We start from the raw sequence: 57671 nt of genomic DNA, 5'->3' as shown, positions 1-57671 counted from the left end.
CGCGATTCGGGGGTTTTTCGATAATTGCAGATCGGCCTTAGGCCTTTTATAATAAAGGGACTTTAACCAGACACCAAGGGGATACAGATGAAAAGAATTCTTGTCATTAGCGATATTCATGGCGAACTTGCCAAGTTTGAAGCTTTACTAGCAGCCGCGGGGTACAACTCCGAACAAGATCAACTGATTTTGCTGGGCGATTATGTGGATCGAGGACCAGACGCCAAGGGTGTCATTGAACGAGTTATGGCTTTAAAAGAGGCCGGAGCGCGCGTATTAAAAGGGAACCACGAGGATTTAATGATCAAAGCATTAACCACACAGGATGAACGCGCATGGAAACGCTGGGCACAAATCAATGGCGGCGATGCGACTTTGCAAAGCTATGGGTTTACGGAAGCTGATTATGCCCTCGATGAGAACGCGGAGTCGTTCACTAAACCAGAACTGCAGTCAGATTTATTATCGGAGCATTTGGCATTCATAACGCAACTGGAGCACTATATCGAAACGGAGGACTATATATTTGTCCATGCCGGTGTGCAGCCAGGCGTGCCTGTTTCGGAAACGGATCCATTTACGCTAATGTGGATTCGTGGCGAATTTCATACAGGGTACAGTGGTGAGAAGATTGTGGTTTTCGGTCATTCATCCACCGATACCCTGCACGGCGATTCGGATAATTATCATGTTTATTATGGTATAAATCGTATTATTGGCATCGATGGTGGCGCCGTTTATGGTGGACAATTGAATTGTCTAGAACTGCCAAGTCAAGTGGTGTACAACGTAAAGTGAGGGATAACCGTTATGTCTTTAATCGAATTTGGAATTGTAGGGCGAGGGTGGAGAGCTGAATTTTATTTGCGCATTGCGCAAATGCAGCCTCACCGTTTCGCCGTCCGTGCGATGCTAGTCCGTGATGAGGAACGAGGCAGGGAAATCGAGGAGAAATGGGGCGTGAAAACCTACCGAGACATGGAATCTTTCGTTTCAAGCGGACCGCTCCAATTCGCGGTTGTTTGCGTTTCGAGGGATGCCATGCCTGGCTGCACACTGGAGCTGGTAGAAAGGAACATACCCGTATTGACAGAGACGCCTCCGGCCAATGACATCTCGGGTATGATTGACTTGTACCAGTCGGTGTCCAAGCTAAAGGGGCGCGTACAGGTGGCCGAACAATATTTGTATCAGCCGATGCATGCCGCACGTATAGCTTTCGTGAGATCAGGTAAATTAGGTGACGTTTCTCAGGTGCAAGTATCGGCTGCTCACGGTTATCATGGCGTCAGTCTGATCCGAAAGTTGCTTGGCATTCAATTCGAGAACGCCATTATTCGTGGTCAGAGATTTACCTCTGAAATCGTGAAAGGTCCGGGGCGTAATGGGCCTCCGGAAAGTGAAGTGATTGGCAACTCGGTGCAGGATATCGCTACGCTTCGTTTTGGAAACCAACTGGCGCTGTTTGATTTTACAGGTGATCAGTATTTCTCTTGGATTCGCCAAAATCGTGTCCTTGTTCGCGGAAACCGTGGCGAATTATCGGATGAAACGTTCCGGTATTTGAGGGATTTTACAACACCTATCACTGGCAATTTCCATAGAGTTGATACCGGTCATAACGGTAACTTGGAAGGATATTATCACCAAGGGATTATCGCGGGCGAAGATTGGGTGTACGAAAACCCAGTCGTCCCCGGGCGTTTGTCCGATGATGAGATTGCAATTGCTACTAGTTTGACTCGAATGGCGGACTATGTACAGGGTGGGCCATCATGTTATGACTTGGCTGAGGCGATGCAGGATCATTATGTATCGATCATCATGCAATCCGCGATTGAGTCGGGCGAGGAACTGACAACGACGACGCAACCCTGGGCGGAGTAAATGCTGACGATTATTGTTACTAAACGTGATTATTTTCAAATAAATTCCTTACCTGATCAGCCATAAATTGTGTGGAATGCGGCATGTGTTGAAGGATCCACCACTCTACAATGCCAATGAAAGCAGAGGCCATGAATTGGGCCTTGATTTCAATGTCGATATCGGGAGGATTGCCCGGCTTTTCCATTTTAACCATCAGATTAACGGAGATAAATTTCAGCAGGCGGTCTCGGAATAGGAAGACTCTCTGATTGGAAAACATAGCTGAGAAGAATGGCGAGTGGCTTTGAAAATAATCAAAAATCGGTTTGGGGTCTTGTATCATCGCCTCGTTTACTTGATTAGCTTCTTGGTTCGTGCACAACGTAATCAATTCATTGATATGGGCTTCGATGCATTTGTCCAAAAGGTCGTACTTGTCGCTGTAATGCAGGTAAACGGTGCCGCGGTTCACATTCGCACGCTCCGCGATTTCGTTAATGGTGATGTTTTCAAAATCTTTTTCCGAAAATAGCTCCAGAAACGCCTTCGTTATGGATTGCTTGGTTCGGAGAATACGTCGGTCGGTTCTAACAACGGACTCCATGTCTGGTGTTCCCCCTCAGATATTCAACAATTTCACGTGTGTTGTTGGATATGAAACAATTACGTCGATATCAACCATTGAGTAATCACTGCTTCTGTCTATAATATTAATCAACGGCCGTTAAATATTCAACATGTGTTTAATATCATAGCGACGAAGGAGCGAATACTCATGGAAAACATTCAACATAAAGTGGTTATCATAACAGGAGCATCAAGCGGAATCGGAGAAGCTACAGCGAAATTGTTAGCTGAAAAAGGTGCGAAGGTCGTATTAGCTGCCAGAAGAGAGGAACGTCTGCATACCATTGTTAATGCAATTAAACAGGATGGCGGCGAGGCTGTTGCTGTCAAAGCTGACGTTGTTTCTGCTGAAGATATGCAGCATGTGGTCAAGTTTGCTCTGGATGTGTATGGCCGAATTGATGTGTGGGTGAACAATGCGGGGATCATGCCATCTTCCAGGATGAATGAATTGCGCGTGGAAGAGTGGGATCAGATGATCGATGTGAACATCAAAGGCGTTTTGTACAGTATAGCCGCGGTACTACCTGTCATGCGGGAGCAGCAGTCTGGCCATATCATCAACCTATCTTCAACTTCCGGGTATCAAGTGTCTCCAACATCAGCCGTATACGCGGCCACCAAGTTCGCTGTTAGAGCCATTTCGGAAGGACTTCGTCTGGAAGAGTCAGCGACTTCAGGGATTAGATCGACCTTGATTGCGCCAGGTCTGACGAAGACAGAGCTCTTTGACAGCATTACCAGCCCGGAAGTGCAAGCGATGGCCAATCAAATAAGTGGCATGGGCATTTCTCCCAACAGTATTGCTAGAGCCATTGCATTCGCCATTAATGAACCAGATGATACACTAATCAGCGAAATTATGGTAAGACCGACAGCATTGTAATGATTGTAAAGAATTGTAATATAATTGAAATATGATATTCATCTGGCATTCATGTATAAAGATTATAATAAAACCCGACCCCCTTTTTAAATATATACTTAGACCCTCAGCCCGTTGCTGTGGGTCATTTTTTTGTTTGTCAGTCGTGGGTGTTTTTACAGTTCATCCCCCATATCAGCAATCAAAAAAACCTTTCCAAGTAAATGTAAACCATTTATACTGAGTCTATTGAAAATCATTCTCACTCACAACCGACTCTGACCATGGAAGGGGTTATTGCTCCAAATGCTGCCGGTTCAAGATCAGGATTACTCGCTTCTCATGCTTTCTTCCATAAGCAAACGTCGTTTCTACAAACGGAACACGCTGCATTCAAAGAATATCTCAGGAGATATGCTCTTTGTTGTGATACAAGGCAAAGGCATTCTTTGCATCGATAATCAAGCTGTGCCGATCAAGCCGAATCAGACATTGTATATTGCTCGAAATAAGCCGATCGAAGTGATGTTGGAGTCAGAGTTTATCGAGTACTATATCTTAATCATTAGACGTGTATCGTTGTTCAAAAAGAGGGACGGCTGGCACTGCGCCAGATCGACCTCGGATCCTTCGCTTTTTCAGACGGGCAAGATTCAAATCAAACAGGCCAAGCAGCATCTCGAAAGTGTGGAGCACCTCTATCAAGAATCCCAAACGAAGTCGATGAAGGATCCCCTGCTTCAACTCAAGTTTCAAAGTCTGATTCAATCGATGCCAGAGGAAGTACCTGAAACGATTGAATTCGAGGATGCGTCCAAAGGAATTGATCAAAGCATTTCTTACATGTACAAGCATTTTAGTCATAAAATCAAGCTGGAGACATTATCCGACATCGCAGGATTGACGCCAACTTCCTATTCAAGAAGCTTCAAAAAAGCGAAGATGATGTCCCCTGTTGAGTATTTGAATCAGATTCGGATCGATTCTTCCAAGGAACTTTTGCAACAGCCAGACGCTTCCATCAAGGATATTTCAACAGCTGTTGGTTTCGGGAATGAGTTTTATTTTAGCCGCATGTTTAAGAATAGCTTGGGGATTTCACCTACGTTGTATATCAAAAGGAAACAATTGAAAGTCGCTGTAGCATCGTGTTTTCGTTATCGCGATTGTTTGCATGACCTCGGCGTGGAGGACGCCTTTGAATTGAATGGTTATCGACATTTAGAGTTAGGCATCGAAGAGAATCAAAGGCGTATTCGTGTTCAATTAACGGAACTGCGTAAGTACCAGCCTGAGTTAATCATTGCTGATTATAGGCATCTTCCGATATATGACCAGTTAAAACTGATTGCGCCTACGGTCATTGTCGATTTTTCCATGGACTGGCGGAAGTATTATATGAGGATTGCTGAGTTGGTAGGACGGGAGAAAGAAGCCCAACAAACGTTCAGTCAATTGGATCTACGTGTGAAGTACACGAAAGAAGTCGTGATGGAGACGATTGGTGACAAGAGTGTGTCCTTAATTCGATTATACAGCCGGAGGATTCGCGTGCAAGGATTCGTGGATCACCCGCTAAGTCATTTATTGTATACAGAGCTAGGTTTGAAACCTGGCAGCTGTGTGCCTCTGAATGAGAGGACGAAGGAGTATGCCGTGGAAAGCATGCCGGCATTCGATACGGATTATCTCCTCATTGATAAACGACTTACGTCACTTGAAGAGACCAATTTGTATATGGATGTGTTGAGAGGGAGCGCTTGGGAGACGATGAAGGCTGTCCAGAACAACCAGATCCGCGTGATTCCGAATTGGATAAGCATGAGCTGGGCTCCTAGCGGTCAGAACCAGATCCTTGACGATTTGCTGCAGTGGCACGCCTGACAGACTTGTATCCCGAAGCATCCCAAAAGCCTACAACCAGTTTATACTGGAGGTAGGCTTTTCTGTTATTTTGCGCTATTTTTGGCGAATCACCATCACCCCATACGGGGCTAAAGTAACCTCCGTTCCAACCGAGGAACCATCCAGGAGACTCACATGCGCTCCAGGCAGCGCCACACGTTTTACTTCATTTGTATAATTCAAAAGCACCCAGAACGCCTGCCCATCCTTCATCTTGGCAATGACTTCCACGCCGTTCACAGGCTCCCGCAATAAAGGCTCCAAGCCCTCACGTTGAACTACGAGCTGCATCAGCGCCCCGAGTGCATCAGCATCCAAATCGCATCCTACATAATAAACGCGGCCATTGCCGTACGCATTCACAGTCACCGCGGGTTGACCTAGGTAATAATGGCTATCGTAAGTCGCCAATACCTCGGCGCCATTACTCTTCAGAACATCGGCCCATATCGCGGCGGTGCCCTCCCCAAAAATCCCCTTTACCTTGATGGTTCTGCCGAAATTGATGGAATCGAACTCTTCGAGCTCAACACCGGCCATATCCTTGAATAGCCCCGGAACGGTGAGTGTCGACATTTGGTTGTTCCATGTTTTCGTTCCTGAGCGGAAGGTGATGAGCAGTATGCCGCCGCTAGCTGTATAGGCCTCGCATTTGGCAGCAATTTCAGGTGTCATCAGGTTAAAAGCCGGCATCATCACGAGGCGATACGTGGAGAAATCGGTCTCCACATTCACGACATCGAGATTGAGATGTTGATCCGCAATAGCGTCGTAGTATGCGTGCAGCAGCATATTATAATTGAACTTACGATTGTGCGGCTGTTGCCTATGGCTCCAAGCATTATCGTAAGATTTAATGACGGCGACTGGACTCACATTCTGGGAGCCCACGAATAAATCATGCAAGCCAGCCAATTCGGCGCCGAGCTGTTTGATCTCGCGATATCGTCTCCGCCCGATCCCATCATGATCAAGAATGCCATGCCAATACTGCTCGATCCCCACCGTGCATGCCCGCCAGCGGAAATAAACCATGGCTTCAGCACCGTGAGCGAGCGCTTGATAGGTCCACAACCGTAATTGGCCAGGTTCGGGCGTGTCGCCCATATGCTGCCAACCGCAGGGACCGCTTTGCTGCTCCATCATCCAGAAATTCTGCTCTTTAATGCCGCGCATCAGATCATGTGCCATGGAGGCACTAGAAGGTGAGCCTTTTCCCCACATATTATTCGGATAATTGTCCCAACAGATGAAATCGAGATCTTTCCCTATTTTAAAATAGTCCAAATCATTCGCATGCCCCATCAAATTATGAGTAATTGGGAGAGAGGTGTAGGTGCGAATTTCATCAATCTGCGCCTTCTGATAGGCTACCGTTGCATCCGTGAAAAAACGATAATAATCCAACAACATGCCTGGATTGTGATTGTAAGGTGTAGAGAGGTCGCCTGCTCCAGCATTTTGACTGAAACCATCGCTAGATGAATAGGTAGGTAAGTCAATCTCATCGAAATGGCGATAGGTCTGGCTCCAGAATATCGTTCCCCATTCTCGATTTAACGCATCAATCGAACCATATTTACGAGTCAACCATTTGCGGAATGCACGCAGATCACTTTGGCAATAGCAAGGACCACCGAATTCATTATCCACTTGCCAAGCCACAACTTGCGGATGGTTCGCATAATGTGCTGCTAATTCACGCGTAATGATGGTTGAATGCGTCAGGTAGACGGGATGATTCGGGCAGTAATGCCGTCTTGTCCCGAACCCCTTTTTGAGGCCGTACACATCCATGGGATACATATCGGGGTACAGATCCATCAACCATTTGGGAGCAGCAGCAGTCGGGGTCCCCAGAATAATCTGGATGCCTTCCTGCGTAAACACGTCAATTGCGCGATCCAACCAGGAGAAATCATAGACACCAAGTTCGGGCTCCATTTTGACCCAAGCAAACTCCGCCAATCGGACAATATTCATACCGGCTTCCCGCATCATTCGCGCATCTAGCTGCCAACGTTCTTCTGGACAATGCTCTGGATAATAATCAACGCCAAAGTACATAGTGACAACACCTCATCAAGGGATAGTTACTAGCTATTGACTGTCTAACAGGGCTGTACCTTCATTATAACGGATGAGCATTGATCTAAACGTAACTCTCAGGAAAAAAATCTCCAGTAGTTGTCCTATTTAGGTTGTTGTAGCATATGCACGACAAGTGCCCATTATAAATGAAAGAGGAGAACATCATGTGAGGAGAGTGCTCGAATTGTCAAATGAGTTCGTGAAGCGTTCATTGGATGAGGTCCGGTTCTGGTCACGTATTATGAAGGAACATTCCTTGTTTCTCAAACTGGGCTTTCGCTGTGAAGACACGACGTTGATCCAAGAGGCGAATCAATATTATCAGATTTTTGAGCATATAGAGAATCAATCCCATTCGTATAACGAGTTGACAGACCCGGAACAAATTCGGCGTTTCAATACGGAAGTCTCCTCGGCTGCTGCACATATTTGGGCGTTCAAAAGAAAAGTTCTCGGACTCATTATCCAATGCAAGCTTCCTGGCGGTAATAACTTCCCATTGTTAGTTGACCATACGAGTCGTGAGGCGAACTATTTCCGTAACCGATTACACGAATTGAACTCAGGACGATTAGAGCCATTACACGACGCGATTATTGATGAAAATGTGTTCTTTCTGCGTATCATGGCGGATCACGCTAAGTTTATCGGTCATTTGCTGGATCCATCCGAACGTCAATTAGTGGAGCAAGCGCGGAATTTTAGTCATGATTTTGACCAACTCCTCTTCCAAGCCATCGATTTGAGCGGGATGCGGCCGCAATCTCAAACAGATCCTCTCTTGGACCAGTTCCTGGACCAGAATCGTGTCTCTGTCGTTGCACTCCGTGATTTCAAAAAAACAGCGCGTGATTTGATTGAAGCCTGCAAAATCAAAAGCATCATCCATCCTTTGCTGGCGGATCACGTGTTCCGTGAAGCGGAACGCTTCCTAGCGATCATTGATATGTTCGAGCAGTGCTTAACGGGCAATCCAGTCATGGGGATGCGGGAGGAGCATGTAGGGCATTAATTAGGCTGAAATAATAATTCCGATAAAACTTATAGGATTATACTAAATTATGATTGACGAAGTTTCATTCCGAGTGGTACTCTAGAAATGTGACCACCGTTTGAACGGAGACGCTATTCTCTTTTGGGAGAGGAGTGTCTTTTTTTATTTTAAAAAGGAGTTGAACCTAATGAGCCAACCGTTGTTGAAACTCGAACATGTGAACAAAACATTTCACTCTAGCAAAGGGTCTGTTCAAGCTTTGCACAACATCCAGCTGCAAGTGAAAGAGGGGGAATTTATTACTGTCATCGGTCCCAGTGGCTGCGGCAAAAGCACGCTGCTCAAGATCATTGCTGGACTGGATGTTGCGCATACTGGTGAGGTTCAACTGGGCGGTCAGGTTATACATGGACCAGGCATTGATAAGGGCTTTATTTTCCAAGAGCCAAGGCTGTTTCCGTGGTTGAACGTCGAGAGAAACATCGCCGCGGACCTTTCGCTGCGAGACCCTGAAGTGCGCAAGAAAGTGGATGAACTGATTAAACTCGTCCGTCTGGAAGGCTTTCAGAAATCGTTCCCGAAAGAGCTTTCTGGTGGAATGGCACAACGTGTTGCCATAGCAAGAGCCTTACTTCGTAATCCGAAAGTGCTGCTGCTTGATGAACCATTCGGTGCACTGGATGCTTTTACGCGAACTCACATGCAGGAAGTGTTGATTGATATTTGGCAAAAAAATAAAACGACGATGATTTTCGTTACGCATGATATTGATGAAGCGATCTATTTAGCTAATCGTGTTGTGATCCTCAAACCGCGGCCTGGTGCGATCAGGAACATTGTGCCCATCGATCTGCCGATCCCGAGGAAGAAGACGACAACGTCTTTTCAGGAGCTGCGGCTCAAGGTACTTAGTGAATTTGAGAAAATCGAAGAGTTAGAATTAATCGATAGTTCAGGCATTTAAGGAGGAAAGGGGGGAGCTCTTCATGAGCCAACAAGGACATTTGGCAGGTATTGATCAACAGAGATCTAGGCAACGATTCCATCGCGTGCTGCTTGGTGCTTTGGTACCTTTACTTGTACTGCTTTCTTGGCAGCTACTGGGCCATTTAGGCGTGATTTCATCGTTGTTATTTCCAACGCCGCTTCGCATTATGAACGCAGCTATTCGACTGATTCAAACAGGCGAGCTGTATGACAACATCAAGATTAGTGTCGGCCGAGCACTTTCTGGTTTCTTGTTAGGCGGCTCGTTGGGCCTTGCCTTCGGGATTCTCGTCGGTTTATTCCGTAAAACGGAAAAAGCGTTAGATCCTACAGTTCAAATGCTTCGCATGGTGCCTCATTTGGCGATCGCGCCCTTATTTATTTTATGGTTTGGTATAGGTGAAACGGCTAAAGTTCTTCTCATTGCCAAAGGGGCGTTTTTTCCGCTATATATCAATGCTTTCTTGGGTATTCGAGGCGTGGATAACAAGCTTTTCGATGTGACACGTGTACTAGGGTTTAGCAAATGGAAGCAAATCATCCGGTTAACGATTCCCGGAGCGCTGCCTCATATTTTATTAGGCGTTCGTATCTCATTAGGTGTGTCTTGGCTTGGACTTGTTGTGGCTGAATTAATGGGATCAACCGCAGGGATTGGTTATATGATGTCGGATGCGCGGCAATTTTCCAAAACACCAGTTGTATTCGTTGGTATTCTCATCTTTGCCGTTTTCGGTATCGTCGCGGATTCCGCTGTGAGGCTGCTTGAACGCAAATGGCTGAGCTGGCAAGACAGCTACAAAGGGCAATAAGCAATATCAAGATTTACCGCACTAAGCTAAGGGGGAGAAGGTATGAGCAATCGTGTCGAGACACTAAGTCAAGTCGGGCAAGGAATCGGCAAATCGAAGGGGCAGAAGCTAGAGTTTATTCGAATCAAATGGTTGTGGGAGAGAGTGAACGATTTCGTCATTGGCTCGATCGTGCCATTATTACTCCTTGTCATTTGGCAAGTATCGGGGGATTTGGGACTGTATTCGCCGTCATTTCTGCCCACACCGTTACAGATTGCTGCGGAATTTCGTTCGTTAATCGCTTCCGGTGAGTTGTCCCAGCATCTATCCATTTCGTTGCAACGAGCTGTAATAGGTTTTCTAATTGGAGGATCCATTGGGCTGCTTTTCGGCTTTTTCGTTGGTTTTGTTCAAAAGCTGGAGTTCATGCTGGATCCCTCCTTTCAAATGCTGCGCATGATTCCGCATCTCGCGATTGCGCCGTTAATTATACTTTGGTTCGGTTTCGGTGAGGTTTCGAAAATCGTAATCATCGCGAATGGTGCCTTTTTCCCTATGTATATCTATACCTTTCTTGGCATTCGAAATGTGGATCGCAAATTATTCGAGGTCGCTCAAGTGCTGAATTTCAGCAAGTCGAAGCAGATTTTCCGGTTGATTCTCCCTGCTGCCTTGCCAGGTATTCTTTTAGGCTTACGCTTATCTGTGGCTATTTCTTGGCTGGGACTCGTCGTAGCGGAGTTGATCGGTTCGCAGGAGGGAATTGGCTTCCTTATCAATTATGGCAAACAAAATTCAAGCGCAGAGCTTATTTTCGTTGGAGTCATTATTTTTGCGGTAATCGGGAAACTTGTGGATTCACTTGTACGATGGCTAGAAAGAAAATGGCTGAGCTGGCGTGACAGCTTTCAGGGCTAGACTTAAATAAATAGGGTTGACGACTTTGAAATACGGTGCTAGTATGGCTTTAATCTTAGTAAACAAATTGGTTTTGTCGACTTAAAGTTAAATACTCAGTCCAACCGTACACACGGAGGCGTTCCTACAAAGGAATGCCTCTTTTTTGTTCCAATTACATTTTTAGAGGAGGTCAAGGTAATGGCAAAGGTTTTGGAGGATAACGAATTGCGTCTCGATGCGGATGTGCTAGTGATTGGCGGAGGTCCTGCGGGAACATGGGCGGCCTTAACGGCTGCAACGAAGGGCTCCAAGGTGATTTTGGTGGATAAAGGCTACTGTGGAACGAGCGGGGCAACGGCACCATCGGGTACAGGAGTTTGGTACATCAAGCCAGACGAGAAGCTGCGCGAGGAAGCGAGACAGAGTCGGTATTTGCTAGGAGGTAAGCTAGCGGAGGTGCCTTGGATGAACCGGGTGCTCGATCGCACCTATGAGAATATGAATAAGTTGGGTTCCATGGGGTATCCGTTTCCGAAGGATGACATCGGTGATCCCTACAAACGTGGTTTACAGGGCCCAGAGTACATGAAGTTGATGCGGAAATTGGTTCAAAAGGCTGGTGTAAAAATCCTCGATCACAGTCCGGTACTCCAATTGCTTGCTGATGAGCATGGCGTTGGCGGTGCAACGGGTGTGAGAACACAGAGCGGTCAAACCTGGACAGTTCATGCAGGATCTGTGGTGATCGCAACAGGCGGATGTGCCTTTTTAAGCAAAGCCTTAGGAACCAACGTGTTGACGGGGGATGGCTACTTATTAGCAGCTGAAGCGGGAGCTGATTTTTCGGGAATGGAGTTCTCGAATGCGTACGCGATCTGCCCGACATTCTCTTCCGTAACGAAAACAGCCTACTACAAGTATGCGTCTTTCTATTACGAGGATGGATCGATTGTAGAAGGGGCAGGGTCACAACGTGGACGTTCGATTATTGCGCGGAATTTGCTGCAAGGTCGTCAGGTCTACGCGAGTTTGGATCAAGCACCAGAAGACCTTCGTCCGTTGCTGCGTGTGAATCAAACGAATTTCTTCTTGCCCTTCGATCGGCTCGGGATCGATCCGTTCAAAGATAAGTTCCCTGTTACGCTTCGCTTAGAAGGTACGGTGCGTGGAACAGGCGGGATTCGGATCGTCGATGAGCAATGTTCAACCATTGTTCCAGGCTTATATGCGGCCGGCGATGCAGCGACGCGTGAGCTGATCTGTGGAGGTTTCACAGGGGGCGGCAGTCATAATGCGGCTTGGGCGATGTCATCGGGATCATTTGCAGGAGAAGGTGCAGCCCAATTTGCTAAAGATCTTGGCGATAAAGCGACCAACCGTCAGCTGAAAAGTGTCTCAACGACAACCTTTACGAAGTCGGGATCGGGTCAGATTTTAAGCAAAACAGGCGAAGCCATTCAAGCGGTACAAGAGGAAGTCATGCCGTATGATCGTAATTTGTTCCGTACTCAGGAAGGTTTAGAGGGATCGATTAATCGACTTGATGGACTTTGGAACGATCTGCGTGAACGTGTGACGACACTCGATATAGCTGGTGTTCGTCATCGTGAAGCAGCGGCTATGACAGCTACAGCTCGCCTTATGTACAACACGGCACTTGAGCGTACCGAAACGAGAGGCATGCATAAGCGGGAGGATTTCCCGGAGATTGATGCTGAGCAAGGGTACCGTTTAATTAGCGGAGGGCTTGATCAGGTGTGGACACAAAAAGCTGAAGTAAACAAGGAGGCTGTTACCCCATGATCGAGTTAGTCAGCGAGTCCAAATGCGTATCGTGCAACCTCTGTGTGTCGGTATGTCCAACGAATGTATTTGATCGAGTAGAAAATGGTATTCCCGTTATTGCTCGGCAAAGCGATTGCCAAACCTGCTTCATGTGCGAACTATACTGCCCAGCGGATGCGCTCTACGTCGCGCCTGATGCGGAGGGACTGATGCATGTGAGTGAGGATATTCTTGATGAGCAAGGATTCTTTGGCGGTTATCGGGAGAAGGTTGGCTGGGGCAAAGGACGCAAGCCAGTTGCCGAGCATCCTTATATGTATGAATTATCGAAGCGAGCATCTTTCGCGTAGTTGGCATCGTGTTTGTCCAAATTGAAAGGAGAATGGAAGATGATAGAGAGACAGAAGCGAAATAAAAGGGGATTCGGACTTTTCCGTACCACACATTTGATTATGGTATTAACAGCGATGGTTGCTTTCCTTGCAGCATGCGGTAATTCCGACGGAGGAGCGAAGACGGCAGGAGCGAGCGCAGCAGCGACAAGTGGAGGAGCCGCCAAAGTACAACCGCCAACGGTCATTAATTACGGTTACATTGGCACGAACAAGCTGAATTTTCCTGGTGGCGCAGAGGGTTGGGGCTTATATAAAGGGATTATCCAAGAGGAGCTCAAAAAGTACGGCATCACCGAAATCAAGCCGGTAGCTTTTCCGAACGGACCTGACCAAAGTGAGTCGTTAATCAGCGGCAGATTGGATTTCGGCAGTTTGGGCGATACGCCAGCGATACTTGCTCGTTCGACTGGAGCGAAGACGAGAGCGATTACCCAGAATTCAACAGACAATATAGGTTATTTAATTGGTAAAAAAGGTGGACCAACAACGCTTGCTGATTTGAAAGGCAAAACGATCGCGATTCAAAAAGGCTCCTTCATGCACCGCTATATTGCCGGCCTTGTGAAAGAACAAAATGTGCCCGACGTGAAGTTCATCCATATGCTGCGTCCGGATGGTGAAGCGGCATTGTCTCGTGGCGAAGTGGACGCGATGACGAATAGTGCGATCTTTGCTTTGAAACAAATTGAGAATGGATTCCCATTAATTGATGAGGCGACCAAGCATCCCAATTTAATTGGAGGTAGCCTTACGGTTGTGTCTGAGGACTACCTGAAGAAATTCCCTGATTTCCCGAAAGTGTGGAATGAAGCAAGGCAAAAAGCGCTCAAAGATTTACAATCCAAACCGGATGAATATTATCAATTCTTATCTCAGTTAAATGGGTTCACACCGGAATTAAACAAGAAGGTTACACCAATTGAGACGATAAAAGAGGTTAATTTTAAGGATGATGGTGTGAAACTGCTTGATGGAACGAAGAAATTCCTGGTTGATGAGAAGCTGGCGGAGAAGGATTTTGATCTGAATCAGTGGTTACTTAAATAAAGGCAACACGCCTATTCGGAAAGGGAATGATGACATGACTGTATCCTCACAAGTAGTTAATCAAGCTGTTTTAACTCCCGAAGTGGAGGCTAATCGTAAGGCGGATTATCCTGTTCATTCGCTGTTTCTGAATCGTTGGTCGTCGCGTGCTTTTGAAGAGAAGGACGTCACGAATGAGACCTTGTACACGATTCTAGAGGCTGCTCGCTGGGCGCCTTCCAGCTCCAATCTGCAGCCATGGCGATTCGTCGTCGCCCAAACAGAGGAACAGAAACAGAAGTTTCAATCGTTTATTAAGCCGAATAATCAATTGTGGACGGAGCATGCTCCTGTTCTGTTGCTAATCCTGTCCAATAAGTTCCGTCAGGATGGTGAGCCTAGTGGTGCGCATGCGTTTGATGCAGGAGCAGCTTGGGCATCCATTGCTTTTCAAGCGCACTTGCTAGGTCTGGCTACGCGTGCTGTTGGCGGCTATGAGAGAGACAAGGCACGTGAAGTACTTCAGATTCCAGCGGAGTATGAGCTTCATGCTGTGATTGCTTTAGGTTACCGTGGAGCACGTGAAACGTTGGCCGAAGACTTTCAACAGCGAGAGCTGCCGAATGGACGACGCGCATTGAGCGAGAGTATCATCGAAGGCTCCTTCTAGTTCGATGGACTCGTGGAACCGGCAGTTTGCAGCGTTGCTCTCTGTACAATTGCTTGTATCGACCGCGCACGGCATGTTCGTTCCCCTCTTGCCCAGCTTCCTTCAGGATGTTGGGCATGTAAGTGGGGATTCGCTTTACCTATGGTCAGGCGCCATATTCTCGGCCAATTTCATGATTATGATGCTACTCATGCCCTTCCTTGGGCGCATTGGAGATCGTTACGGGCGTAAGCCTGTGATGTTATGGTCAGGATTGGGGATGACCCTCGTTACGGCTTGCATGTCACTTGCCACCGAGCCTTGGCAGTTGGCGCTACTGCGATTGGCACAGGGCTGCTTTACTGGCATCCTGCCGTTCACGATGGTGCTGATCTTGATTGGAGCTGCCAAGAATAAAGTTGGCGTTTCGGCTGGCACCATGCAAATGATGGGCGAGACCGGTTCGCTAATTGGCCCCCTGATCGCGTCCTCTTTACTTACATTTTACGCAGTAAGAGGCGCGTATCCGGCTATGAGTGTGTGTATTTTGCTTGCGACCGTCAGCGTATTTTGCTTTGTTAAAGAAGGTCCACGTGCACCTGCCGTTGCTAAAATGGAACGGAGCACATTGCGATCCGACTGGAAGCAAATTTGGCGGATGAAGCCGCTCCCCTCGCTGCTGCTTAGTGCCCTTTGTATTAATTTCGCACTAGTCGGGACGAATCCAATTATCCCTTACTATGTGCGGCAATCCACGCATAAGCTCACCTTTTTCAACGATCAATGGCTGCTTGGCATCACCTTATCGGCGACCTCTCTCGCTGTTATCGTTTTCTCCCCGTTGCTGGGCATGCTATCCGATCGCGTAGGACCTTTATTGTTGCTCAAAATAGCGACCAGCACTGCGTTTCTTCTCTGTATCGTGCAAGCTGTGACGCATCTATATCCGCTCATCCTTGCGTGTCGATTTACACTCGGCCTGTGCGTAGCGGGTATGATGCCCAATATTCAGGCCCAAGTGCGAGGCTTAGTCCGCAAGGGGATGGAGGGACAGACCTTCGCCATGGTGAACTCATGGATGTTCCTTGGCTGCCTAACCGGACCGCTTCTCGGTGGCGTTATCGTCGCGCATTTCGGTATCCGTGGTTGGTTTATTACGGCTATGCTCGTTTTTGGCATCAGTTGCTGGCAGGCTTTTCACATTGGAAATTACCAATCGCGGAAGGCAGAGTTGGAAGTGACTCAATCCTTAACGCGTGTATCAACCACTGCAAATTAAAATGAAACGAGCTCCTTGGGGCTCGTTTTTTTGCGTAAAGTGCTGTGCGTTGGGAAGACTGTTTTGGGGAGACTGTTGTAGATATAACAGAATTGATATCCGCAAGTTTTAAACAAGCCGAGCATTCCGCGAAGCCAGGTGGTATAATAGGTTAAACGTTTCAACAAACTTGGCGAGGAGTGTTACAGATGGCAACAATTCAGAAGGGGTGGGCCCAAGAAGCATGGGCACAAACCGTAACAAAAGTAGACAAAACAAGTAAACGCATTGGTGATGGCTTCCCACATGCAAGTGTTGGCGGAGAATATAAGCTGGAGCCGGCATATTGGTGGACAGCGGGCTTCTGGCCTGGATTGTTGTGGCTTTTATATCGTGATACGAAAGATGAAGGATTGAAGCAGTTGGCGGAGTCTTGTGAGCAGCAGCTCGATCAAGTTGTTACCGACTACTATCGTCTGGATCACGACATCGGCTTCATGTGGACATTGACGAGTGTTGCCAACTACAAGCTAACGGGTGCAGAGGACTCCAAGCGCAGGGCTTTGCTTGCAGCGAATCTGCTTGCAGCGCGATTCAATGTGAAAGGAAACTACATTCGTGCGTGGAATCCTTGGCGCGAGGGTGAAGACAATGCAGGGTGGGCCATTATCGACTGTATGATGAACTTGCCTTTGTTGCATTGGGCGTCGCTGACCACGGGTGATCCGCGCTTCAAAGAAATCGCTGTAAGACATGCGGATATGGCGGTAGATCACTTTATCCGTCCCGATGGATCGGTTAATCATATCGTGATCTTTGATCCTGCCACCGGCGAAAAGCTTTCCGTGAACGGTGGGCAGGGCTTTGCACCTGAATCGGCTTGGTCGCGTGGAACCGCGTGGGCCATTTACGGTATGAGCCTCAGCTACAAGTACACGGGTGATGAGAAATATCTACAGGCTGCGAAGCGTGCTGCCCATTTCTTCTTGGCAAATCTGCCGGAAGATCATGTGCCGCATTGGGATTTCCGTTTGCCGGACGGTATCCCGGCGTATCGTGATTCCTCCGCAGGCGCGTGCGCGGCTTGCGGCTTGCTCCTAATCGCGGAGCAAGTGAACAGCCAAGAAGCCTCCCTGTACCGCGAGGCGGGCGAGCGGATTCTTCACTCGTTGTACACGAACTACGGCGCATGGGATTCCGAAACCGAAGAGGGGTTAGTCACTCACGGTACAAGCCACTATCCTGAGGGGAAAAACATCGACGTTCCGCTCATCTACGGCGATTACTACTTTGTTGAGGGGCTTTCACGACTGCTCGGGCATGGCGAGTTGTTCTGGTAGAATGTATGAAAATAGAGCTGTCCTCGAGTAGCATGGTGCTGCTTGAGGGCGGCTCTTTGGTTTTAGTCAACGAAAATCTGATGCCAAAGGTTTTCAACCTGCTCAATTCTCCTCCTTGTAGATATCGCAGAAACTATTGTGCATCGATATACGCTCCCCACCGGCTCTACCTCCCCATAAAATTCGATCTCCAATTTCAATGTTGTACTGTTGAATTGTGCCTCCTTTTAACTCAACCACTCTTACAGCATGTTGAACAATGGGAGTTAGACGGAATGGACGCATTTGTTCGCGAATACTCAAAATGTCGTCACTTTCATCTAGGAATAATATATCAATCTCGAATTTCATAAAAAAAGTATGTACAGAATTACAAGGGTGGATAATTAGACATTCGTTATCATTAATAGTTCTTTTTGCCATCCAGCCTATGAAACGTGTAAAGAAGCTGTCTGCGAACTGGATTTGGGTAGCGATTATTGTCTGTGATTTCTCTAAAATCAGTAGCATTTAAACACCTCAAATGTTATTTGAAAATTTAAAAAAATAAAAAAAGTCAAAGTGGAGGATGTAAAAATATGATAAGAAACCATGACTTATTACCTATAGAATAATAGGGTTTTATTACTAAAATATAGTAAAGTTTTGTAAAGTCTTTATGAAAAATTTATGAAATCACCAATTTTCACGACTTATTTCGACAGCATTCGACAATAAAGATCATATAAGATACTTATTGAATATTCGGATTGATATAAAATTTTATATTAATTTTTAATTTATGAAAAAAAATTTTATAGTGCTTTTTTGTGGAAGACTCTGACTTTTGGAAGTACACACCTACTGTTACAGGAGAAATCAACGTTCAATTAACTGTCCCTTCAGTTCCCGATGGATTAGACTACGATCTACAGGTATACGAAGGGACCGAATCAAGTCTTGGAACATTGATTAAAGAGTCGACGAATTCCGGAAATAACACCGAGTCTAAAGACTTTACGGCAATCGCAGGCAAGACTTACTACTTTAAAATTTATAAAACTGAAGGCACTTTCAGTCCAACTTCACCTTATGGCCTTATACTAAGTGGTGTGTTTCAAGATAATTATGAGGAGAACGACAACTACACAAATGCCAAACCTATCACACCAGGTGGAAGTACAATAAGCTCTTATATTTCTAGTTTAAACGATGGGGATGTCTGGAAATTTACGACAGAAGCTTATAATAGTGGCACAATGTCTGTGGACCTAATCGTTCCAAATGATGCGGATTTCGAACTTCAAGTATATGAAGGGGATGATCCATCAAGTAACCCGCTAGAAGAATCTAAGCATATTGGTAATGGCATCTCAGAATCTATCAGTTTTCAAGTAAAGATGAAGAAAGACTACTATCTAAAAGTTTGGAGCAAAGGAAATGCATCACGAAGTGCTCAACCCTATAAGCTGTCCGTGGGTCCGTTACCAACGGTTATTGACAACTATGAGTTGAACAACACGGATGAGGATGCCAAGGTCATATCGCCTGGCGTTGCGATTGATTCCTACATTTCATACGATACAGATGGCGATATCTGGAAATTTGAGACAGGGGATTCAAACATAGGCTCCATGCAGGCTAGATTAACCAACATTCCTACGGGCGTTAATTACGAACTGCAAGTCTATGAAGGCAGCACTAATAATGATCAAATCGCCGATTCCAAGAATCTTGGGAATACAGATGAATTGATTAATTTTATAGTAAAGCCGAAAACAAAATATTATGTAAAAGTGTATAGTCAAGGAAATCAATTTCATAGTACTTTACCATACACAGTATCGATTGGAAGCTTACCGGTGGCGCCAGATTCCTATGAGTCTAACAATTCCACGGCTCAAGCAACGCTACTTACACCAGGTACACCGATCAATTCTTACATTTCTTCTATGTCAGATGCCGATTATTTTTACTTCATGACAGATGCAACTACGGTTGGCTACATGAATATAGGATTAACGGATCCTGGACCTTTTGGGGACTTTGGGGATGATTTTAAAACCGACTATGATTTCCAAGTTTATAAAGGTTCGGAAAGTGATGCTAATTTAGTAGGTTATTCCACAAGTAACGAACGTTCTTCTACCATTGAAGTAAAAGTTGTACCGAATACGAAATATTACATCAAAATCTATAATGGCGGAACTGGCTTTACACCTGAGTCCTATCAGTTAAACATAACAGCATTGCCGCATGATGGGGAAGACAACGATACCGAAGGCGCAGCCAAGAACCTGCCACTACGGGGTGTTGTTGAATCTTATGTATACAAAGCTGGCGATGTGGATTACTGGATGTATCGAAGTGGTGCTTCAGAAACGGGAACTAAAGTTTTTGGCATGAAGGTGCCTGCGGGAAGCGATTATGAACTACAAGTCTATCCTGCCGGCGGATATGATACGAATCTCATGAAGGGATCGTATAATAACAATAACGACTACGATTACGTCTTGATGGAAGTGAGCCCGAATACCACCTATTACATGAAGGTGTACGGCGCATTAGGCAAAGGATTACCGGCGCAATACAGCGAGGATATCCCTTATATCATTAGCATTGGAACGGATGAGTATGGTGAAGGAACAACCGGTGGGAACGACAATGCCGTTGATTCTTATGAGATCAATAATACCCGTGAACAATCCACACTCGTCGAAGATGGAAGAACGATTAATTCTTATCTTTTTTATGACGGGGATGTCGATTATTACAAAGTAAGATCCAAGCTGCTCGCTGGAAATATGACAGTGAGTCTAGCTGTACCAGCTGGTCAGGATTATGAATTGCAAGTTTTTGAGGGATCAAGTTCCAGAGTCTGGACATCCGATTTATCGGGAAGTTCCACGGAGTCCTTTAGTTTTCCCGTACAGCCAAATACCAATTATTATGTCAAAGTATATGGTGCATCGATAGGAAACGGACATTCGTACAGTGCTAATTTGCTAGATAAGTATGTATTAAGTATTGGTCAAGCTCCTAACACAACCGTAGATCAGTGGATTACGGACTGGGAGAGTACGAAGTTGACAAGCCATTCGAAGTGGGATGAGTCAAAGTTTAGTGAAAATTCGAATTGGATTGACACAGAGTGGCAGGCAGTTGATGGTGTTGCCGGTCAATTAAATGATTTGCATGAGTATTGGGAGAATCAGAAAGAGTACTTGCTGGATAAAATCCAAAACGGAACTGATGGCTTAAAAGAATGGGCACAAGACAGGTTTGATCTAGAGAATGAACGCGTTTTTTTGATTGAGCTGATCTTAACTGGCACGCAGGGCCAGATAGAATGGGCAAATAATCAGCTATTCATAGTTAACGCGGCTCTTGATGGAACGTACGGAGAAAAGCAGTGGGCATATGACATTCTATATTGGCAAAACCTTCAAGAATATTATTCAAATCAAGGCTCTAGTAGTTGGGCAACGGATAGATTGAATGTGGTTACCATCATTCTTACTTCTAACGATGGTAATAAAGCATGGGCGCTAGATCGTTGGAACTGGCTATCTGAAGAAGATTATCTTCAGCATTTAATTGCAGATAGTACAGATTTAGGAACAAGACAATGGGCGCTAGATCGTGCGAGTATCGTAGATAAAATCTTGCGCGGTACAGATGAAGAGCAGACACGAGCAAGAAAACGTTGGGTTTTGCTTGAACTTATTGAGCACGGAACCGCCAAGGAAAGAGAAGATGCACAATGGGCGTTGGATGAGATGGACGGGAAGCATATCGTAATGGTATCAAGTGGAATTTCTACTTCACTTTATGATGATTTCTGTCAAGACAACAATTGCCGCCAAAGCGTAGACCAAATGACGGCAGCAATGTTTGTGAAAACATATGATGCTACGAAGGATTTTACACTAGATCAATATGTCAATTGCTTGGAAGGTGGAACAGGAAGCACATCTGGGACATTATGCCGAGATTTAGCATACGCAGATGCCGCAGCTTTAGCAGATGCAGATAATGCTAAATATGAATCATTCGTAAATGGAAAAACACCAGATGTGATTATAAGCAGTGTATCGACATCTGGAAGTAATGCAGATCCAACCAAGCTGGCACTAAGTTTCCTAAAAGGTTTGGGCGAAGGTGTGTATAATGCGCTCATAGGCGACTTTGTGAATTCGCTGAAAGACATGTGGAACATGCTCAGCAATTGGAAAGAAACGCTTGAGGGTTTGAAGCAGCTGGTTCAACCGATTCTGGATGCGATTCAAGGTAAGCTTGACCTCAAAGAATTGTTGGATTTAATTGCGGGCGATTTAGTCGATCTGGTTACAGGGATTATGAATACAGTTACTCAATTGGCGGAAGAATCCGGTCCTAAGTATGCACTAACTGAACTTTTGGGGAGCCAAGTAGGTCTGCTGGTTGGGAAGCTAGTTCAGAAATATGTGGCTGGAGCTTTAAGTACGATTAGTTCTGTGCAGAAAATTGTAGATAAAGTGAAGGATTTCAAAGTAACCAAAGCAGCAGAAAAAGAAGCAGATTTAGGCTTTTGTAACTGCTTCACGGCTGGCACTAAAGTATGGACTCAAGACGGTGAACGTTCGATTGAGCAAGTACAGCTTGGTGACATGGTACTGGCGAAGAATCCTGACACAGGCGAAATGGCCTATAAAGAAGTAGATGGGCTGTTCCAAAAGGAAATCACAGAGTCGTGGAACATCTACGTTGGCAATGAGCTCATTACTACGACGGACGAGCATCCGTTCTGGATTCACAGTAAGGGCTGGGTTGTTGCGAAAGACCTCATTTTAGGCGACTTGTTCGAGACGAGCGACGGTTCGTATTTGGCGGTTGACAGGATCGAGGTTAAAGAGCAGCATACGACGGTTTACAACTTCCGAGTGAAGGACTTTCATACGTATTATGTTTCGAATTTGAAGATTTTGACGCATAATAGTAATGGTTGGGATTGTACTATTGATCCAAATTATGTACCTTCACTAACTTCTGTGCCATCATTAAAAAATGGTGAATTTTATAAATGGTTTAATTCACTAACTCCAGATCAGTTTGATGAGATTTGGACTAATCCAATTCTGCGAGACAAAATAGAATATTCTTTAAGAAGACCTGGGAAAATGCATGAATGGCTCCTAGTATCACGAGCACCAACATTCAAACGTTGGGGTATAAAAGCTGAGCAAGTGCATGATTTAAGGACTGTCATTAGTGATGTGAAATTTGTAAATCCAGATGGTATTCATGGTGGTGTTGGTTCAACAATAGCTCATAATGAGCTCTTAGGAATTATTGATTCATCATTAGACTTTGATACATTTAAACGTCGATTAAATAATTGGGCTACCTATCGTTTAGAAGGTGGCATTGACTCTTTACCAGAGGGTTTGAGGTTATAGTGTAATTAAATAGTTAATCTTAGCGGGTTTAATTCCCCGCAGCTTGCTGCGGGGAGATTCATTTACATACATGGAGGGATATAAATGAGGCAAGAAGGAACTGTATCTTTATGGATAGGATCATTCTCGAATCCCGGTGCTTTAGAAAGCTACACAGAGATTCCATTTTCAGATGATGACGATGAGATACTACGATCTTTATTTGGGGATAATTTCAATATTAACTTTTATGATGAGGATTTTTTAGAATCAAAATTTCTTGATGTAAAAACAAATCAGTTAAAAATATTATTGGAAGAACACTCATATCATGAGATTATTACACCCAAATTTGTTGAATTAATTGGAGGTATTTCTGAAGATGTTAACTCGGTAATACTTTTGTATAATTTTGCTTACAAAGGGCCAATTTCTGAAATTAATGTTGTAGATTATAAAGTTAATTATTTAGGCTATGTTGAATATAGTTAGGTATTATCTTTCAACTATTCTATCTGTTAGGGATTTCTAAAGACTGAAGGAATCATATAACTTATAAAAGATATGAATAGTATAGTTTTGAAGTATATATGACAGTGTATAAATGTTTATGGAGGTTTTTACTATAAAGAGAAAATCATTAAGGACGAGGAGAACATAAATGCAAATCGAACAAATCGTATCCCAATATCGCTTCTGCATGATCGCGCGGCGCTGGGGAGCATTGTGGGTGGATGGAGTAATCCTATGGCTTCTCCCCGCAATCCCTGTATTTACATTAGGAGAAGGTGTCTATCAGAAGACACTATGGCTCTGGATTGCACTTCTCTTCTCTTATATTTTTGTGATGGAAGGTTTACTAGGATGGACGATAGGTAAATGGTTGTTTCGTATCCGAGTAGTTAATGTGGAAGATAGAGCACCAGGATTGCTTAAATCTTTCATTCGTACATTTCTAAAAGTCTTTGAAGCTAATCCAATGATGTTAGGTGGCGGAATAGCTGGGATAGTTGCGCTTATATCTAAAAAGCGTCAACGCCTAGGCGATATGCTAGCAAAGACTTATGTAGTAAAACGTGAAGATGTAGGTAAGATCACGTCACATGAAAAGGTAGTACAAGCCGAACCAAGTTTTGTTGAGGTTGTAAGAACGATAAATGAGCCGGAATTAACTTGATCGAAAGAAGCCGTCCCGTTGTAAGACAAGCGGAGCGGCTTTCTTTACACTTGAGCCGAGTGGATTGATAAAAAATTATATGAGAATTTGATCATATTCGACTAAATAAGATCTTTTCATCATGTACAATTTCATAGTACTTCACCATACACAGTATCGATCGGAAGCTTACCGGTGGCGCCAGATTCCTATGAGTCTAACAATACGATTGCTCAAGCAACGGTGCTTACACCAGGTACACCGATTAGTTCTTACATTTCTTCTATGTCAGATGCCGATTATTTTTACTTCATGACAGATGCAACTACGGTTGGCTACATGAATATAGGATTAACGGATCCTGGACCTTTTGGGGACTTTGGGGATGATTTTAAAACCGACTATGATTTCCAAGTTTATAAAGGTTCGGAAAGTGATGCTAATTTAGTAGGTTATTCCACAAGTAACGAACGTTCTTCTACCATTGAAGTAAAAGTTGTACCGAATACGAAATATTACATCAAAATCTATAATGGCGGAACTGGCTTTACACCTGAGTCCTATCAGTTAAACGTAACAGCATTGCCGCATGATGGGGAAGACAACGATACCGAAGGCGCAGCCAAGAACCTGCCACTACGGGGTGTTGTTGAATCTTATGTATACAAAGCTGGCGATGTGGATTACTGGATGTATCGAAGTGGTGCTTCCGAAACGGGAACTAAAGTTTTTGGCATGAAGGTGCCTGCGGGAAGCGATTATGAACTACAAGTCTATCCTGCAGGCGGATATGATACGAATCTCATGAAGGGATCGTATAATAACAATAACGACTACGATTACGTCTTGATGGAAATGAGTCCGAATACCACCTATTACATGAAGGTGTACGGGGCATTAGGCAAAGGATTGCCGGCGCAATACAGCGAGGATATCCCTTATATCATTAGCATTGGAACGGATCAGTATGGAGAAGGAACAACCGGTGGGAACGACAATGCCGTTGATTCTTATGAGGTCAATAATACCCGTGATCAATCCACACTCGTTGAAGATGGAAGAACGATTAACTCTTATCTTTTCTATGACGGGGATGTCGATTATTACAAAGTAAGATCCAGGCTGCTCGCTGGAAATATGACAGTGAGTCTAGCTGTACCTGCTGGTCAGGATTATGAATTGCAAGTTTTTGAGGGATCAAGTTCCAGAGTCTGGACATCCGATTTATCGGGAAGTTCCACGGAGTCCTTTAGTTTTCCCGTACAGCCAAATACCAATTATTATGTCAAAGTATATGGTGCATCGATAGGAAACGGGCGTGCGTACAGTGCTAATTTGCTAGATAAGTATGTATTAAGTATTGGTCAAGCACCTAATACCACCGTAGATCAGTGGATTACGGACTTGGAGAGTACGAAGCTGACAAGCCACACGAAGTGGGATGAGTCAAAGTTTACTGAGAATTCGGATTGGATTGACACAGAGTGGCAGGCAGTTGATGGTGTTGCCGGTCAATTAAATGATTTACATGAGTATTGGGAGAATCAGAAAGAATTCCTTCTGGATCGAATTAACAATGGTACACAGGGGGAAAAGATCTGGGCTCAGAATCAATACGACCTGGAGAACGAACGAGTTTTCCTGATTGAATTAACTTTAACGGGAACAGTCGGACAACAGAAATGGGCGAACAATCAGTTATTTATAGTAAACCTTGCCTTGTCCGGCACCTACGGTCAACAGCAGTGGGCAAAAGATCTTATTCATTGGCAGAACTTATATAATTATTATCAAGATTTAGTCAATCAAAATCCTAACAATAGTTGGGCAGAAGAACGGCGTGATGTGACAGCTGTTCTTAAAGATCCGAATGCAACAAATAAAGAGTGGGCATTGGATCGCTGGAACTGGTTAGTTGAAGAGGACTACCTACAGCATCTCATTAACGAAAATCTGGATTTGGATACCGTTAGATGGGCGCAAGGTCGGGCGGAGTTAGTTGATAAGATTTTACGCGGCACACCAGATGAACAGAACTGGGCAAGAAAACGTTGGGGCTTGTTGGAACTTATTGAGCATGGAACTCCTGCTGAAAGAGATCAAGCTCAATATGATTTAGACGAGATGGATGGGAAACATATTGTGCAGTATACCCCGATGGTAGGTGTATCCTCCACAATCACTAGTGGTTGCAATACGTCAAGCTGCATGAAAATGATTAGTGATATCACTGCTGTTTTATACAGAGATAAATTAAGTTATAAACCGTTAGTACTTAATACTACACAGAAATGTCCTATCTGGAATCCTAATCGACCTGCCGAGTGCAGTGAATGGGAAGATTGGTTAACTACCCAGTACAGTAGTTATGCAGCTAAAACAATTCCAGCTTCTGTAGATAGTATTATTGAATCGAGTAACGGTGGTACATTTATTGATGCTCTATGGGATATAACGAAATTAACAGGTTACTTTACCAAAGGTTTAGTTCTCGGTATCGTTAGCCCACTTACAGATTTGTATGATATGTTAAAGAACTACCAAGAGATTGTTAAACTTACACAGTTAGTAGTAGGTACCCTTATTGATTTTGCTAAAGATCCAAGTTTAGATAAGTTGTCAGCAATTGGTCAAGTGTTAAAAACAACTGCATTAAATGAAATATTGGATCTTTGGAATAACGCTACAGAGAGTAAGTATGCCGTGGCAGAGACTATTGGGAATATTGTTGGCCAGGCCGTTCTTACCTTCTTTACAGCGGGATTCTCTGCAGAAGTAAAATTATCAACCAAAATTGGATCTCTGAGTACAGATTTAAAACTAGCCAAAAAAATTGATGAGCTTGGTTTCTGCCATTGTTTTACGGCTGGAACTAAGGTGCTGACTCAAGACGGTGAACTTTCAATTGAACAAGTACAGCTTGGTGACATGGTACTGGCTAAAAATCCTGACACAGGTGAAATGGCCTACAAAGAGGTAGATGGGCTGTTCCAGAAAGAGATAACGGAGTCGTGGAACATTACAGTAGGTGATGAACTGATTACGACGACGGATGAGCATCCGTTCTGGATTCACAGCAAGGGTTGGGTCGTTGCGAAAGATCTGATTGTTGGAGACTTGTTCGAGACAAGCGATGGTTCGTACTTGGCGGTTGACAAGATTGAGGTTAAAGAGCAGCATGCTACGGTATATAACTTCCGAGTGAAGGACTTCCATACGTATTATGTTTCTAATTTGAAGATTTTAACTCATAATAGTAGTGGTGATTGTCCATTTGGGGTTCCACAAAACGGTCCAACGGAAAGCTTTCATCCTAATCTAGAATTAAGTAAAAAAATTACAAAAGCACTACGTTCGTATGGAAATCTAAATGTACAGCAAGAAGGATTCGTTGCCTATTTATTTGGTAATAAAGTTGAAGGTTTCCAGAAAAATATTAACGGTCCTAATGGGCGAATCGGCGAAATAGATGTGGAGACGGACGAGTTATTAATCGATGTCACAGTAATTGAAGGAACAAAAGGTTCAAAAGAAGCATCTGATTTCGATAAGTATTTTGATGATCGGAAGCAACTAATGAATCCCTCGAACAAACAAGTAGTACTATTTGCAACTGGGAATGAAATGTCCGCAACAAAAATAGCAAATATAGAATCAAAGGGCGTTAGAGTAATCACAAGTTGGGATTTACTGAAAAAATTAGTTAAATAGTGCTTAGGCTAGAATAATTAATGCTAAATCAGCAAGCTACTATTTATCAGTATGATCTGTCAAGGTCTTGCATTTTATTTTTCAAGCCTTGACAGATAAGTTTTTTGAGTACGCAATTATTAAAAATATAAATTCAATGTTAGGGGTGGGGGTATTTGTCAAGAGGACTGATTATCTTTCTAAATGATTTTATTTCAAAAAATGAAGTGCTTGAGTTTGTAAGAGAATCTTTAAATGGTTATGTTATATGGGAAAATGACTTGAAAAAGGCAGAAGCAGTTATGGAAAAGGATGAAGGGACGATTTGGATTAGATATGGTTTCGACTTCGAATGGTGGAAAGAAGAAATAGAAACTTTAAAAAAACAATTTGACTTTGATGTAAAAACCTATATATCTCTTGAACTAAATAGTGCTGATGGATCTGATGAATTAGCAAGAGATTTTTGTGTTTCATTTATGAAAAAGTATAATGATTCATATCTACATGACTTTAGAACAAATGTTTTTTTAAATTACACTCAGGTATCTCAAATCGCAATCAATGAAGAGGGTAGTTGGGAAATGTTTTTAAGGTAAGACTGGAGGAAAGAATGTGACAATCGAACAAATCGTTTCCCAATACCGCTTCGGCATGATCGCGCGGCGCTGGGGAGCATTGTGGGTGGATGGAGTCATCCTATGGATTCTCCCTGCAATCCCTGTATTTACATTAGGCGAAGGTGCCTATCAGAAGACACTATGGCTATGGATTGCACTTCTCTTCTCGTATATCTTTCTAATGGAAGGTTTATTAGGATGGACGATAGGTAAATGGTTGTTTCGTATCCGAGTAGTTAATGTGGAAGGCAAAGTGCCAGGATTGCTTAAAGCTTTTATCCGTACATTTCTAAAAGTTTTTGAAGCTAATCCAATGATGCTTGGTGGCGGAGTAGCTGGCATCGTGGCACTTATATCTAAGAAGCGACAACGCCTAGGCGATATGCTAGCAAAGACTTATGTAGTAAAACGTGAAGATGTAGGCAAGATCACTTCACATGAAAAGTTAGTACAAGCCGAACCAAGCTTTGTTGAGGTTGTAAGAACGATAAATGAGCCGGAATTAACTTGATCGAAAGAAGCCGTCCCGTTGTAAGGCAAGCGGAGCGGCTTTCTTTCGATTTTGAGCCGAGATAACTCCCGCTGCTAACACATTTGTCAAGTGGAGGTGAGTGAACTTATGAAATATATTAGAAAATGGCTTGGAAGCACTTGTTTTTATGTGATTGGATATACCCATAAATCTTATTCAAATGATATTTTATTTGATTTTATAAAAAGGTTTAAAATTAATGAAATATCATTAACCTTATACAAGATTAATGAGGATGCTGTGACTTAGCAAGATATCAGGGATTACGAAGATGAAATTATTGAAATTGAAAAAGTTGTGGTTCAAGATATACCAATTTTAAGTTTTAAAAATTTATTCATTAGAATGATTCAAGCACAGATTAAAATACATGACATAGAACTGCCTTGCATGTTAATACCGTATATTCATGATGATGGAACAGTCTCGATTAACCTGAAATTTGAATTTGGTCATGTACAGTACGAGGTGAACAAAGACCTGAGGTTCAAACGATTAAGAGGAATTAGAAAGCTTTGTATTCAATTTTTCTCTTCTTTCGATTTCTTGTATGGAGTAATGGGAGAGGAAGTAAGAGAAATATCTTTAAAGGAAACAGTAATAGAGAAATTAAATTTTCAGACAACAGATTTGTTTGATCTGATTCAAGTTAGTAATGATTATAATAGTGGTTATTTAATTGTTCTTGAAGAAAATATACATGAACTTAAAGAAAAAAACTTAATTGTTAAGTACGAGAAGTTCTTAAGAAGATTAGAGAGTGATTTAAGGTTTTTTTTGAAAAATTAATACTGTCACATGAAAACATAGTACAAGCCGAACCAAGCTTTGTTGAGGTTGTGAGAACGATAAATGAGCCGGAATTAAATTGATCAAAAGAAGCCGTTCCGTTGCAAGCGGAGCGGCTTTCTTTATGTTCAAGAGAAAACAAGCTATTCCATTTGGACCGTATTTAGCTTCGGGAGCAATAATGTCTTATTTTTTTGGATCAGAAACAACTATGTGGAGTACTAAGTGAGCTAACTCGTTTAGCTCTTGCTAGATTTGGGCATCCTTTTACTAGTGTGATAGATTCTAGTGAAAAGGTGGCGATGGCGTATGACAACGGAAGCGACTAATAGCGTTAGACCAGTCATTCCTAGCAAAATTGCTGAATCCATTAAAAGCCTACGGGAGCAAGGTTGGGTTGACGACGATTTCTTTAATTTCTCGCGTTATGATGAAGAATCTGCGGAAGCTCGGCTGTTATATCACTTTTTCCGAAACAACCGAGTCACTTTTGCGGCGGCAATCATCAATAGCTATAGTGTTCAGGAGTTGCAGCAGTAAGGGTGGAAGCGTGAGTAAATATATTGATAGACTAATTAACCGCACGACGACGTGCAACCAATATTCGAGGCAATGGCGCCTATCCTACCACAGGATAGGCGTTTTCTGTCTTTTTGAAAGGGTGAATATGATGATGAAACGCTTGAAGAACGTTGTTTTGTTTATCCAATGTCTGCCTGTCGCGTTGAGATGGTACTAAGACTTCATGTTAGGTTTCAGCTATAACCAAACTCTATCGTTATCACTCCTTACCGAGTGACTGTGATAGAGTTTTTTTATTTTTATCTATCCTTCATACTTTGGGCAAACTTTCATGATACGATAATGGCAAAGTGCAGAAGTAGCACGATCAGGATGGAAGGGAAGTCACGGAATGTCAGATGAACAATTAGCTGTCTTAGGTGTACATATTGAACAGGCAGGTTACGATGAAGTGCCTGATATTATTAAGGGAATTCATTTTACGGTGAAGCAAGGTGAGCTCGTGGGATTGTTAGGTCCGAACGGCGCCGGCAAGAGTACGACAATCAAGAGCATCCTAGGCTTGCTGAAGGATTTTAAAGGCAAAATCTCCTTCATGGGTGAAACCAAAAGTTACGCGTATATTCCCGAACACCCGATTCTATATGATGAATTGACGTTGTGGGAGCATATGGAATTCGCGGCCTCGGTGTATGAGCTGGATCGAACCGTGTTTCTTGAACGTGCTGACGATCTCTTGCATCGCTTCCGATTGCTGGATGAGAAGCATCAATTGCCTGGGAAATTCTCGAAAGGTATGCAGCAAAAAATTATGCTGATCCTCGGCTTTTTGAACAAACCAGATGTGTACATCGTGGACGAGCCCTTCATTGGCCTAGATCCAAAGGCGATCAAGGATTTCATAGGGATGCTGGAAGAGGAACGGAAGCGTGGCGCAGGCATTTTGATGAGTACACACGTGTTAGATACAGCGGAGCGGATATGCAGTTCATTTGTACTGCTGTCAGGCGGCAGATTGGTAGCGAATGGTACACTTCAAGACATCCAACAACAATGCGACATGCCGGATGCGACGTTGTTCGACTGCTTCCATTCCTTATTATGAGAGGGGGCGACAGCGGTTTGACTAGCAGCTACCAAGTTTTTGCGCGAAGAGTGCGTTCGGATTTACGCTTTCAATATCGGGCCATACGCATGGCCGTTGATTGGGTCATTGCGATTTATTTTGTCATTCCTCTGCTGATCGTAGCAGGTTATCACTATTATGCGTGGTATATGACACCGCCGACGTGGTTAAGCGGGATCTCTATTCATACGGTCGCGACACTTTTCTACATATACACATGGATGGGTACACTGAGGTACTTTGTGGAAGAGGGGGACCAGTTATTCCTCCGGCAAAATGAAGGCTGGTTCCGACACATCATGCATCTTGGCTATCGGTATTCGGTGGTACTGCAGGCGATTACAATGATGCTGGCAACGCTCCTATTTCTACCGTTACTAGTACCCGTATATTCGTACACGATCACACAAGTCGTGTGCTTCTGGTTACTGACGTATGTGGTGAAGCTGAATATAGGGTTAATTCGCCAACTGCTTGCCCTTCGGTTCCAAAGGTTCTTGCTATGGTTGCTGCGTATTGTGGCATTCGCATGCGGGTTCATTGTATTTCAAGTGTTAATCACTGACATTAAGGATCAGACCTTCATTAGCTGGGCTGCCATTGGGCTAGGGATACTTACATTTGTGCTTTTAACGACAAAAAGGCTGCGTGAAAAAGGTGCCTTCTTCGCGGATGTCGCCAGAGAGCGAGATGCGCGGATGCGTATCGTCTCTTTGATGTTAATTCGTGTGACGGAGCGCAAAAGAAAACCGACACGCAGGTACCCGCTATTTTTCAGCAGATCGCAGCGGTTGCTCAAAGGTAAAGGAGCTGGCAACGGAATTGCGGAGCTCTTAGTAAAGTCCTATTTCCGAAATGGATTGCAGTGGCGACAATCGATTCAATTCGTCGTTGTCATCAGCGGAGCACTGTTTATTTTGCCAGGCGCGATTAAAATTCTCGTTTGGATCCTTGCGGTGGTCTTGTTGGTTTTCTGGCGCAAATCGTTTTGCAAGGATGAACTAACGACCCCATTCCTGTCGCTATTCCCCATTCGAGATACGATGAAGCATCAAGCGATTCAGACGGCCATACCGATCCTAGTGCTGCCAGCCATGATCGTCATCAGTCTAGTCGCAGGTATCTCCATGTTCACGTGGTGGGGGCCGATTGTCATGATCGGTGCCGCGATCCCGTTAACGTATGGAACTTCATCCGTGTTTACTAGCTGGTACTGAGTAGCGCAGACCAAACAGATCATAAGGTTAGTCAACGTATGTTGGCTAGCCTTTTTTATTTTACATATAGCCGTCTCTGAAGATGCTTAGGCATTATCCCATAATGGAATAGAACGTTAAGTTTAAGCGGATGCTAGCAAATAATTCCCATTTAAAAGGTGATGAAAGCGAGGCCGAACTCCGTTGGAACTTCTATTGCCCTTATTAATTGTAGCGGCCGTAATCGTAACAGCATCGTTACTTCAGAAGCGCTATCCCCAGATTCCTCTGCCCTTTTATTTAATTGGACTAGGAGCTATCGTGTCTTGGCTGCCTTTCCTCCCGACAGAGTTCGAATTTGAACCTGAGGCATTCATGGTTTGCTTAATTGCGCCTATCCTTTTCGGAGATGGCAGGGTCATATCGCGCAAAGAACTGTTGGAATATCGCAAGCCAATTATCCTAATGGCGATCTGGCTTGTTGTCTTTACGGTCATTGGTATTGGCTATGTGATTCACTATCTGATCCCTTCGATGCCACTTCCAGTTGCTTTTGCTTTAGCGGCAGCCTTGTCACCTACAGATGCGGTTGCTGTTAAATCCATGACGCGAGGCCGGACGTTCCCTAAAGGCTTAATGGCGATCTTGGAGGGAGAGTCACTTCTCAATGATGCAGCAGGTCTCGTCTCGTTTAAAGTTGCGTTAGGTGTCGTGATGACAGGTGTATTCTCTGCCAAATCAGCTGCTTTAGAATTTCTGCTTGTGGCTCTCGGCGGCTGTCTGATTGGACTTGTAATCGGAGCCGCGTTGGTGAATTTTAGAATTTTTCTTAGAAAAAGAGGCCTAGAAGAGGTCCACTCGCTGGTTACCATTCAACTCATAACACCATTTGCGATCTATCTTGCTGCGGAGGAACTTCATGTTTCAGGCATTTTGGCCGTCGTTGCCGCGGGTATCGTGCATGGCTTAGAGCGCGATCGTTTACAGCAAACGACGACGAAACTGCACATCATCTCGATGAATACGTGGTCGATGCTTAGTTTTATCCTGAACGGTCTCGTCTTTGCTTTGCTGGGTCTGTTACTTCCAGAAGTGATAACAGGGTTGCTTCATAGTGGTGAGGCTTCGGTCTATAAAGCATTTGGTTTAGCCCTCGTGATATACGCAGCGCTAGGTACAGCGAGGTATTTATGGGTGTATTTTTTACATAATGACTTTCTGCCTGCTAATCACGCGAGCGCTAAAATCGACATGAATACGAATCGCAAAGGATATGCCCTTGCTGCCAGCTTATGTGGTGTTCACGGTACCATCACTTTGGCAACAGCCCTATCGATTCCCTTCCATTTGTCCGATGGAACACCATTTCCACTGCGCAATACGATCTTGTTTATTTCGGCCAGCGTAATCTTGATCAGCATGTTGGCTGCCTCTATAGCCATGCCATTCATTGGGAACTCAACTGTCGCTGAAGCTGATTCAGCAGCGATGACGATGAAAGAAGCGAGCATTCATTTGGCGAAACAGACGATTCAATTTCTCAAAACCGAAATGGATGCCATGAACTTCGATGCGACCCTTGCCGTCACGAAGCAATTGGAGGAACAAATTCGAATTGAGTCCTATGGCTCCGTCAAGCTCTCTGGTTCCTATATTCGTGAGCTTCAGCAAATTGGGAGAGAAGCGGAAACCACTAGGCTCTGTGAGCTTATTGATCAAGGTGTGATTTCGCCTCAGCTGCAAGCTGTGTTTATGATGCTGCATAAACCGCAATCGGAGTCCTTTTTCCTAGCGAGGCTCCAGTACCTCTGGGTCAGATTCAAATTGAACCTGCTTAACCGTAAAATGAAGCAGCATCGCAGGGAGGGGATTCCCGAGAGATTTCGATCCGTTTCCGAGATGTTTGAAGAGCTTGAAACCATCGAAACACAATTGCAACAGGCAGCCGTTACCGCAATTCGCAAGCAAAAATCGAAGAAGCATAAGCTCGAAGCGCTGCTTGTCATCCAGCATTATTCGCGCATGCTGAAACGCGAGAAACAGAGGGATAACGAGTGCTCTGAAGCCGAGTTTCTACAACAACTGAGGATGACCCAACTGCGAAGTGTACAGATTAGACGTGATGGCGTTCAAGAGCTAGAAGAAGCGGAGCAAATCTCAAGGGGAACCGTGCATGAATTGCTGCAAGCGATAAATTATGAGGAGATGCTTATTTTGGACAGTGGCGGGGAGGAATCAGCGCCATGCTGAACGAGTAGATAAAGGGGTTGTTCCAATGGAACAACCCTTTTGTTCGCATATAAGCATCGCTGTCATTAAAATTTTCTAAACTTTGGAACGAACAGTCATGATATGTACTTTAGTGCAAATATTGATGTGATTCAATGCATGTATTGTAGGAGCAATTCGCACTATGATTAGGTGGAGAGTAAACAATATAGTGCAAATATGTAGGAGGTTACATGATGTTGCATCCGTTCATGGGAATTAGGGATTGGGATCGTATCGGCATGTCCGTAGAGGATTCAGCTAAAACATTACAACGTATTGCTTATGTAGATCGTCAATTAATGCGGATCGAGGCTGCTCATATGGCGGCTAGACCTGAATATGAAATAAAAGGAGCGCTCGCTCGCTTAAGCTATCAGGATGCGGAGCATCATGATCAATTCCGCAATCGGATTAAGCAGCTGCGGATGAGCACAGTGGCGTTCGACAAGTGCCCGGATGCTTCGCTGAACGAGCTCATGCAAACGGTACTGAATTCGCCTACGACTTTGTGTTTATTGGCGGCACTTTTTGAAGTTGTGAAGCCAGCGCAAATCGCTGCACTTCATGCCTATAAGGGCAAAGCGCAGCCGCTCGTAGATGAACCTACGCTCCACATCATGAAGCACCAGCTCATTGACCGTGAAGAACAAATGGCGTGGGGACGTGAGGCGCTGCAATATTTGCTGCAGTCCGCGTCGGGATCGGAGAAGGAAGAAGTGAGCCGCTGGAGAATGTATGTGGAACAACTGCTTGAAGCGGCAGGTGGTATTACGGGATGGGAAGAACGGATCCCGTTGGATCCATCTGTTCGAATCACAGTCGAGCCATTTACCATGCCGCAAACGAGTACGCGTGACAGTCGTTTCAGCACACAAGTTGTGAAAATGCAAGGTTTCTCTATCCCGGACAATGAGGAGGGAAGATTCTTAACGATGATGCTGGCGAGGTATTTCGAAATGTCGCCAGCGGAAGGCGTGGCTTACGTTCATTTCACGACAGAGGGCAAACCATGGCAATTCTATCGCGATACAGCTAGACATATGTGGGATGAAGTCCGTCATAGTTGGTTCGGTGAAGCGGCACTTCGCGTGAAAGGGTACGATGTGTATCAATTCCCGAATTGGACGGGGTGGTACGATATGACGGCACAGCTATTCGAAGGGACCGAGGCGTATTCGCATTTGACAATTGCTATCGAGAAAGCGGCAATGAAGTATCCGCCAGGTAAGCGCGAGGAGTGGGAGTTCTGCCGAGATACGGCGAAGGATCCGCTCATGACGACGTTTCAAGATTTTGACTGGGCGGATGAAGTGGTGCATGCAGGCTTTGGTCAGCGTTGGATGATTGATGATGTTCACCGCGGAGACCCGCGTGCAGCACAGGAAGAAGCAGAGAGAACCGTGAAGAAACGTGCTGTGTATATGGAAGCGCATGGAGAACTTGCTAAAAACAAACCGGCGGGAAGCCTAGGAGGCTATTAATACGAATGGCACATTTCGATATGACCAGAATCAATGACGGCTCTAATCGCCCACCGCGCCTCGAGATTCATCAATCCATGTGGGCGATGATGGGGCATGGGGAAGCAGATGTGGAGCCTTCATTGGAGACGAAACTCGAGCGCATAGCTAGCGCAGGCTTTACGGGCATCTTGGCTAGAGTGCCGGAGATGGCTGTCAGGGAGGAATGGAAGAGATTGCTGAAGCAATATGGTCTCAGTTTTGGCTCACATTGCTTCCCATTTAACCCGAGCGACTTATCCGCCCATATTCATCAGGCGAATGACATGGATATGCTGTATGTGAATGGACAGGTAGCCGATGCTTTTGTAATTGGGGATGAAGCTATTGAGCTTCTGGGAGGTCTCGGTGCCGTGTCGACATCGCATCAGATGCCATTTTATGTAGAGACACATCGCGGCAAAATCACGCAAGATTTGATCCGCACCGTGCAATACGCACAAGCGCTGCCCAATCTGCGGTTTACATTGGATATTTCCCACTACGTGTTAGCAGGGGAAATGACAGAGAAACAAGACAAGGCGGAGCTGCTATTCGAGACGGTGCTGGAGCGAACGTCTGCCATTCATAGCCGCATTTCTTCCGGAGAGCAAATTCAGGTGCATGCGGGCTACTCCGATGCGATATTGGAACGTTATGAGAAATGGTGGACGCAAGCGATGCGCTATTGGCTGCAGGGGGCTAGGCCCGGCGATGTGCTGCCGTTCGTTTGCGAGCTCGGTCCTGCGCCATATGCAATCAAGGGGCTAGATGGCAGAGAGTTAACTAGTCGGTGGGAGCAGGCTTTAATTTTGAAAAATATAGCGCAAGCTTGCTGGAAACGTGCTACAGTAGAGTAAAAAAGCGAGGATATCTCCTATGGAGCAAATAACGCTCAAACAACTGGAATTTATTCGCAAATCTACGATCAAAGTGGTTGAAGGACTATCGGAAGATACAATAGACGCTATGCCCGAAGGATTTAATAACAATATTCGCTGGAATTTGGGGCACATTATTTTCGTGCAAGAGAAATTTGCTTTTCATTTTATTGGTGAGCCGTTACAAGTGCCTGAGAACTTTGAGCGATTATTTGCAAAAGGCACGAAACCAGCGGATTGGAACGAGGAACTTCCTTCCCTGGAGACGTTACTTGCTTTGCTTGTTGAGCAACCCAAACGGATTCAGAGCATCTTACATGATCGCTTAGATGAAAGTGTGGCTCAGCCATTCACAACTGGCAACGGTTTACTCCTAACTACAATTGGGGAATTCCTAAACTACACGTTGTATCATGAAGGCATGCATTTTAATTCGATTACGCTGCTAAAACGTTTCGCAGCCAACCCATAGCCGCTGGCATTAACAACCTCTTCGAGCTTGCTTATGAAGAGGTTTTTTTGTCTATTATGGTATAATCGATTTAGTCCCATGTTGAAGTAAGGAAGAGGAGATACGATGACAGATCATATAGCAAAACAAGATACAGGTTGGAACTTCGATAACAGTTATGCTAAGCTTCCACAAACCTTCTTTACACAAGTGAACCCTACCCCTGGACGCGCACCGAAGTTGGCTGTGCTTAACGGTCCATTAGCAGCAACGCTTGGGTTAAACGCTGAAGCTTTACGAAGCGATGAAGGTGTCGCTACACTTGCAGGCAACCATATCCCAGAAGGCTCGTTGCCTCTGGCGCAAGCTTATGCAGCACACCAGTTCGGACATTTTAACATGTTAGGTGATGGCCGTGCGATCCTGCTCGGCGAACAGATTACGCCAATTGGCGATCGGGTTGATATTCAACTGAAGGGTTCAGGCAGAACCCCCTATTCCCGTCGAGGTGATGGCCGCGCAGCCCTTGGACCGATGCTGCGCGAATACATCATCAGCGAAGCGATGGTTGGGCTTGGCATTCCTACGACACGCAGCTTAGCAGTTGTAACTACGGGTGATGTTATTTACCGTGAAACCGAACTGCCTGGGGCCGTACTGACGCGCATTGCATCTAGTCATATTCGTGTGGGTACTTTTCAATATGCGGCACAATATGGGGCATTAGAAGATGTTCAAGCTATTGCTGACTACACCATACAAAGGCATTATTCCGAAGTCGCCCTGCAGGGCGACACGGGTGAGAAGCGCTATCTCCACTTCCTACAGGAAGTGATCAAGCGCCAAGCCCAATTAATCGCCAAATGGCAGCTAGTTGGTTTTATCCACGGCGTAATGAACACGGATAATATGGCGATTAGCGGAGAAACCATTGATTACGGTCCTTGCGCCTTTATGGATACCTATGACCCAGCCACCGTCTTCAGCTCCATTGACACACATGGCCGCTACGCTTATGGCAATCAGCCGCGAATTGCCGTGTGGAATCTCGCAAGATTTGCAGAGACGCTGTTACCACTGCTGCATACCGACGAGAAGCAAGCTATTCAAATCGCTGAGGGAGCACTTTCCGAGTTCTCGACAACCTATCGCGAAGTATGGCACGCGGGTATGAGAGCGAAGCTTGGGATTTTTGGCGAAGAGGCTAATGATCATGAGCTGATTGAAGGCTTGCTCAGCTTAATGGAGAAGTACAAGGCGGACTACACGAATACATTCGCAGCTTTCACTTTCAATAAGCTTGAAGACACTGTCCTCTCGGGCACGCCTGAATTTGATTCGTGGCATGAGCTATGGCAAGCGAGACTTGCCAGACAGCAGGAAAGCCAGGAGGATTCACAGCAATTGATGCGAAGCAGCAATCCTGCGATCATCCCAAGGAATCACAGGGTAGAAGAAGCGCTCGAAGCAGCTGTCGAGCATGGCGACTACGATGTGATGGAACAACTTCTTGCTGTGCTGGCAAACCCCTTCGCACATGCACCTGAACAGGCTGCATATGCAACGCCGCCTGCGCCTTCGGCCTGTGCGTATCAAACGTACTGCGGTACCTAAGACCCAAGTTCATCCATATGGAAGTCAACTGCCTGTTGAGGCGGTTGGCTTCCTTTTTTATTTGGGATAATATTCAAATCATTTTCGCATGCTAAGAGGTAATAGAAGGAAAAAGTAGGGATAACAATGGGTTCTAATTCTAATCCTAAATTACAAGAGAAGATGCAAATTCAACCGAATTTATCAGACACACTGTCCATCCTTCAGTCGATGTTAACCGAATATCCCGACCTTATCATTCGCGAGTTTCCAATCAAATCCTCCAAATTACTGGCTATTCTCGTCTATTTGGATACCATATCTGACCGGGAAATGATACATAACAACATTCTCTACCCGCTTATGCATGAGGGAACAGAGCCTACAACCATAGGGCACCTTGTGACGATTGGCAACATCAGTCAAGCTACGGATTGGCCGGTAGTCAAACAGGCTGTTATGCAGGGTAAAAGCGTGTTATTTCAAGAGGGTCATACAGTAGTTGAAGTGCTGGATACGAGTAATTTTCCACAAAGGCCTATCCAAGACCCCAAAACGGAAATGTCAATTAAAGGCGCCCATCAAGGTTTTAATGAAACAGCGAGTACGAATATCGCCTTAATTCGAAATCTTATTCCCAATGATGAGTTGAAAATGAAGGAAATCATTATCGGCCAAAGAGGAATGGTGAGGGCTTACCTGCTCTATCTGGCGGATGTCGCAAACCCCGAAGTTCTCCAGGAATTTGAGGACCGGATTAGACAAATCAATATCGATTCTGTCAACAGTATGGGGGAGCTGGAGGAACTGATCGAGGACAATACCTACTCGCCTTTCCCACAGTTTCTTACGACGGAAAGACCTGATGTTGTTGCTCCCAATATCCTGGAAGGCAGAATCGCTGTCGTGCTGGAAGGATCTCCGGGCGTCATGATGGGACCAGCTTCTTTTGTTACTTTTTTTCAAAATATTGACGACTATACGATGGGATGGCAAGTTGCTACGTTCATGCGTTTGCTGCGATTTATTGCTTTTTTCATAGCGATTATGTTACCTGCCATATATATTGCCGTTATCTCTTTTAATTTCGAAGTGATTCCCTTGCAATTGCTGCTGTCCGTCGGTGAGTCTAGGGCTAGTGTTCCTTTTTCTCCTCTCATGGAGGCATTAATTATGGAGATCACACTGGAAATGTTGAAAGAAGCAGGTATTCGATTACCGGCTCCAATAGGGCAGACTGTCGGTATACTTGGGGCTATCGTCATCGGTCAAGCGACTGTTCAGGCAGGCATCGTGAGTAACATCATGGTAATCGTTGTCTCCTTGACAGGACTATCCTCTTACATTATTCCGAATAGCGATATGTCTGGTACCGTCCGATTAATTCGATTTCCAATGATGCTTCTGGCTTCATTTCTGGGTCTTGTGGGCGTCGGTATTGGCACGATGGTGATCATAGGCCATTTAATTGCCTTAGAATCGTTGGGAACGCCATATTTCAGCCCCCTGAGCCCTCTCCGTTTTGCGGATTGGAAAGATGCGATTGTACGCTTTCCTATCTGGAAATTGAATAAGCGTCCTTTAAGCGCAAGGCCTACGCAATCAATACGGCAAGATTCAAATCCTCCCGGTGGTGACCGTGAATGAACAAATATGCATTCAATGATATTACGCTCATGCAATTCATTTTTCTAGTTCACGGCGCGCAATTGGGGGTAGGTGTACTTACACTGCCTGCGGACTTGGCTAAGGTCTCGGGAACGGATGGGTGGATCTCACTTTTTATCGGCTGGATCATTACGGTCCTCATCAGTGTGATTATCATTCAAATTATGAAACAACATCCAGATGATACGTTATATGACTTGCTGCCCCGCTATTTTGGCAAGTGGTTAGGAAAGCTGTTAAATCTCTTAATCATTGGTTATTTTCTTTTGGCTTTTGGTTCAAGCGCATTCGCTTCCCTTCACATCGTCCATCTTACGTTATTACCGAAGACGCCTATTTATTTGCTTGCGGCTGCGATTAGTCTCCCAATCTATACGATTGCCAAGAATCATCTTCGCGTCCTAGGCAGATATGCGCAGTTAACCTTTTGGGGCTTGTTATGGTTATTTCCGCTTTTTATTGCGGAGTTAAGCCAGAGTATTTGGTTAAATTTGCTGCCGGTTCTAAAAGAGGGATGGAGCCCTGTGTTGGCTGGCGTAAAGACAACCTCCCTATCTTTCCAGGGCTTCGAGAGCATTTTCATTTTGTACCCCTTCTTAAAACCCAAAGAAAAGGCCATAAAAGGAGTGCTCATAGCCAATACATTGACGTTGTTTGTCTATTTAATTGCGGTTATCGTCTGTTTTCTCTATTTTTCCCCCTATGGCATTACCAATTATAATTGGCCTCCACTTCGGTTGTTAAAATCAATAGAATTACGCTTTCTTGAGCGTTTTGAGGTCATATTGACCGTTGCATATTTGTTTGTACTTTCAAGAATTTGGATTCTAAATTTGTATTACGCATCGTTGGGCACAAGTCTGATTCGAGGTAAAAAGGATCATAGACCAGCTGTAAGAATCTATCTCTTTTGTTTCCTGCTTGCTGCATTTTTCTACTCCCCTAACTATAATAAAGCGCTGCAATTAACGGAATGGTCAGGTATGACAGGAATCCTATTCGCATTTGCATTTCCTTGTTTGTTATGGCCCTATACCGCCCTAATCAGAAAGCTTCGCAAGGGGGCTTCGTTATGAAACGTCTAGTAAAACTACTATTCATTGCCCTATGTCTGGTGATCTCACCTGGATGCTATGATCAAATGGCCTTAGAGGATTCCTCGCTGACGCTGATGTTCGGTATCGATTTGGATGAAAATAATAATCTAATCATCTTGCAGCAAAGTCCTGTCTTTTATAAAGAGGCGAAAGAGAAATCAGAATCAATTAGCGTAAAAGTCACCTCCATACGAGAATCTCGCTCAAAATTCGATGCCATTGCGACTGGCATGACCAATGGTGGTAAAATTCAAACTATTCTGCTTAGTAAGCGCCTGCTTCAAGAAAGAAAAGATTGGTTTCAATTGTTCGATGTTTTCATTCGCGATCCCAAACAAACCGTAACTCCGCGAATCATTATGGTGGATGGTCCTATAAAGGAGATATTCAGCTTTAAACCAGCAGACAAGCCACGACTATCCCTTCACATGAGAAAACTGGTGGATACGGCGAGTAAGCGGATTATCACGACATCCACAACGCTTCAAAAATTGACTTGGCAAATGATTGAGAAGGGGACAACGCCATCGCTTTCAAATGTCAAACTGGATAACGATAAGATCCGTGTCACGGGAATAAGCTTACTGCATAAAGACGGCTCCTATGCGACTTCGATTGGTTTGCAAGAAAGTGCCATAATGATGATCTTGCAAAAACAAGCTAAGGGAGAAGTCTCTCTCTCCATCCCTGTGCCCGAGACGCTGCAAATCAATGATGAAAGTGATCATATGATTACCGTGAATTTAAAGAAGATCAAAACGAAGGTTAAAATCGCGATGAATGAGCAAAACGGTTTCGAATTTGCTATTGGGATAAAGATGGCAGTAGACCTGACCTCTCGTGACTTTAACGTAGATATCATGAACCAACAGAAAGAATTGGAAGAGATTATCGCGGCGGAACTTAAGCGAGAGTTTACACTGCTTATCGAAAAGTGCCAGGCCAATTCGATTGATCCGTTCGGCTATGGGTTATATGCTAGAGCCTATGAATATACAGCATGGAAACAGGTGCAAGACAATTGGCCAGCCGCATTCGCAAAGGCCACAGTGGCGATTACACCTAAAGTTGATATCATATCAGCGGGAGCGATTAAATAAGGCGCGCCTCGTTTAAAATAATGATTGACGGATAAGAAAATTATTGGTAAATTAAAACCGAGTAATCTTATCAGAATAATAATGTATCGACCGGACCACCGGAGACACAAGCGAAACTTCCACTAGGGAGAGCTGTGTCTCTTTTTTGTATCCTTTCGATGCGCGCTTTACACACATACAACATAAATAAGGGGGGCTTTATCATGAAGAAAAATCTAATCATGAGTTTCGTTTTATCCACTGTGCTAGTGACGGTGTTGAGCGGTTGCGGAGCAGATTCCAAGTCGACAACGGGCGCAGCGGACACAAAGGCACCAACGTCAACGGCGAAAGCCGATGAGGGAAAAGGAAAAAGCACGACACTTCGCATCGGCTATCAGAAATATGGCACCGTGAACTTCTTGAAAGCGAACGGGGAACTAGATAAAGCGTTGAAAGAAAAAGGGATTACGATTCAATGGACCGAGTTTCCTGGAGGACCCCAGCTGCTAGAAGCGATGAATGTTGGCAGTATCGATGTCGGGCATACCGGTGAGGCACCGCCGATTTTTGCACAAGCGGCAGGTACGCCGCTCGTTTACTTAGGGCATGAACCAGCAAGCCCAGCGAGCGAGGCGATTCTGATTCCAGAGAAATCAACGATTAAATCCGTTGCCGAGCTGAAAGGGAAGAAGGTTGCGTTAAACAAAGGATCTAACGTGCACTATCTGTTAGTGAAGCAGCTTGAAAAAGCTGGTTTGAAATATGAGGATATTGAAGTAGCATTTCTTCCTCCGGCTGATGCTAGAGCCGCATTTGAGAAAGGCAGTGTCGATGCTTGGGTAATCTGGGATCCGTTCTTCGCGGCAGCAGAAACTTCTGCCAAAGCTAAGATTTTGGCTGACGGCAAGGACACCGTTGCTAACCATGAATTTTATTTAGCTACTCGCACTTATGCAGAAAATAATAAAGATACGGTCAAAACGATATTGGATCAATTGGCAAAAGTAGATGTATGGTCCAAAGATCATCCGAAAGAGCTGGCGGAGACGTTGTCCCCGCAGTTAGGAATTGATGTACCTTCCCTGGAGCGTGCTGCAAAACGCAGAGCGTACGGCATACTGCCGATTGATGATGCGTTGATTAATGAACAACAGAAAATTGCCGATACCTTTTTCAAACTTGGCCTGATTCCGAAAGAAATTAAAGTCAAGGATGCGGTATTGCCAGCTACGAAATAGGTTCGAGCTACTCATAATGAATAAGGGAGACGATGAAGATGGAAGTATTCTGGTTCATTCCGACACACGGAGACAGCAGATACATTGGAACAACGAAAGGGGCTCGCGCCGTAGATTATGGCTATATGAAGCAGATAGCGCAAGCAGCGGATCAACTAGGCTATGGCGGCGTTCTACTGCCGACAGGCAGATCCTGCGAGGATGCATGGGTTACGGCGTCTTCCTTGATTCCTGTGACCGAGCGGCTTAAATTTCTAGTCGCGGTCAGACCAGGCTTGATGTCACCAACCCTTTCTGCCAGAATGGCTTCCACCTTCGATCGGTTATCGGATGGTCGCTTGCTGATCAACGTCGTGACAGGAGGAGATCCGAAGGAGCTTGAAGCGGAAGGGCTTTTCTTGAAGCACGATGAACGATATGAGTTGACGGACGAATTCCTGCACATTTGGCGCAAAGAGCTTGCGGGTGAACAAGTCGATTTTGAAGGCAAACATCTGCAAGTTAAGGGCGGGAAGATTGTATATCCGCCGATCCAAGCGCCATATCCGCCTATTTATTTCGGTGGATCTTCACCGGCAGGGATTGAAGTAGCAGCGGATCATGTTGATGTGTACTTGACGTGGGGGGAACCGCCAGCTCAGGTAGCCGAGAAAATCAAAACGGTTCGCGAAGCCGCAGCTAAGCGTGGCCGTACCGTGAAATTTGGCATACGCCTGCATGTCATCATTCGTGAAACGTCAGAGGAAGCTTGGGCGGATGCGAACCGTTTAATTTCCCATTTGGACGATGAGACAATTGCTTCTGCACAAAAAATATTTGCAAGTATGGATTCCGTCGGTCAACGCCGCATGGCAGAGCTGCATAAGGGTGATCGGACAAAGCTCGAGATTAGCCCTAATCTATGGGCGGGCATCGGTCTTGTGCGCGGAGGTGCTGGAACGGCCTTAGTTGGCGATCCGGAGACGGTTGCCACGCGCATGAAAGAGTATGCGGAGCTAGGCATTGAGACGTTCATCTTCTCTGGGTACCCACACTTGGAGGAGGCTTATCGGACAGCGGAGCTGTTATTCCCGCATTTGCCTTTGAAGACGAATGGGAAAAAGGCAAGCACATCTGCGAATTACGTAAGTCCGTTCGGAGAGCTCATTGCCAATACGGAATTGCCGAAGCCAGCAAAGGGGGTTCGGTCCGATGACAACCAACCTGTCAAAGTCTCTGGTTAAACAACTGCTCCCGTGGGCACTTCCCATTGTACTTATTGCGTTATGGCAGTTATTAGGGCAGCTCGGGGTCATCTCCACCAGAATCTTATCTACACCGTCAGCTGTCTTCGCAGCTGGCGTTCATTTGGCAGAGAAAGGGACCTTATTCACGTATATTGGTTCCAGCTCCAAACGCGCTTTCATCGGTTTTGCCATTGGTGGTGGCATCGGATTTGTTTTGGGTTTAATTAATGGACTCTTTCCTATTCTTGAAAAACTAACTGACACATCCGTACAAATGCTGCGGAATATTCCTCATCTGGCAATGATTCCGTTAGTTATCCTTTGGTTTGGTATCGGTGAAGAAGGTAAGATTTTCCTAGTTGCTCTAGGCGTGTTTTTTCCGATTTATTTAAATACCTTCCATGGCATTCGATCCGTGGATCCAGGTTTAATTGAAATGGGTCGAGTGTATGGACTTCGCCATTTTCATTTATTTCGTAAAATCATAATTCCTGGTGCATTACCTTCGATTTTGGTCGGGGTTCGTTTTTCACTAGGTATTATGTGGATAACTTTGATCGTAGCCGAAACGATTTCGTCTAGCTCAGGGATTGGTTACATGGCGATGAATGCTCGGGAGTTTCTACAGATGGATGTCGTTATTTTAAGTATTATTGTGTATGCTTTGCTCGGTAAAATATCTGACTATATCGCCAAGGTGTTGGAACGCGCTTGGCTTCAGTGGCATCCCAATTTCTTAAAACCATAAAGGAGAGTGAGCACGATGGCAGGGAATAAGGGGATTCACTTACAAGTGAAGCAGGCTGCGAAGGTGTTTGGTCAAAAGCAAGTGCTGCAAGGGGTCGATCTGGATGCAGCGCCTGGTGAGTTCATTGCGATTGTTGGACGCAGCGGCTGTGGCAAAAGTACCCTGCTGCGCTTAATTGCTGGGCTGGATAAGCCCTCGAGCGGGCAAATCGAAGTCGACGGCCAGCAGCTGAAGGGCATCCACTCCGATACGCGTGTGTTGTTTCAGGATGCTCGCCTACTTCCGTGGAACCGCGTGCTCGCGAATGTTCAGGTTGGTGTGAAGGATGGCTCGCGTGTGAGAGCAGAGCAGGTTCTGGCACAGGTGGGGCTATCCGACAGAACGAATGAATGGCCGGGGGTGCTGTCAGGGGGGCAACGCCAACGCGTTGCTTTGGCCCGTGCATTGGCAGGGCAGCCTCGATTGCTGCTGTTGGATGAGCCGCTTGGGGCGCTGGATGCGCTGACACGCATCGAGATGCAACAGTTGATTGAGCGGCTCTGGTATCTCCAGAAGTTTACGGCGCTGCTCGTTACGCATGATGTCTCGGAAGCCGTTCAATTGGCTGATCGCGTCATTTTGATCGAGGAAGGGCAGATTGCCCTTGATGTTAAAATCACACTGCCACGCCCTCGTGTACGGGACAGCGGGTTTGCGTATTTCGAGCAATTGATACTGGATCGCATTCTGGTTAAGGAGCAGAATTCGGCCCTAGCAGAAATAGCAGCGACCGACAAATATGCGTATACGATATAAGTAGAAAAAGCACTTCAAGGCAGTGGGTTGCCTTTGAAGTGCTTTTTTTTCAATGGGGCTCCTTATCACAATAGCGTTATAAAACCATCCTATTTCGGTGTCCAGCAGAGAAATCTGGAGATTAGCGCTATGACATAGCGTTATTTGGCCCGGAAAGGCCGGATTTCACTCATTTTGATTGAAATAGCGTTATCTCGAAGTGCTATTTTTCCTTAGAACATGCTATGTGGAACAAATAGCGTTACGGCATAACGTTACTTGAAATTGCATGTTCGTTTCCAGCCTACAATTGGCGGGCATCCAGCTTATGTATATCTGTTGCGGCACGCTTTTCGATCACGATCGATAGTGCTAGTAGACAAAGTAGACCGCCAACGATGAAAAGGGGATACCAAGCTGGTGCAAACACTCCAATTTGCATAATGGTTATCATGCCTAGTGTCGGTAAAAGTGGCTCTCCATAAGCTTTCCACCAATTCAGAGGGAATTTTTCATAATAGAAAAATCCAATCATCGCGATCGCGGAGACCGCCCATCCTCCGGTGTAAATCCATACGGCTAAGACAGGGCTTTCAGCGGCAATGAAGGGAACGATCGCAACGACGAACAAGCCGGCCACGATCATGACCCAGAAATTCGCTTTTGTTTTTCCAATACCAGCTAGAATGCTTCCGCCAAGCCGACCCACGGAGGAGAATAAGACGCCTAACGCCATTAATCGAATATATACGGCTGAGTCTCCAGTATTGAAGCTCTCACCGAATAGAAAACCGTTAATTTGATCTGGATATAAGCAGATGACCGCTGTCATTGGATATAGAAAAATGTTATTATACCGAACACAGCTTGTCCCACGGTGTTGGCTTTCCTTCTTATCTTGCGCGCTCTCCGCCACGAATGGAAAAGTGACGATCATGAACGCCCACGTAATAATGCCGATAAATCCTGTTATTCGAAACCCATTGGATAAATAACCGACAGCGACAACCGAACTGGAACCGACCATCATGACCAAAAAGGGTTGTTGAAACGCTTTGGCAATGTTTCCGGCCCAAGAAGGAATACCGTATGCCATCATGATCCGCACCTCTTGGAGGGGGATGTTCCCGAGCCATTTTGGACTATGCACACGTTCAACTTTCCATGCAATAAAAAGAGCAGTCAGAATCGCTCCCACGCTCATCCATATCGCTATATTTTCAAGAAGGTTCAATTGGCCAAGGGGCCATATGACGCCAAGTACCATACCCGAGGTAGAGAGGGTTGTGGTGATGACCATGAAGAAGGCTTGAACAGCGAAATCACGATTCCCGGAGAAGGATGCGACGCCGATATTAATCATGGAGTTGAACATGAACATGATTGAACTTAGGGTCAAGGCGCCTTTTAGCTCAGGCAGTTGATAATAATGGGCTAAGAATGGCGCTAGCAACGCTAGGATTAGTCCGAAAATAATCCCGAAAAGCGAGCTTCCAAAGAAGGCAACACGAAAATTGGTCTGTACGGCTTGCAAGGGTTTTCTTGAAAAAGTATAAATCAAGGAAGAGTTGAAGCCCACATTGAGAAATAAGGAGGCCATTCCGAAAATTTGCAGCAACAGATTCACTTGACCGAATTTGGTGGGATCGTCCAGCACACGAGCTAGAACAATGCTTCCCACAGTTTGCAGCATTTGGTTAATGAAGAGACCGAGCACGATGATGGAGACATTTCGAAGCAAAAAGCGCTGCGTTTCCGTGAGTGTAACACTCCGATTCAGCATGGGGTAGCCTTCTTCCATGTAGTTGTTATCCACAGAGTAGCAGACGACTCCGTTATTGACAACCGAGGAAATGGAAGATAGAGGGAGATAATAGGAGGTATTTAAAGGTTATATGTTGCCTCTAAAGAGTCAAAGAGAAATACAGGGATTGCACAATTGTAAAAAACCACCCTTATGCACGTCGTTGGATTTCATATCCCATGACTGCGATAAGGGTGGTTTTTAATTTTGTTATTTTAGATGAAGTAAGTTAAATATAGCTTGTGCACTTTCGGCACGATTTAAGATGGCCGCAGGTGCAAATACGTTCTCTTCACGTCCCGTAACCAAACCTAGTCCAGCAGCTTGATTGACGAATATCTTAGCCCACTCTTGTACGCTCGAGAAATCCGTGAATGTTGCCTCGCCCGTTTGTACGTTTACATTGGGGTGCTGAAGGAGATAAGCTCTCACAAGCATCGTCGCCATCTGTTCACGACTGACCGTACCATTAGGATTAAACATCGTATCGGTCATTCCTGTAACGATCCCTGCTTGAAGAGCAGTAGCAACTTCTTTAGCAAACCAATCGGAAGCTTGCACATCTTGAAAAGAAGTGGTTGAGGCTTCTTTTAAGCCTAGTGCTCTTACTAAGAGGGCAGCGAATTCAGCACGCGTGACACTGCGTTCTGGACCGAAGGACTGATCGTCCACTCCTTTTACAATCAGCTTGCGGCTCAACTCATCCACAGCTTTGTATGCCCAATGTGTATTGGCAATATCCTCATACGATTTGTTAAATTCGAAAACGCCATACGTACTAAAGTGGGAAATATTTGCTGTTAGCTTGCTATTGTCGCTCGACAAGCGGCTATCTACATAGGTCAGTTGGCCATCGTCAGCTATATAGTAGACCTGTGCTTTGGCAGCATCGATTCCCTCTGGAATCGTAAAGGTAAAGCTCATTGGCTTGGCAAATTGTTTAATTTCCGTACGTGTGCCATCTGCACTTTGAACCGTTAATGTTAAGCGATAAACAGCTGCTGCTTTTAAATTCGCGTCATAAGCATCACCGCTCGTCCCCTCTAGGGCGGTCAATTGCTCTCCTGTAACAGGGACCACTGAGAAGATCAGCTTAGCCTTGCTGTCATTGCTCGGAATGAGGCTTTCAGCCGCTGCTAATACCGAGTTAGGTATGGTAATTGATAAGTTATTCAACTGAAGAACGAGATCTTTATTGCCGCCGATCAGGCTAGCGGTGTTAGCCGGTAACTGGATGGTCTCCACATTAGGTTTAACGGTTACCGTTACCTGTGTTTCGCTCGTGCTTTGCAAATCAGACAGTTGAATGTCTTGGACGTTACCCGTAGCTGTACCTGCGCCTGTGCCTGGACCTGCTCCTGGACTCGGACTTGGTTGTTGATCTGCTTCCGGCTGAACATACGTAATTGTCTTACTCTCACTAGCTGGGCTTTCATTATGAAGTCGATCCACGGCCGTCACGATATACGTGTAGGTCTCGGAAGCTGCTGCAGTTGTATCGACGAAGGACTGAGCATCGCCGGACTGCTTTCTAACTTGCTTAAAGATGTAAGCTGGATCATTGATATCTGGCGCATTTTCGCCTTCTGCTCGATAGATGACATAGTATGCGGTGTCGGTTTGCGCATCGTTCCAGCTTACTTGTACGCCATTACTTACCGATTGTGTGGCAACCGTCTGCAGCGCATTAGGAGCAACCGAATCTAGCCAGCTCATTTGCGGCAATAAGGCAGGATATTGGAATAACGAATTTTGTAACGTGTCTTTAACGCCTAGCGGATTGCTGAGTAAGCCGGTTGCGCCAAAGAGCATCGTACCTTTCACATCAGCATAATTACGATTGTACTTGATCTGATTAGGAATCTGATCAGGATCTAGCCAATTCGAATCGGCATCTACGCCAACTTTATAAATGCCATTCCCTGTGTACAGGTTAACATGTCTACCTTTTACTTGTTCTTGCCACCACTCGACCAACTTATCGTAGGCAGCACTGTTGCCAATACTCCAGTATAATTGCGGGGTAATATAGTCAATCCAGCCTTGCTGAACCCATTTAAGCGTATCCGCGTAAATGGCGTTGTAGCTTTCAGTTCCAGATGTGTCGGAGCCATTTGCTACAGAAGTTTTATTCCTCCAGATACCGAAAGGACTGATACCAAATTGGACATAGGGTTTCTCTTGTTTAATTTCCTGTGAAATCTCTTGGATAAGGGAATCTACATTTTGTCGACGCCAGTCCCCTAAGTTGAGATTACCTCCGTACTGTGCAAAGGTAGCACTATCCGGATAATCTACGCCTGTAACCGGATAGGGATAGAAGTAATCGTCGAAATGAACACCATCGATATCATAGTTTTTAACAACTTCCATCACACTGTCGATGACATATTGCTTTACAGCTGGAATGCCGGGGTTGTAGCCCATCTTGCCATCATAGTGAACGACCCAATCTGGATGCAGTTTCGCAGGAGAGTTGGCTGCTAATTTGTTCTCGTTTTCATCATTACTGATTCGATATGGATTGAACCAAGCATGGAATTCCATATTGCGCTTGCGAGCTTCTTCAATCATGAAAGCAAGTGGATCATAGCCTGGATCCTTACCTTGTGTGCCCGTTAACCATTCCGACCATGGATTAAGTGTAGACTGGTATAACGCATCTGAAGTCGGTCTTACTTGCGTAATAATGGCATTGATGCCAGTCGCAGCTAAACGATCTAACAGGTCTCTGAAGTCTTGTTTTTGCTGCGCCACATTAACGAAACCTTTCTTCGGCCAGTCAATATTCTCAACGGCTGCAACCCATGCGGCTCTCATCTCTCTTTTTGGAGCGGTTTGAGCTTGATTGACGACCAGCGAATAAGTCGCTGATTTATTTCCGAGTGTGGCTGTAATTTGCGTTACCCCAACATTAACAGCTGTTATGACACCAGATGCATCGATTGTTGCAACAGTATCTTTACTGGTTGTATAGGTAATTCCCTGTGAAACCGAGACAGGTGTTTGCGGTTGATCCAGTAAGTTATAGGTGGCATTTACGTTGGCTGCATGTGTATCGCCAATCGTCAGTGAATGCATATTCACTAATTGAATTTTATAAAGCACGGGTACGGGTTCAACGACGGTTACTAAGTAGGAGGTGGTTCGCCCCCCGAACGTAGCTGTAATCGTAGATGTACCTAAGCTAAGTGCTCTTAATTTACCATCTGCCACACTAGCTACATTTGTATTAGAGCTTGTAATCGTTGCAGCGCTATCCGTTGTAACGTTCGGTTTGTCCGTTTGACCCGCATAGGTGGCTCTCAGCAGCAGGGAATCCGTTCTACCAGCCTCGATCGTTGGTACGCCGAACAATTCAATCGTATTCACGACAGGCGACACGTCGCTGACGGTAAGTTCATACACAGCTGGCTGTGCATCGGCATAAAGAGCAATGATCGACGTTTTGCCTGACTTCAGCGCCGTGACTTGACCATTGCCATCGACAGTAGCGACATCTGGACGGCTGCTCAGATAGGTGACTCCGCTTGTGGTTAACTGAGGAGCTGTACTATCTTTTTTGGTGATAAAAGCTTGTGCGGTTCTTGCTTGACCGACTTGCATTGGTGTAAGACTTTGAATGTCTAGGCCAAATGTTGTCGTGTTCGTATAGAAGACACTTAGTTGGTCGTAGTAAATAGCACTAGTATTCTTTTTCGTATTATTCGTTTCCACGACATAAAGATCCATAAATTTATAATTGCTCGGAATATCGACGGTTACATAACGCCAGCCCTTCCAGTCAATCCCTGTTGCTGTTGGTACAAAATCAATGGTGGAGACAATGCTCGGGGTATCTACGTTTCTTAATCTTGCGCGAAGCCAGTGATTCGATTCGTCTCCGTAAACCCAGACACCTACCTTCTTCGGGGTTCCTGGAATCGGACGATTCAAACTGCCAGACGTCAAATCATGCAAGTTGACATACACGCCAAAAGTTCCAGGAGGACTGAGCAGCATGTTATAAGAAAGCTTCGCAGAACTATTGCCGTAAAGGACGGGAGCTAACGGTCTGTTCGCAATGCTAACGACTGAGGCAGATGGTGGAGCAGCTGGAGCAGTCGAAGTTGTTCTATCTGCGCTAATAGCCGTTACACCATTCTTCGTTAAATTCTCGAAATCCTCAAAAACCGTTGCAACTTTATTTCCGACAAGTACAAAATTATCGGCGGTAAGTCCGTTGTAGGTTGCATGCACATAACCGTGAACGAATCCGCTCGTTACCGCTGTTGGAGTCAATACTCCGCTGGCGGATATGGTGCCGATGCTGCTGTCCGCACTCCAAGTCGCTTGACTGGCTGGAATTTGGACTGAATTACCGCTAGCATCGTATCCAGTTAGTGTATACGTCTGCGTGACACTTGGCTCAACAATGAGCGATGGAGATGTAAGCTCTACCTTCGTTGCTACAATCGCCACGGGTGGAGGAGGTGGTGGTGAAGAAGATGGACTCACTGTCACCTCATAGACGGCAGGATCTGTATCTGACTTAAACGCTACAATGGATGTTTTCCCTGGCTTGAGACCTGTTACTTTACCAGTGCTGTCAACCGTAGCAATATCAGGTTGGCTGCTCAAATAGGTGATTCCGCTGGTCATTTTTTCAGGAGCTGTGCTGCCATTTTTAATAGCGTACACAGATGCTGTTACTGATTGGCCTACTTCAATTGGTGCGAGACCTTGAATGTCTAGACTGAATGTTGTTGTGTTTGTGTAAAATAGACTAAGTTGGTCGAAGTAGACGGCGCTTGCATTCTTTTTAGTATTGCTAATTTCAACTACGTACAGATCCATAAACTTAGTATTGCTCGGAATGTCTAACGTAACATATTTCCATCCTGTCCAATCAATTCCCGTGGCAGTTGGAACGAAGTCAACAGTGGAAGCTGCTGAAGTCGAGAGATTTCTGAATCTTGCACGTAAGTAGTGTTTGGAATTATCCCCATAGAACCAGACCCCTAATTTATTGGGGGTTCCTGGGAAAGTACGATCCAGCAGCTGGGAAGTTAAATCGTGCAAACTCACATAAACCCCGAAAGTGCCAGTAGGACTCACAGTCATGTCATAGGACAACTTGGCAGAAGCGCTGCCATACTTTACCGGATTGTATACTGTACTAACGACTGAGGAAGTTACTGGGGCTGGCAGCGTAGGGGGATCGGTTGTAGGAACCGTCGTTGTTCTGTTGGAGCTAATGACAGTTTTTCCATTAATCATTGTACTCTCAAAATCCTCAAAAACAGTCGCCACCGGATTCCCCACAATCACCAGTGTCGACGTCGTAAGCCCATCATAACTCGCATGCACATACCCTTGCACATACCCGCTTGCCACCGCTGGTGCAGTTAGCACCCCGCTTGTCGAAATCGTGCCAATGCTGCTGTCCGCCGTCCAAGTAACTTGATCCGCTGGTATCGGAGTCGATGCACCTCCCGAATCGTACGCAGTAAGCGTATAAGTTTGTGTTGTGCTAGGTGCAATCTTTAGGGAAGCTGCAGCAAGTTCGATTTTGCTGTACGCAGAGCTCATCACACTTGCTGATTGAGCAGAAATGGAAGGCGGACCCCCAATTTGGGAAGCGTTTACATACGTCCCTGAAAAAGTGCTCAATAATACAGCAAGGGACATCACGCTAGAAACTTGCCTTCGAAACCTTGTCAATCTGAACATAAATTCTCCTCCTTTAAATATGATTATTTCGTAAACTTGTTATCATGATAATCAAAATTAGTGACTATTGCAATAAAATTTTAAAAATTTAGTTTATTATGAATTTTTATTTCAAAATTAAATAATCAAAATATGAGATGAAATCCATGTGTAAAAGCAATAAAAAAAGCCTGCATGAGCGCAAACTTTTAATTATTCTTGGCTTCACCAACAATAGGAACTTTAACTTATAAGTTGGCACCAAGTAATATAACAACAAAAAACCTGCAGTTGCTGCAGGCTTTTGTTGTCAGAATTATTTATGAATCCAGATGAGTCCAGCAGAATTATCTTTTGCTTCACCGACAACACGGAACTTCAACCCATAAGTTGGCACCAAACGTCCAGCATCAGGAATTAATGTATTGATGTATCTTTTTGCATCAGAGAATTCCTCTACGCCTTGCAAGGATTTATACGTGTACTCACCACGCGTTGGGTTATTAATGTACCATGCCGGTGTTTTGTCCAAAGAGAATGCCGCATCCGCTACTTGATAACGTGTCGTTTGTGCGACGGAATCCTGGCCATCTTTCTTAAAAATCATCGCCTCAGCATGAGAATCCACGACACCAAGGAAGCCTTCTCCAGGGTGAATGCCAGTCCAGTTATCCAAATAACTATCATCCGCGTACCAAACAACAAGTCCGGTATTGTATTTGACACCTCGGCTGAAAGCGAGAGCTTTGTCGGATCCTGCATAGTTTCTCCATTCCAAGTAGTAATAGTGCTTCTTAAATTCAGTCCCGTTCGAGATAACAAAGCCGTCTAAGATAAGTTTAGAAGCGCCTTCGGCATCGTCAGAGAATGCAGTTTGACCATTTACGGTTAATTTCGCATTATCCATGGCAAAGCCGTTCAAGGCAAGCCCGCCATCTGTAACATAGTCAAAGTGGAGGGTTACCTTTTTACCTGCAAATGCGCTCAAATCATAGGACTTATCGACCCAAGCTCCGTTGGATGTTTCTGCACGCGCGTCGCCGTTCGTGTCATTATCGCCAATGATATCGAGGACAACTTGTTCGTTGTAGGTTGAAGCTGTAACCGTTAAGTAATCATATTCAAATTCGACCTCATACAAGGTTTTAAAATCAAACGAAGCCGTTCGTGCTTGGGTTAAATCAAACTCAGGCGTGGAGAGCGTGGTGTGCAGGTTATCTCCCTTAGTGCTGTAATAATACTTAGTCCCGAACGCTGGTTGAATGCCTGCCATAGCTTTATCTGGCAAAGTTACTTTGACGATACCTGGATTTTTGGACTTCGTTACACTCTGGTCAATGATGGCAGCCTTGCCTAGCCTCGTAATGTCGGAGGCATCAATTTCAGTCACATTGGCCCAATTGCCGCCCATGGTTTTCTGGAAGAACTCTTTATTTTGAGGTGAAAAAGAGCTAGGCGTTGTCCCCGCAATATTACCGTTCCAGCTGCCACCGCTCATGATGGACCAAGAGGCAATAGGCTCACCTTGTCCGGAATACTGGGTATCATATTCATCCGGTAAACCTAAGTCATGACCGTACTCATGTGCGAATACCCCGACAGCGCCATCCTCAGGTTGAATCGTATAATCATAAGCAGCCATCTGGCCACCCCAATAATCTACTCCCGCCGTCGTGCCTGGAATTGCATATACACTGCTCAGCGTCCAACGGTGAGACCAAATGGCATTATCGCCTAATTGTCCACCGCCAGCTTCTTGGCCTGTACCCGCATGAATAATCATCAAGTGGTCAACGAGGCCATCGGGTTCGTTTTGATTACCGTCTCCATCCAAATCATATAGGTCAAACTTGTCATAATCAGCTAAGTTGAGGCCGGTTGCAACTGCTGCGTTCAGGGCATCTTTCACTAGATCTCGAGGACCTTTGGGGTTTAGATTATCATGACCGCCAGCAGGGCTATCATCACCGTATTCGACGGCTTTACCAGGAACAGTTAACCAATTGGAGACATAACCATCCACCGTATAGCTGCCGCCCGATTGCTCTTCGTAGTATTGTTTAAAGGTTTTGATCTTAGAACCGTCAAATAAGGTGAAATCTTTATTGCCAAACATCAGCTTCTGATAATGATCACGGTTAAAATCTTTCGCATACATGAAACCAGGTTCTTGTTTGACATTGTTATGTTTGAAATCGGAGAATTCAGTCAAAAGAACGAGGACTTTATCCTCACGCACGGGACCGTTGTAGTCATCTTGTCTGGCCGTTGGAATGGGGATGCCATTGGGGAGACCATTCTTCAAATCTAGATGGCCTTTGTTCAGTTGTGACATGAGCTTAGTCTTTTGCTTTGCAATGAACTCCTTCGATCTGCGGTCGATGTCATTATTTTGCCTATCTGCCTTGGATTGAACGGGTTTATTGTTCTTTGCCGTAACATAGGATTTGACAGCTTTGGCGATCTGTTCTGGCGTAGCGCTTTTACTTAACAAACCTCGGTCCATTAAGCCCTTTGCCAATCGGTCATCATCAACGATATTGAAATCGACTGGCGGTGCTTCAAGTGCCTCTGTGTTGTCAGATCCTGCTGCGAATGCAGTTGTAGTGAATGCTGCTGTTGAAAATAGTCCTGCGGTTAAACTCGTTGCCAGTAAAACTCTAGTCATCTTCGAGGTGTAATTTTTCAATAGGAAACCTCCTGCAAAATAGAGTATGAAATCAACCTATGTATTTAACCAATGGTTATTTTAATTAAATACTAGATTCAGGAACTCTAGTAAGTGCTTATGGTCCTGCTCATATGGACCCACCCTATTTCCTTATTCGACATGAGGTCTCTAATTTTGTCGTTTGCTAGCGTCGTAGATGACAAAAAAGGAAACGCGGGCTATCTCTCGAAATTGTATGGCTATGCGCAAGAAGAGGGACGTGGCCGCCGCCCGGTGGGGAAAGAGCACTTTAACGCCCTTTTTGGGCGTTAAAGCTAGTGCCGCGCCGGCGCGCAGAAGAAATAAGGCCCATTTTGCTCTTCTGTCAAGAAAGTGGACGTCACTAAGTTAAGCCACCTGCTGGTAGTATAGCTGCTCAAATTGAGCGGGAGATATGTAACCAATTGTGCTATTCGACCTTGTTCT

At 45.0% G+C, this 57671-nt stretch carries 42 protein-coding genes; 36 read left to right on the top strand and 6 right to left on the bottom strand.

Annotated elements, in window-relative coordinates; translation table 11 throughout:
* Nucleotides 1-87 precede the first annotated feature (87 nt).
* Complete coding sequence (locus AC58QT_RS31325) at nucleotides 88-798, top strand: metallophosphoesterase family protein (RefSeq protein ID WP_497412425.1); 711 nt, start codon at nucleotides 88-90, stop codon at nucleotides 796-798.
* Between the two features lie 12 nt (nucleotides 799-810).
* On the top strand, nucleotides 811-1887 hold the full coding sequence (locus AC58QT_RS31320; protein WP_497412424.1) for a Gfo/Idh/MocA family protein: 1077 nt from the start codon (nucleotides 811-813) through the stop codon (nucleotides 1885-1887).
* Between the two features lie 19 nt (nucleotides 1888-1906).
* Here the strand turns inward: AC58QT_RS31320 and AC58QT_RS31315 are convergent, their stop codons facing one another.
* Entirely contained in the window at nucleotides 1907-2473 is a 567-nt protein-coding gene (locus tag AC58QT_RS31315; RefSeq protein WP_497412423.1) for a TetR/AcrR family transcriptional regulator, read from the bottom strand.
* A 171-nt stretch (nucleotides 2474-2644) separates the two neighbouring features.
* Here AC58QT_RS31315 and AC58QT_RS31310 point away from each other — a divergent pair, with 171 nt between their 5' ends.
* Nucleotides 2645-3382 (top strand): SDR family oxidoreductase, encoded by a 738-nt coding sequence (locus AC58QT_RS31310; protein WP_497412422.1) that lies wholly within the window; start codon nucleotides 2645-2647, stop codon nucleotides 3380-3382.
* 285 nt (nucleotides 3383-3667) lie between these two features.
* On the top strand, nucleotides 3668-5245 hold the full coding sequence (locus AC58QT_RS31305) for a helix-turn-helix domain-containing protein (RefSeq protein ID WP_497412421.1): 1578 nt from the start codon (nucleotides 3668-3670) through the stop codon (nucleotides 5243-5245).
* A gap of 75 nt (nucleotides 5246-5320) precedes the next feature.
* Here the strand turns inward: AC58QT_RS31305 and AC58QT_RS31300 are convergent, their stop codons facing one another.
* Complete coding sequence (locus AC58QT_RS31300) at nucleotides 5321-7333, bottom strand: beta-galactosidase (protein WP_497412420.1); 2013 nt, start codon at nucleotides 7331-7333, stop codon at nucleotides 5321-5323.
* A 208-nt stretch (nucleotides 7334-7541) separates the two neighbouring features.
* Between AC58QT_RS31300 and AC58QT_RS31295 the strand changes: the two genes are divergently transcribed.
* The 10 genes from AC58QT_RS31295 (at nucleotide 7542) to AC58QT_RS31250 (ending at nucleotide 17485) form a co-directional block, all read left to right on the top strand.
* Entirely contained in the window at nucleotides 7542-8369 is an 828-nt protein-coding gene (locus AC58QT_RS31295; protein ID WP_497412419.1) for a DUF2935 domain-containing protein, read from the top strand.
* A 169-nt stretch (nucleotides 8370-8538) separates the two neighbouring features.
* Nucleotides 8539-9315, top strand: a complete 777-nt coding sequence (locus AC58QT_RS31290) for an ABC transporter ATP-binding protein (RefSeq protein WP_310499154.1) — start codon at nucleotides 8539-8541, stop codon at nucleotides 9313-9315.
* A 22-nt stretch (nucleotides 9316-9337) separates the two neighbouring features.
* Nucleotides 9338-10150: an ABC transporter permease gene (locus AC58QT_RS31285; RefSeq protein WP_497412418.1), complete on the top strand. Its 813-nt coding sequence runs from the start codon at nucleotides 9338-9340 to the stop codon at nucleotides 10148-10150.
* A 42-nt stretch (nucleotides 10151-10192) separates the two neighbouring features.
* Nucleotides 10193-11050 (top strand): ABC transporter permease, encoded by an 858-nt coding sequence (locus tag AC58QT_RS31280; RefSeq protein ID WP_497412417.1) that lies wholly within the window; start codon nucleotides 10193-10195, stop codon nucleotides 11048-11050.
* A gap of 180 nt (nucleotides 11051-11230) precedes the next feature.
* The gene (locus AC58QT_RS31275; RefSeq protein ID WP_497412416.1) at nucleotides 11231-12835 is read left to right on the top strand and encodes an FAD-dependent oxidoreductase; all 1605 of its coding nucleotides are present in this window, start codon (nucleotides 11231-11233) and stop codon (nucleotides 12833-12835) included.
* Nucleotides 12832-13167, top strand: a complete 336-nt coding sequence (locus AC58QT_RS31270) for a 4Fe-4S binding protein (RefSeq protein WP_497412415.1) — start codon at nucleotides 12832-12834, stop codon at nucleotides 13165-13167. The genes AC58QT_RS31275 and AC58QT_RS31270 overlap by 4 nt, the downstream gene beginning before the upstream one ends.
* Before the next feature lie 39 nt (nucleotides 13168-13206).
* The gene (locus tag AC58QT_RS31265; protein ID WP_497412414.1) at nucleotides 13207-14259 is read left to right on the top strand and encodes an ABC transporter substrate-binding protein; all 1053 of its coding nucleotides are present in this window, start codon (nucleotides 13207-13209) and stop codon (nucleotides 14257-14259) included.
* A 34-nt stretch (nucleotides 14260-14293) separates the two neighbouring features.
* The gene (locus AC58QT_RS31260; protein ID WP_497412413.1) at nucleotides 14294-14908 is read left to right on the top strand and encodes a nitroreductase family protein; all 615 of its coding nucleotides are present in this window, start codon (nucleotides 14294-14296) and stop codon (nucleotides 14906-14908) included.
* 4 nt (nucleotides 14909-14912) lie between these two features.
* A complete protein-coding gene (locus AC58QT_RS31255) occupies nucleotides 14913-16166 on the top strand; it encodes an MFS transporter (RefSeq protein ID WP_497412412.1) in 1254 nt (417 codons plus the stop codon).
* A 188-nt stretch (nucleotides 16167-16354) separates the two neighbouring features.
* Entirely contained in the window at nucleotides 16355-17485 is a 1131-nt protein-coding gene (locus AC58QT_RS31250) for a glycoside hydrolase family 88 protein (RefSeq protein ID WP_497412411.1), read from the top strand.
* A 102-nt stretch (nucleotides 17486-17587) separates the two neighbouring features.
* Here the strand turns inward: AC58QT_RS31250 and AC58QT_RS31245 are convergent, their stop codons facing one another.
* Nucleotides 17588-17995 (bottom strand): DUF192 domain-containing protein, encoded by a 408-nt coding sequence (locus AC58QT_RS31245; protein ID WP_497412410.1) that lies wholly within the window; start codon nucleotides 17993-17995, stop codon nucleotides 17588-17590.
* Between the two features lie 299 nt (nucleotides 17996-18294).
* On the opposite strand from AC58QT_RS31245, the gene AC58QT_RS31240 reads away from it, so the two are divergent.
* From AC58QT_RS31240 to AC58QT_RS31135, 22 genes are all read left to right on the top strand, one after another.
* On the top strand, nucleotides 18295-22902 hold the full coding sequence (locus AC58QT_RS31240) for a polymorphic toxin-type HINT domain-containing protein (RefSeq protein ID WP_497412409.1): 4608 nt from the start codon (nucleotides 18295-18297) through the stop codon (nucleotides 22900-22902).
* Nucleotides 22903-22986: 84 nt separating this feature from the next.
* Nucleotides 22987-23373: an immunity 22 family protein gene (locus AC58QT_RS31235; RefSeq protein ID WP_497412408.1), complete on the top strand. Its 387-nt coding sequence runs from the start codon at nucleotides 22987-22989 to the stop codon at nucleotides 23371-23373.
* Between the two features lie 169 nt (nucleotides 23374-23542).
* Nucleotides 23543-24058: an RDD family protein gene (locus AC58QT_RS31230; RefSeq protein ID WP_497412407.1), complete on the top strand. Its 516-nt coding sequence runs from the start codon at nucleotides 23543-23545 to the stop codon at nucleotides 24056-24058.
* 174 nt (nucleotides 24059-24232) lie between these two features.
* Entirely contained in the window at nucleotides 24233-27748 is a 3516-nt protein-coding gene (locus AC58QT_RS31225) for a polymorphic toxin-type HINT domain-containing protein (RefSeq protein WP_497412406.1), read from the top strand.
* A 155-nt stretch (nucleotides 27749-27903) separates the two neighbouring features.
* Nucleotides 27904-28326 carry a hypothetical protein gene (locus tag AC58QT_RS31220; RefSeq protein WP_497412405.1) on the top strand — a complete coding sequence of 141 codons (423 nt, stop codon included), beginning with the start codon at nucleotides 27904-27906 and terminating at the stop codon, nucleotides 28324-28326.
* 16 nt (nucleotides 28327-28342) lie between these two features.
* Nucleotides 28343-28858, top strand: coding sequence for an RDD family protein (locus AC58QT_RS31215; RefSeq protein WP_497412404.1), 516 nt, complete (start codon nucleotides 28343-28345; stop codon nucleotides 28856-28858).
* A gap of 318 nt (nucleotides 28859-29176) precedes the next feature.
* Nucleotides 29177-29668, top strand: a complete 492-nt coding sequence (locus tag AC58QT_RS31210; RefSeq protein ID WP_497412403.1) for a hypothetical protein — start codon at nucleotides 29177-29179, stop codon at nucleotides 29666-29668.
* A gap of 309 nt (nucleotides 29669-29977) precedes the next feature.
* A complete protein-coding gene (locus AC58QT_RS31205) occupies nucleotides 29978-30208 on the top strand; it encodes a hypothetical protein (protein WP_497412402.1) in 231 nt (76 codons plus the stop codon).
* Nucleotides 30209-30581: 373 nt separating this feature from the next.
* Nucleotides 30582-31295: an ABC transporter ATP-binding protein gene (locus AC58QT_RS31200; RefSeq protein ID WP_497412401.1), complete on the top strand. Its 714-nt coding sequence runs from the start codon at nucleotides 30582-30584 to the stop codon at nucleotides 31293-31295.
* A gap of 17 nt (nucleotides 31296-31312) precedes the next feature.
* Nucleotides 31313-32533: an ABC transporter permease gene (locus tag AC58QT_RS31195; RefSeq protein WP_497412400.1), complete on the top strand. Its 1221-nt coding sequence runs from the start codon at nucleotides 31313-31315 to the stop codon at nucleotides 32531-32533.
* Nucleotides 32534-32716: 183 nt separating this feature from the next.
* Complete coding sequence (locus AC58QT_RS31190) at nucleotides 32717-34762, top strand: Na+/H+ antiporter (protein WP_497412399.1); 2046 nt, start codon at nucleotides 32717-32719, stop codon at nucleotides 34760-34762.
* A gap of 212 nt (nucleotides 34763-34974) precedes the next feature.
* A complete protein-coding gene (locus AC58QT_RS31185) occupies nucleotides 34975-36264 on the top strand; it encodes a hypothetical protein (RefSeq protein ID WP_497412398.1) in 1290 nt (429 codons plus the stop codon).
* A gap of 5 nt (nucleotides 36265-36269) precedes the next feature.
* Nucleotides 36270-37142 (top strand): sugar phosphate isomerase/epimerase family protein, encoded by an 873-nt coding sequence (locus AC58QT_RS31180; protein WP_497412397.1) that lies wholly within the window; start codon nucleotides 36270-36272, stop codon nucleotides 37140-37142.
* 19 nt (nucleotides 37143-37161) lie between these two features.
* Nucleotides 37162-37635 carry a DinB family protein gene (locus AC58QT_RS31175; RefSeq protein ID WP_497412396.1) on the top strand — a complete coding sequence of 158 codons (474 nt, stop codon included), beginning with the start codon at nucleotides 37162-37164 and terminating at the stop codon, nucleotides 37633-37635.
* Nucleotides 37636-37740: 105 nt separating this feature from the next.
* Complete coding sequence (locus tag AC58QT_RS31170; protein WP_497412395.1) at nucleotides 37741-39228, top strand: protein adenylyltransferase SelO; 1488 nt, start codon at nucleotides 37741-37743, stop codon at nucleotides 39226-39228.
* Nucleotides 39229-39354: 126 nt separating this feature from the next.
* Nucleotides 39355-40854 (top strand): spore germination protein, encoded by a 1500-nt coding sequence (locus tag AC58QT_RS31165; protein WP_497412394.1) that lies wholly within the window; start codon nucleotides 39355-39357, stop codon nucleotides 40852-40854.
* Nucleotides 40851-41951, top strand: coding sequence for a GerAB/ArcD/ProY family transporter (locus tag AC58QT_RS31160; protein WP_497412393.1), 1101 nt, complete (start codon nucleotides 40851-40853; stop codon nucleotides 41949-41951). The genes AC58QT_RS31165 and AC58QT_RS31160 overlap by 4 nt, the downstream gene beginning before the upstream one ends.
* A complete protein-coding gene (locus AC58QT_RS31155) occupies nucleotides 41948-43072 on the top strand; it encodes a Ger(x)C family spore germination protein (protein ID WP_497412392.1) in 1125 nt (374 codons plus the stop codon). Before AC58QT_RS31160 ends, AC58QT_RS31155 begins: the two co-directional genes overlap by 4 nt.
* Nucleotides 43073-43275: 203 nt before the next feature.
* A complete protein-coding gene (locus AC58QT_RS31150) occupies nucleotides 43276-44292 on the top strand; it encodes a sulfonate ABC transporter substrate-binding protein (protein WP_497412391.1) in 1017 nt (338 codons plus the stop codon).
* Nucleotides 44293-44330: 38 nt separating this feature from the next.
* Nucleotides 44331-45515, top strand: a complete 1185-nt coding sequence (gene ssuD / locus AC58QT_RS31145) for an FMNH2-dependent alkanesulfonate monooxygenase (RefSeq protein WP_497412390.1) — start codon at nucleotides 44331-44333, stop codon at nucleotides 45513-45515.
* Entirely contained in the window at nucleotides 45484-46266 is a 783-nt protein-coding gene (ssuC, locus tag AC58QT_RS31140) for an aliphatic sulfonate ABC transporter permease SsuC (RefSeq protein WP_497412389.1), read from the top strand. Before ssuD ends, ssuC begins: the two co-directional genes overlap by 32 nt.
* Nucleotides 46267-46281: 15 nt before the next feature.
* Entirely contained in the window at nucleotides 46282-47061 is a 780-nt protein-coding gene (locus AC58QT_RS31135) for an ATP-binding cassette domain-containing protein (protein ID WP_497412388.1), read from the top strand.
* Between the two features lie 283 nt (nucleotides 47062-47344).
* On the opposite strand, the gene AC58QT_RS31130 is transcribed toward AC58QT_RS31135, so the two are convergent.
* The 3 genes from AC58QT_RS31130 to AC58QT_RS31120 all read right to left on the bottom strand — a co-directional run bounded on the left by AC58QT_RS31130 (nucleotide 47345) and on the right by AC58QT_RS31120 (nucleotide 57203).
* Nucleotides 47345-48823 carry an oligosaccharide flippase family protein gene (locus AC58QT_RS31130; protein WP_497412387.1) on the bottom strand — a complete coding sequence of 493 codons (1479 nt, stop codon included), beginning with the start codon at nucleotides 48821-48823 and terminating at the stop codon, nucleotides 47345-47347.
* Nucleotides 48824-49054: 231 nt separating this feature from the next.
* A complete protein-coding gene (locus tag AC58QT_RS31125; protein WP_497412386.1) occupies nucleotides 49055-54556 on the bottom strand; it encodes a family 10 glycosylhydrolase in 5502 nt (1833 codons plus the stop codon).
* A 295-nt stretch (nucleotides 54557-54851) separates the two neighbouring features.
* Nucleotides 54852-57203 (bottom strand): immune inhibitor A domain-containing protein, encoded by a 2352-nt coding sequence (locus AC58QT_RS31120; RefSeq protein WP_497412451.1) that lies wholly within the window; start codon nucleotides 57201-57203, stop codon nucleotides 54852-54854.
* Nucleotides 57204-57671 lie beyond the last annotated feature (468 nt).

It is taken from the genome of Paenibacillus sp. J31R109 (assembly GCF_059692055.1).
This window is presented reverse-complemented; position numbering and strand designations above follow the sequence as displayed.

Bases quoted from the DNA above. Each gene is read 5' to 3' on its own strand.
- AC58QT_RS31275 (WP_497412416.1), top strand. From the start codon at position 11,231: ATGGCAAAGGTTTTGGAGGATAACGAATTGCGTCTCGATGCGGATGTG.
- AC58QT_RS31160 (WP_497412393.1), top strand. From the start codon at position 40,851: ATGAACAAATATGCATTCAATGATATTACGCTCATGCAATTCATTTTT.
- AC58QT_RS31125 (WP_497412386.1), bottom strand. From the start codon at position 54,556: ATGTTCAGATTGACAAGGTTTCGAAGGCAAGTTTCTAGCGTGATGTCC.
- AC58QT_RS31230 (WP_497412407.1), top strand. From the start codon at position 23,543: ATGCAAATCGAACAAATCGTATCCCAATATCGCTTCTGCATGATCGCG.
- AC58QT_RS31315 (WP_497412423.1), bottom strand. From the start codon at position 2,473: ATGGAGTCCGTTGTTAGAACCGACCGACGTATTCTCCGAACCAAGCAA.
- AC58QT_RS31180 (WP_497412397.1), top strand. From the start codon at position 36,270: ATGGCACATTTCGATATGACCAGAATCAATGACGGCTCTAATCGCCCA.
- AC58QT_RS31200 (WP_497412401.1), top strand. From the start codon at position 30,582: ATGTCAGATGAACAATTAGCTGTCTTAGGTGTACATATTGAACAGGCA.
- AC58QT_RS31320 (WP_497412424.1), top strand. From the start codon at position 811: ATGTCTTTAATCGAATTTGGAATTGTAGGGCGAGGGTGGAGAGCTGAA.
- AC58QT_RS31235 (WP_497412408.1), top strand. From the start codon at position 22,987: ATGAGGCAAGAAGGAACTGTATCTTTATGGATAGGATCATTCTCGAAT.
- AC58QT_RS31280 (WP_497412417.1), top strand. From the start codon at position 10,193: ATGAGCAATCGTGTCGAGACACTAAGTCAAGTCGGGCAAGGAATCGGC.
- AC58QT_RS31155 (WP_497412392.1), top strand. From the start codon at position 41,948: ATGAAACGTCTAGTAAAACTACTATTCATTGCCCTATGTCTGGTGATC.
- AC58QT_RS31205 (WP_497412402.1), top strand. From the start codon at position 29,978: ATGACAACGGAAGCGACTAATAGCGTTAGACCAGTCATTCCTAGCAAA.
- AC58QT_RS31300 (WP_497412420.1), bottom strand. From the start codon at position 7,333: ATGTACTTTGGCGTTGATTATTATCCAGAGCATTGTCCAGAAGAACGT.
- AC58QT_RS31285 (WP_497412418.1), top strand. From the start codon at position 9,338: ATGAGCCAACAAGGACATTTGGCAGGTATTGATCAACAGAGATCTAGG.
- ssuD (WP_497412390.1), top strand. From the start codon at position 44,331: ATGGAAGTATTCTGGTTCATTCCGACACACGGAGACAGCAGATACATT.
- AC58QT_RS31135 (WP_497412388.1), top strand. From the start codon at position 46,282: ATGGCAGGGAATAAGGGGATTCACTTACAAGTGAAGCAGGCTGCGAAG.
- AC58QT_RS31310 (WP_497412422.1), top strand. From the start codon at position 2,645: ATGGAAAACATTCAACATAAAGTGGTTATCATAACAGGAGCATCAAGC.
- AC58QT_RS31130 (WP_497412387.1), bottom strand. From the start codon at position 48,823: ATGCTGAATCGGAGTGTTACACTCACGGAAACGCAGCGCTTTTTGCTT.
- AC58QT_RS31150 (WP_497412391.1), top strand. From the start codon at position 43,276: ATGAAGAAAAATCTAATCATGAGTTTCGTTTTATCCACTGTGCTAGTG.
- AC58QT_RS31165 (WP_497412394.1), top strand. From the start codon at position 39,355: ATGGGTTCTAATTCTAATCCTAAATTACAAGAGAAGATGCAAATTCAA.
- AC58QT_RS31175 (WP_497412396.1), top strand. From the start codon at position 37,162: ATGGAGCAAATAACGCTCAAACAACTGGAATTTATTCGCAAATCTACG.
- AC58QT_RS31270 (WP_497412415.1), top strand. From the start codon at position 12,832: ATGATCGAGTTAGTCAGCGAGTCCAAATGCGTATCGTGCAACCTCTGT.
- AC58QT_RS31325 (WP_497412425.1), top strand. From the start codon at position 88: ATGAAAAGAATTCTTGTCATTAGCGATATTCATGGCGAACTTGCCAAG.
- AC58QT_RS31120 (WP_497412451.1), bottom strand. From the start codon at position 57,203: ATGACTAGAGTTTTACTGGCAACGAGTTTAACCGCAGGACTATTTTCA.
- AC58QT_RS31255 (WP_497412412.1), top strand. From the start codon at position 14,913: ATGGACTCGTGGAACCGGCAGTTTGCAGCGTTGCTCTCTGTACAATTG.
- AC58QT_RS31260 (WP_497412413.1), top strand. From the start codon at position 14,294: ATGACTGTATCCTCACAAGTAGTTAATCAAGCTGTTTTAACTCCCGAA.
- AC58QT_RS31185 (WP_497412398.1), top strand. From the start codon at position 34,975: ATGATGTTGCATCCGTTCATGGGAATTAGGGATTGGGATCGTATCGGC.
- ssuC (WP_497412389.1), top strand. From the start codon at position 45,484: ATGACAACCAACCTGTCAAAGTCTCTGGTTAAACAACTGCTCCCGTGG.
- AC58QT_RS31290 (WP_310499154.1), top strand. From the start codon at position 8,539: ATGAGCCAACCGTTGTTGAAACTCGAACATGTGAACAAAACATTTCAC.
- AC58QT_RS31250 (WP_497412411.1), top strand. From the start codon at position 16,355: ATGGCAACAATTCAGAAGGGGTGGGCCCAAGAAGCATGGGCACAAACC.
- AC58QT_RS31245 (WP_497412410.1), bottom strand. From the start codon at position 17,995: ATGCTACTGATTTTAGAGAAATCACAGACAATAATCGCTACCCAAATC.
- AC58QT_RS31170 (WP_497412395.1), top strand. From the start codon at position 37,741: ATGACAGATCATATAGCAAAACAAGATACAGGTTGGAACTTCGATAAC.
- AC58QT_RS31305 (WP_497412421.1), top strand. From the start codon at position 3,668: ATGCTGCCGGTTCAAGATCAGGATTACTCGCTTCTCATGCTTTCTTCC.
- AC58QT_RS31265 (WP_497412414.1), top strand. From the start codon at position 13,207: ATGATAGAGAGACAGAAGCGAAATAAAAGGGGATTCGGACTTTTCCGT.